Below are 43833 nucleotides of genomic sequence, written 5' to 3' on the forward strand. Positions count from 1 at the left end.
GCGCGCGCATGGCCCGTAAACGCCTCCAGGCGCTGCGTTTCGACGCCGCGACCACGACGGTCGTCTCGCGCCTGGTCGAGCTGCACCTGCGGTTCTTCGGCTACGCCGAGGGCGCGTGGACGGATGCCGCGGTCCGGCGGTACGTGCGCGACGCCGGCGACGAGCTGGAACGTCTGCACATCCTCACGCGGGCCGACGTGACCACGCGCAACAAGCGCAAGGCCCAGCGCCTGGCATCCGCCTACGACGACATCGAGGCTCGCATCGCCGCGCTGCGCGAGCAGGAGCAGATCGATGCGATCCGCCCCGAGCTCGACGGCAACCAGATCCAGCAGATTCTCGGGCTCGGGCCCGGTCGCGAGGTGGGTGAGGCGTACCGCTTCCTGCTCGACCTGCGTCTCGACGAGGGAGTGCTCGGCGAGGACGAGGCCGAGAAGCGCCTGCGGGAGTGGTGGGCGGGGCGGGGCTGAGACCCGCGAACGTCGAGGGGGTGGCATCCCTGGACCGGATGCCACCCCCTCGACGTTTCTGTCAGGGAACCACGACCGCCCGGCCGCGCACCTGTCCCTTGTGCAGCTTCGCGTACGCCTCGACGGCGCCGTCGAAGCCGTAGCGCTCCACGTGCACACCCACCGCGCCGCTGCGCGCGAGATCGAGCACCTCGATGAGCTCGCTGCGGGTGCCCCAGTACGGCGCACGCACGGCCGCGCCCATCGGCGTGGAGAAGAAGCCGGCGGGCAGGATGCCGCCTCCGATGCCGACGATGTGGATGAAGCTGTCGAGACCGGCGACGGCACGGGCGAGATCGATGGTCGGCTGCACGCCCACGAAGTCGAAGACCGCGGTGGCGCCGAGGCCGTTCGTCAGCTCGCGGATACGGTCGGCGGCGTGCTCGTCGGAGGTGACCGCGTGGTGCGCGCCCACCTCGCGCGCGAGGGCGAGCTTGTCGTCGCCGAGGTCGACCGCGATCACCGTCGCCTGCGTGATGGCGCGGAGGATCTGCACCCCCACGTGACCGAGGCCGCCGACGCCGATCACGACGGCGGTCGCCCCGGGATACAGCTTCTCCTTGGCCGCGACGATCGCGTGATACGGCGTCAGCCCCGCGTCGGTCAGTGAGACGGTCTCGACGGGGTCGAGGTCGCCGAGCGGCGCGAGGTGTCGCGGGTCGTCGACGATGACGTACTCGGCCATGGCACCCGGGCTGCCGAGTCCCGGAGGGGTGATCCCCATCTCGGCCGCGTACGGGCAGTAGTTCTCGGCGCCCTGGGCGCACGCGTGACAGCGACCGCACCCCCACGGCCCGTAGATGGCGTAGGCCTCGCCGATGTTCACGCCGTCGACGCCCTCGCCGAGCTCGTCGACGATGCCGGCCCCCTCGTGGCCGAGCGTGAGCGGCAGGCCGTAGGTGTACTGGTCCTCCGGAAGGTCCATCACGAACCAGTCCGAGTGGCACAGCCCCGCGGCCGTGACCTTCAGTCGCACCTGGCCCGGACCCGCGTGGGGCTCCTCGATGTCGACCACCTCGGGGCCCTTGCCGATCTCGCGATACTGCACTGCCTTCATGGCATCCCTTTCTCTCGGTCCATTCACGCTGCCTCGACCCTCCCGCGTCGACGACGGGGTTGACGGCGTTTTCCGCTGATCGGGAACCGTTCTCACCGGCAGAGTGGGGCGATGGATGCCGTTTTCCACGCCCGTGTCCGCCTGGCTCCCGGCACCTCGTCCCTGCTGCCCGCAAGCGATCTGGCGGTGGTGGATGCCGAGGCCCATCGCGCCGCGGTGGCGCGATGCACCGTGACCGCCCACCTGCGAGACCGCAGCGAACCCTCCCTCACGGGCTGCCGCCCGACCTACACTTGTCGCACTTGCCGTCACCGTCGATGGGAGTTCCGTGCCTTCACCGTGGTCGCGTCCCGCGATCTCCCCCGAGACGTCGGGGCTGCTGATCGCGCGCGCCCACGATGAACTCCTCGCCGGCAATGAGGACCGTCGGCTCGCCGACGTGCGTCCGCTCGTGCAGGAATCGTGGCGGCGGTCGCTGGCATCCCTCGTCGGTCCGGAGGGACTCCCCTCGCTCGACCTCGCCAGCGAAGAACTCGACACCTACCGACGGGCCCACCCTCTCGCCGGGGTCATGGACATGGTCCGCGCCCTGCTCCTGCCCGGAACGGCTGAGGAGTCCGGAGTCGTGGTGGCCGTCGGCGATGCGGCGGGTCGCCTGCTGTGGGTGGAGGGCGACCGTCACATCCGATCGCTCACGGGTGACATGGGCTTCGTCGCGGGAGCGAACTGGGCGGAGGATGCCGTGGGCACCTCGGCCCCGGGAACCGCGCTGACCCTCGACAGGTCGGTGCAGATCCGCGGAGCCGAGCACTTCAACCGTCTCGTCCAGCCGTGGTCGTGCACGGCGGCGCCCGTCCACGATCCGGAGACGCGGCGGCTCCTCGGAGTCATCGACGTCACGGGAGGACCCGAGGCCGTCACCCCGCAGGCGCAGTTGCTCGTGGATGCCACGGCCCGGGCCATCGAGAGCGAACTGCTCGTCGCCCGATTGCGCGCGCAGCAGGCTCCTCCCCCCAAGCGCTCGACGCCGTCGCGGGCGCTGCTGCGCATCCTCGGCCGCGACCGTGCGCTGCTCGAGGCCGGCGGGTCGACACTGGAGCTCAGCGCGCGCCACGCCGAGATCCTGCTGCTGCTCGCGGTGCACCGGGAGGGACTGTCGGCTGAGGCGCTGAGTGAGGCCGTCTACGGCCACGCGGCCGTCGAGACGCTCCGCCCCGAGATGGTGCGCCTGCGCCGCGCGCTGGTCCCGGTCGCGCCGCGTCTGGTGCCGGCATCCCGGCCCTACCGCCTCCCCGATGGTCTCGAGACGGACGCGCAGCACATGCTGTCGCTGCTCGACCGGGGGGCGCATCGCGTCGCGCTCGCCGCTTATGCCGGTCCGGTGCTGCCGGACTCGGAGGCGCCGGGAGTCGTCGAGGTGCGCGAGTCGGTGCGGTCGGCTCTGCGCGAAGCGCTGATGGCCGAGGCGGGCGTCGACGTGCTGCTGGCCTACGCCGAGACCCTGGAGGGCCGCGACGACGACGGGGTGCTCCGGTTGTGCCTGTCGATGCTGCCACCGCGGTCGCCGAAGCGAGCCGGTCTGGTCGCGCGGATCGAGCGGCTCGAACGCGCCTGAGGCGGGGGCGCCGGCTTTCCACAGGCGACGCGCCGTGCGCGGGTCCGATGTCGGACCCCGTGGTTACAGTGAACATATGGACGAAAAAGCGCTCGACATCTTCTCGGCAGCCCGTGCCCGTCGCGACGTGGCGCGCATCCGCGAGGCGCTCGCCGAGGTCAAGGCCGGCGATGTCGCCCGGGTCATCGTCCGATCGCCGCGATACGGGCTCTACGCCCTCGAGGGCACGGTGCGCATCGGGGTCGGAGGTCAGCCGCTCGTGGGCGACGTGATCCTCGCGACGAGCTCCGAGATCCAGCGCATCGACCTGGGCATCGAGGCGCCGCAGCCGGCCCTCGAGGCCGACGTCGTCGACCCGTCCACGCTCCCCCACGGCACTCCCGTGCGCGTCACCTTCCTCACGCCCACCCACCAGACGTTCGCCCTCACCGGGCCGATCACCGCGGGCAATGACCGCTTCCTGCTCGTCGGCAGCTGGATCGTCGCCGACGACCGCACGATCGCTCCGCGCGTGCAGAGCATCGAGCGCCTCGACGAGGTCGACCTGCACGAGGTCAACGTGCCGCCGCTGCGCTCGGTGCTGGCCGACGCCGACGCGTAAACCGCGCTCGCGCGAACGGATGCCGTCGCCCGAGGGTCGCGGCATCGTCGTTCTCGGGTACGAGGTGAGGCTGGTCGCGTCCGGGGGCCTGTGCGGCGTCTCGGGTGGGCCCCGCTCCTCGACGGGCGGGTACGGCGCGCGCCTGCGCCGGTCTCGGTGAGACGTCAGCTGAGGCACCGCCACGCCGGTGCGGTGCCCCGTCGCCCGGCCCTGCCGTGTCGCCGCAGCGCCGGAGCGGCGAGATCACACGTTCTCTTCGAGATCACACGCCGTTCGCGCGAATAGCTCGTGATCTCGGGCGGATCATGTGATCTCGGCGCGCCCCGCCCGCGCCCCGCGACAGGTGCAACCCGATGCAACCTCCCCCGGCGTACCGTCGGCGCATCGCCGCCCGAAGCCGTCGCGGCGACTCATGACCGTCGAAGGAGACACGCATGACCATCGTCGAAGAAGGCGTCTCGAGCGTCTACGCCGCACCCGGAACCCGCGGGGCCGTCGCCGAGTACCGCTCGCGGTACGGGCACTACATCGGCGGCGAATGGGTCGAACCGCACAGCGGCGAGTACTTCGAGAACATCACCCCCGTCACCGGCAAGCCGTTCTGCGAGGTCGGCCGCGGCGACGCGCACGACATCGACAGAGCAGTGGATGCCGCGTGGAAGGCGTTCGCATCGTGGAGGAAGACCACGCCGGCCGAGCGCAGCGTCATCCTGAACAAGATCGCCGACCGGATCGAGGAGAACCTCGAGAAGATCGCCGTCGCTGAGACGTGGGAGAACGGCAAGCCGGTGCGCGAGACCCTCGCTGCCGACATTCCGCTGACCGTCGACCACTTCCGCTACTTCGCCGGCGTGCTGCGGGCGCAGGAGGGCTCGCTGAGCCAGCTCGACGAGAACACCGTGGCGTATCACTTCAACGAGCCGCTCGGCGTGGTCGGGCAGATCATCCCGTGGAACTTCCCCATTCTCATGGCGGCGTGGAAGCTCGCTCCGGCCCTCGCCGCGGGCAACTGCGTCGTGATCAAGCCCGCGGAGCAGACCCCGGCATCCCTCCTGTTCCTCTTCGACATCATCGGCGACCTGCTCCCGGCGGGCGTGGTCAACATCGTCAACGGGTTCGGCATCGAGGCGGGGGCACCGCTCGCGCAGCACAAGCGGATCCGCAAGATCGCGTTCACGGGTGAGACCACGACCGGGCGTCTGATCATGCAGTACGCGTCGCAGAACCTCATTCCGGTGACGCTCGAGCTCGGCGGCAAGAGCCCGAACGTCTTCTTCGAGGACGTGGCGCTGCGCAGCGACGACGCCTATTACGACAAGGCTCTCGAGGGCTTCACGATGTTCGCGCTCAACCAGGGCGAGGTCTGCACGTGCCCGTCGCGGTCGCTCATCCAGCGGTCGATCTACGACCAGTTCCTCGGCGACGGCCTCGAGCGCGTGAAGAAGGTCCGTCAGGGCAACCCGCTCGACCCTGAGACGATGATCGGCGCGCAGGCCTCGAACGACCAGCTCGAGAAGATCCTGTCCTACATCGACATCGGCAAGGCCGGCGGCGCGAAGCTGCTCACCGGCGGTGAGCGCGTCGACCTCGGTGGCGACCTGTCGGGCGGCTACTACGTCGCGCCGACGGTGTTCGAAGGCACGAACGACATGCGCATCTTCCAGGAGGAGATCTTCGGACCGGTGCTGTCGGTGACCTCGTTCGACGACTTCGACGACGCCATCTCGATCGCGAACGACACCCTCTACGGCCTTGGCGCCGGCGTGTGGAGCCGCAGCGGCGACACCGCCTACCGCGCGGGCCGCGCGATCGAGGCCGGGCGCGTCTGGACGAACACCTACCACCAGTACCCGGCGCACGCCGCGTTCGGCGGGTACAAGCAGTCGGGTATCGGCCGCGAGAACCACCTCAAGATGCTCGACCACTACCAGCAGACGAAGAACCTGCTCGTGTCGTACGCCGAAGGCGCGATGGGCTTCTTCTGAGCGGCCGAGCCGGGGTCGTGGCGGCGATCCCGACCCGCGTGACCCCCGGGTTCGTCCCGGGGGTCACACCCATTCCCGGATTCGAAGGAGAAGAACGGATGCCAGACCTTTCCCGCGTGGATGTGACGGATGCCGCGGCCGCGCTGCTGCGCGACTTGACGGCGAAGCACGGCCCGCTGATGTTCCATCAGTCCGGGGGGTGCTGCGATGGAAGCTCGCCGATGTGCTACCCGGTCGGCATGTTCCTCACCGGGCCGAGCGATGTGTTGCTGGGCACGGTCGATATCGGCGTGGACGATCCGATCGAGGTCTACATGTCGGAGTCGCAGTTCGAGTACTGGAAATTCACGCACCTGACCATCGACGTCGTGCCGGGGCGTGGCGCAGGGTTCTCGGTCGAGGGTCCGACGGGGATGCGGTTCCTTATCCGGTCGCGGATGCTGACGGAGGAGGAGGCGGTGGCGTTCGGGGTTCGTGCTGCTGCCGAATGATGTTGCAGCGGACAAGGCGAGCGGCTGCGGACGCCTTATCGAGCACGGGACGGGGCACCCGGGTGTCTTCCCGGGTGCCCCGTCTTAGCCCTCTGTGCCACCGGGCGTTGTGCGTTCTCGTCGATTGCGGTCTCTCAGCATGGCGGTCACGGCGTAGCCCAGACAGATGCCTGACGGTGCGAGGACGGCTTCGGGCGCGAGGGCCGCGATGCTGAAACCCGTGAGGCACACAGCACTCGCGCTGCCCCACAGGGCGCGGGCACTCCTCAGCTCGAGCGCCGCACCCGAACCCACACCGACGAAGACCGAAAGCACGGTCACGACCGCGGGGACTCGGAGGAACTCGAGGATTTCGTGCACGGCTCAGCAGGACGTCTCTCGTTCGGGGGTCACCGACGTGACCTCGCCGCTCATGGAAGGTCGCAGACAGGATCACGTGAAGATTCGCATGTGCGCATAGTGATCGGCAACGAACTTCATCACCGGGACGCGTTGTCGCCCACATGGCCGACGACAAAAGTTGGCCCGGAGGGTGACTTCGCGATGCGCTTTGGCCTGCTGCGGACACATCTGATCGCGCGTCGTTCTCGCAATTCGGCCCGCCAGTCTCATCGATGGTGCCGGGGAGGTGCACCGCCCGGGCGATGTCGCCGACAGGGCCGATATCGCCGCGTCGTGGGCGGACGCGAGTGGGCGAACGTCACCGGTAACCGGGTGAAGACAGACCCCTGACGCATCCTCGTTCGTGTGGCTCTCGCTAGCGTGTGGTGCCCCGGGGCCGGCGCCCGGTCCCCGGCCCGCCATCGAGCGGAGCGGGTTCACCGTGTGAAAGGCGCCAGATGAGGTTCAGCGTCCGGCGTCTCACTCTCGCCGTGCTCTCCCCCGTCATCGCGGCCGGTTTCGTCGCGATCCTGCTGATGCTGCTCGCGGTTGTCGCCACCGAGATGGCGACCACCATCGACATCCCCCATCTCGTCACGTACACGGGGACGAAGGACCCGACCGGGGGCGGGCGGACTCTCGTCGTCGATGGATCGTGGGCGGCCGCGATCGCGTTGGCCGGCATCGTTGCCTCCCCTCTCATCGCGCTGGCGTTGTTCCTGCCCGACTGAATGTCATTCGGACTCGTTTCGCGCGCCGAGTGAGGGCTCGAGGCGACCAGACTGGGCGGGTGCCCGCCGCGATCGATTACTCCCCGCTGACGCACCCCGTGCCCGCTCCGACGCGGACGAACACCACCGCCTACGCGGTCAGTCGTCTCGCCGAGGTGAACGGGTGGGAGTACTGCACCCACGCCGTCGCGCAGCCCCTCCCGGGCGTCGTCTTCCGCGAACCGGACGGGCGGCCCCGCTCCTCGCAACGCTCCGTCAACATCGTGCGCATTCCCGGAAGCCCATCCATCGAGATCGGCGACAGCTTCTACGCCGAGATCGCCCAGGGGAATCAGTACACCCGGACGTGGGGGTATGCCGCCGTCGACCTGGGCGTCGACGCGCCGTCGCTCACCGTCGAGGCGCGGAGTAACCGTCGGCTCTCGCCCCTCCCCGCGACTCCCGCCGGCGCCGTGCAGGACGAGCGTCATCCCGGGGTGCTCGTCGAGGCGGCCCCCGGGTCGGAACAGGATGCCGACTCCCTCCTGACCACCGAGACCGTCGCCGCTCTCGGTGATCAGACCTACCCTCTGAATCTCGAGCTCGCGGGTCGTTGGCTGTTCCTGTACGCGCCGCGGTCGCTCTCCACCGACGATGCCGAGTCGTGGAGACACGTCCTCCACACGGTCGATCTCGTCGTGCGCCGGATGCGTGAGTGGCACCCGGCGGGTGCGCACTCGCCATCCGGCACCTCGAACAGGACGCACGCCCGGGAGGCACGCGACGCGCGGGTGAACGGGCGCCGCGTCGCCTGGCAGCTCAGCCTGCTGGCGGTCGCCATGGTGGGCGGAGCCGTCGCCGCGTTGATCATCGGCGGACGCTGACGGCTCGCTACAGCCACCCCCGCTCCACCGCCACCCGCACCGCATCCGCCCGATTCCGCCCACCGGTCTTGCCGATCGCGCTGGAGAGGTGATTCTTCACCGTCCCCTCGGACAGGTGCACCGTCCGCGCGATGTCGGCGATCGAGCCGCCACCGCGCGCCGCGGCGAGCACGTCGGTCTCGCGCTCGGTGAGCGGGGAGTCGCCCTGCGCGAGCGACTCGGCCGCCAGGGCCGGGTCGACCACCCGCAGGCCGAGAGAGACGCGTCGTACCGCGTCGGCCAGCTCCGCCGCGGGGGTGTCCTTGACCACGAATCCGGACGCGCCGGCTTGCATGGCGCGCGCCAGGTAGCCGGGGCGACCGAAGGTCGTGACGATGAGGGCACGGCATCCGGGGACCTCCGAACGCAGGAGGGACGCCGCGGCGATGCCGTCGATGCCGGGCATCTCGATGTCGAGCAGGGCCACGTCGGCCTGGGAGGCGCGGGCGGCCTCGACCACGTCGTCGCCGCGACCGACCTGGGCCACGACCTCGATGTCGTGCTCGAGCCCGAGCAGGGCGGCCAAGGCGCCGCGGACCAGAGCCTGGTCGTCGGCGATGAGGAGTCGGATCACCACGCCACCTTCAGTGTGAATCCGCCGAGGTCGCCGCGACCGACGGTCAGACGGGCGCCGGAGGTCTCCACGCGCTCGCGGAGGCCCGTCAGCCCCGAACCCGTGGATGCCGCGGGCGAGGGGCCGCAGCCGTCATCGGCGACCTCGATCGACCGGCCGTCGAGCCGCACGCGGCAGGCGGTGGCTCCGGAATGGCGGATGACGTTGGTCACGGCTTCGCGCACGACCCAACCGGCGAGTTCACGGCGGTCGGCGGGCACCTGCTCCGTGGTCCCGGGGAGGTCGGCGGAGACCCCGGCGCTCTCCAGAGCGGCACGGGCGGCCGCGAGCTCTCCGCTGATGCTCACCCCGCGATATCCGTGGACCGTCGTGCGGACGTCGGAGAGCGCACCGCGCGCCAACTGCTCGATCTGGGCGACCTCGTCGCGGGCGGCCAGGGAGCCGGCATCCAGCAGTCTTCCGGCCAGCTCCGCCTTGACGGTGATCACGGTGAGCGAGTGGCCGAGGATGTCGTGCACGTCGCGCGCGACGCGGCCGCGCTCGCGTTCGGCGGCGAGTTCGGCGATCTGCTCCTGCGCGGTGCGCAGCTTCTCGAGCGTGACGATGTTCTCAACGAACGAGAACATCATGAACGACACCGAGACGATCACGGCTGCATTGAGCCCGCTGAGGAAGGTCCCGTCGTCGGCGCCGAAGAAGAACGCGCCCGCGGCCAGCGCTGCGACGACGGGGAAGACGATCGGCCGGCCCGCCCGCGAGACGGCGACGGCGACGCCGACGAACGTCCACATCCAGCGGATGTCGCCTCCGAGCCAGGGAAGGAGCGACAGGCTCAGCGCGAACAGGACCGCGGCGGGCGCCAGCCGGGTCAGGCGTCGCGGGGTGCGCCGGATCACCGGCACGGACACCAGGAAGACGCCGGCGAAGATCGCGATGATGACCGTACCGACGACATGTGCGAGCGTATCGGGCAGCTCCCACAGCGAGAGCAGGGTCGGGAACGTCCAGATCAGCGACAGTCCTGCGCCGATGAACCACCCGCGATCGCTCGGACCGAAGCCCGGAGCGCGCAGGCGCCCCGGGCCGGTCGTCGAGCTCATGTCGTTCACGATAGAGCGACTCACGACCGCCGCGTGTCGCGGCGGAAGAAGTACACCGTGCCCGCGACGAACACCGCGAGCCACACGACCGCGTTGATGAGGGCACCCAGGTCGAAGGCGTCGCCCGTCAGTGGTGCGCGAGCCAGCACGCCGATGCCGTACACCGGCGTGAGCTTGCCGATGGTCTGCAGGAAGTCGGGCATCGTCGACAGCGGATAGAACAACCCGCCGAGGAACGACAGCAGCACCACCGCCAGGCTCGTGATCTGCGCCACGTTCTCGCCCGGCACCATGTACCCCACCATGAGTCCGAGCGTGGTGAACACCGCGCCGGCCAGAAGCCAGCCCGCCACACCCGTGACGACCCACTGCACCGACGACAGTTCCACCCCGGCGAAGGATGCCACCACGTACGTCGCGACGACGGCGAGGAGTCCGAACACCATGCCCGCCAGCAGTTTGACGATCACGTTGATCAGGGGGTTCAAGGGCGTGAGGCGCAACTGCCGGGTCCACCCCTGAGCGCGCTCCACAGCGACCGCGGCGCCCGTCTGGGTCGCCGACATCATCGCTCCATACATGGCCATCGACACCATGATGTAGGCGGCCACCGACACTCCTCCGTCTGCGACCGGCGTCCCCCGAAGGGGCTCGTCGAGCATCTGGTAGCCGATGATGTAGAACATCAGCACGGGGAATGCGACGGTGAAGAACAGTGCACGCGGGTTGCGGAGCTTGCGCACGAGTTCGATGCGCAGGTAGGTGAGCGTGAAGCCGCCCAGGACGGGCGCGGAGCGGTCGAGGCTGATCGCGGTGGTCATCGGAGTGCTCCGTTCGCGGGGGCATCGACGGATGCCGGTGAGTCGATGGTCAGAGCGACGAAGACGCTCTCGAGGTTCTGGGCGCTGATCTCCAGATCGCGCGCGGCGGTGGCGGTGAGCAGGTGGCGCGCGACCACGTCGGAGTCGCGCGTGCGGATCGTCAGGCGCTCGCCGAACGTCTCGACGGAATCGACGCCGGGCAATGCCGACAGCGCCGCGAGGTCGGCATCCGGAAGTGACACCTGCACGACGCGTCCCGACACGAGGTTCTTGATCTCCGCGGTCGTCCCGTCCGCGACGATCCGTCCGCGGCTCATCAGCACGATCCGGTCGGCGTACTCGTCGGCCTCCTCGAGGTAGTGCGTCGCGAACATCACGGTGCGGCCGCGGGCGGCGTCCGCGCGAATCGCGCTCCAGAACGAGCGGCGCGCTTCGACGTCCATGCCGGTGGTCGGCTCGTCCAGGATCAAGAGGGCGGGGTCGCTCACGAGCGCCATCGCGAAGCGCAGTCGCTGCTCCTCACCGCCCGAGCAGAGGCCGACGCGTCGGTTCGCCAGGTTCCGGATGCCGGCCCGCTCGAGCGCTTCGTCGACCGGACGCTTCTCGGCGAACAGGCTCGCCGTGAGCTCGACCGTCTCGCGGACGGTGAGGTCTTTCAGAAGCCCGCCGGTCTGCAGCACGGCGGAGACGAGGCCCCGCGCGACAGCGCCGCGCGGATTGTGGCCGAACACCTCGATCGAGCCCGAGTCGGGGTTCGTGAGGCCGAGGATCATGTCGATCGTGGTGGTCTTGCCGGCGCCGTTCGGGCCGAGGAATGCCACGATCTCGCCGGGCCGGACGCGCAGATCCACGCCGCGCACGGCGTGGACGGAGCCGAAACTCTTGACGACGCCCCGCGCGTCGATCGCGGCGGGGCCGGTGGTGGAGGAGGTCATGTGTTCATGCTGTCGCCGACCCGGTCCGCGCACCCGGGGCGCCGGTCACGTCTCAGGGGTGACGTTCGTCATGGGTGGGGTCGGCCGCGGATCGCCCATCGTCGTCGTCTCGGGCGAAGGTGGGCCACGGTCCGGGTGAGGCTGTGGACAACCGCCGCGCTCGTCGCGGCGTTCTGAGTACCTTGCGGGGGTGCGGAGCTTCACGGTCACCCCCGACAACCTTCGTCGCGCGGCAGCAGGCGTCGACGCGACGGTCCACCGCGCCGAGGCCGAGACGGCCGTCGCCGATGCGCGTGACCTCGGTCACGGCGCGCTCGGCACCGCGGTGGCCGATCTCATGGAGGCGATGACGGGTGGGTGGACGGAGGCCGTCGCGCAGACCGACGATGTCGCAGACGGGCTGCGCGAATCCGCCGGTCTCTACGAGCGGTCGGAAGAAGGCGCCCAAGCGAGCATCAAAGCGTTGGGACGGCCGTCGTGAGCGGGCTCGGTTCGGCGTCCTTCCCCGAACAGCTCGTCCCGGGGTCCGTGGAGGCCGCCTATGAGGTCTCCCACGTCGCCCAGCGACGTGAGAAGGTCGCCGATGAGGCGGGAACCGACCTCCGTCGGCACATCTCGATCGACGGCTGGACGGGCGAAGGAGCCGACTCCTACGCGGCGCGCATGAGCGCCGTCGCGCAGCGGTGGGTCGAGATCGGTCAGGGTGTGGCGACGATCGTCGAACCGATGCGGACGTACGCTCTCGCGCTCCGACGGGCGCAGGGGCTGGCCGCAGCCGCGATCGAAGCGTGGACCTTCGCATCGACCTTGCCGGAGGATGCCGCACCGGCGGCGCAGGCGTTCACCTCACTCGCACGCGGGTGGCCGGTGCTGATCACCGACCCGCGGCATCAGGGTCCGGCACCGGTGACGCGGACGGAGGGGCGTCGGCGAGCCGAGGCGATGCTCGCCGACGCACGCGCCGACGTGGCGGCAGCCGGCGAGGTCGCCGCTCAGGCTGTTCGCGCGGCGATCGGGAGAGTGCGGGCACGAGGTGATGTCTGGGCCTCCGTGGGGGTCGGTCTGGGGGTCGCGACCGTCACGACGGAACGCGTCCTTGACGTGCTCCAGTCCCTCGATGCGCGGGCGTTGACGGCATTGCTGCGAGTGCGCCCCGACCTGATCGCCCGCTTGAAGCAGACGCCGCCGGAAGAGATCGCGCCGTGGTGGCGGCGGTTGACCGCCGAGCAACAGAACGTGCTGATCGCCGAGGCGTCCGGCGTCATCGGAAACCTCGGAGGTGTGGCATACGCCGCGCGTGACCGCGCGAACCGCATCGTGCTCGCGCAGGCGCTGGAGGTGGCGCGACACATCGCGCCGGATGGGTCGGATCAGGTGCGCGCGTTGGAGGCGCTGGAGAGAGCGTCGAGCGGCAACACGCTCGTTTCGCTCGTGCTGGATCAGCCGCCGTTGGCGCAGGTCGCGGTCGGGGATCTGGATACGGCGGGGCATGTGAGTGTCATCGTTCCGGGCATGGGGACCACGGTCGGCAACGACATCGAGAATTACGTCAAGTTCGCGGCTGCGTTCGCGGCCGAGCAGGTTCAGCTGGCGCAGGTAGATGGCGCCACCGTCGCGGTCGTCGCGTGGATCGGGTACCACCCACCTATGCCGAACGTGAACGCCGCAGAGGTAGCCGGTGACGCTATCGCAGAGGTAGGGGCATCCGCGCTCGCATATGACCTAAAGGGGTTGCGTGCCACCGCCGCATATGGGGCAGGCACTGATCTTTCTGTCGTCGCACACTCCTATGGAACAGACGTTGCCACTCTCGCGCTGAGGCGCGCGGCGGCCGACCATCTCGTGCTGCTCGGTTCAGCGGGAATTGCAAAGCAAGTGGGAAGTGCCTCCGACTTGAACGTGCCGGAGGGGCAGGTTTTCGCTTCGCAGGCTCAGCTCGATGGGTGGGCCCCAGTTGGGCAAGCGCTGTCGCAACGCATAGACCCCACATCCTCGGAGTTCGGTGCCCGGGTCTTCTTGTCAGACGCAGTGACGGTGGACGGGAGGGTACTTTTCGCTGTCGGAAAGCACGGTCCTTTCGGGACGGAGTCGATGCTCGACGCGAGCTACCTGACGAGTAATACCACCGCCATGTACAACGCCGCTTTAGCAACGATGGGAGACGGTGAACGACTCATTTTGGGTGGGACTCCGGGAGACAGAATCATCTCGAACGGCAAGACGTGGGAGGGCGGTGCATTTTGACCCTTAGGAGATGGGCGTTGCTGATGGCCATCAATTGCTTTGCGGGCGCAATGCTGACCGGTTGCACGTCGGGCGGGCAGGTGGGCGGGGGCCTCATGACGCCCGACGACGTCTTGCGCACGGGACACACGGTGTATTCGGCTGCTCAACAGGTCCTAGGCGCAGACGGGTGGTCGTTGGATGAGCAGTGGTATTCCTGCGGCTTGCATGATGGACGAGCCGAGGTGCAGCTGCGTCTGGATTCGCGGCTCGACGCTGCTCTCGATGACGCGCCGGAAGAGCGTGCGACACGCGTCCGAGAGGCGTGGTCGCGCTTGGGAATACACGCGACCCTGACGGTCAACTCAGAGTTACAGCCGACGCGGTACATCGTTTCTGACCCTCCGTTCCTCGCCGGAGCAAATGAGGACGGTGCCATAACCGAAATCTGGGTCGACGAAGGACTGGCATACTTCAGCTACGTCAGCCCCTGCGTTCAGGGGGACATTTTCAAGCTCCAGCCTGAGTTGAACTCATCGCGCGAAGCGACTATTAGCCCACCTTCGTCGCCCTGATCGTGTAGCTCAGCGGCATCACGGAAGGCTGTTCCGACAACGCGTATTCGCCGTCGGCGCGCAGGGTCATCCGACCGGGCAGCGCTTCCCAGGGCACACTGTCGTGCTCGATCAGGGCGTCGATGCGCAGGCCGTGCGAGAGCAGGGCGGTGACGATCTCACCGAGCCCGCGATTCCACTCGTACGTGCGCGTCGACGTGAGCGGCGCCGAGACCTCGACGTAGGTGCTGTCGTCGTCCCACTCGAGCGGAACGGGTTGCTCGAAGTACGGGAACGCCAGGGTCAGGCCCGGCAGGGTCTCGTTCATCGACCACAGCACGGGGTGCCCCTCGCGGATGTGCAGGGTTCCGCCCGGCGTCAGAAGATTCGCCACGACGCCCGCCCACTCATCGATGGACGGTAGCCAGCACAGTGCTCCGATCCCGGTGTAGACGAGATCGAACGCGCCGCGCGGGAGCACCTCGGCCGCCTTCCGCACATCCGACTGGACGAACTCGACGTCGGCGCCGGCTTCATCGGCCAGCCTGCGGGCCTCGGTCACCGCGTTCTCGGAGAAATCGAGACCGGTCACCCGGGCGCCCAGCCTGGCGAGGGACAGGGTGTCGGTGCCGATGTGGCACTGCAGGTGCACCGTGCGCTTGCCGGCGATGTCTCCCAGTAGGGGTGCGTCGAAGCGGACGACGTCGGACAGGGCCTCGGCATCGTCCACGTATCGCTGGACGCCGTAGCCCGAACCGTCTCGGGCGGCATGCAGAGTGGCGCGCTCATCCCAGTTGGCGCGGTTGGCGTCGATGAAGTCAGAATTCATGGCATCCCTTCGGCGGAATTCGAGCCTAGGGACAAGCGCCGACGGTGTCGCCTCGTGACGGCGGGAGAGCGCGATGTCGGAGCCTCGCGTTAGCCTGGCCGCATGTCGGGCAAGGTCTATGTCATCCACGAAAATCCCCAGTGGATCCCGCCGTTCGCTGCGGCGTTCGAAGCCGAGGGCGTGCCGTTCGAGGAGTGGATGCTCACCGACGGGTCGATCGACCTGGCCGTCGAGCCGCCAGAGGGCATTTTCTGGTCGCGCCTGAGCGCCTCCGCGCACACGCGCGACCACGCCCACAGCAAGGAGTTCGGGCGCGCCGTCCTGCGGTGGCTCTCGTCGTGGGGACGAACGGTGATCAACGGCGCAGATGTGCTCGAACTCGAGGTCAGCAAGGTCGCGCAGCACGCGGCGCTGAGACACGCGGGCATCGATGTCCCGCGTACGGTGGCGGTGTTCGGCATCGACGACCTCGTCAGCCAGGCCGAGCAGTTCGGCGCCCCGTTCATCAGCAAGCACAACCAGGGCGGCAAGGGTCTCGGCGTGCGGCGGTGGGAGACGGTCGACGAGTTCGCGGAGTGGGTCGGCAGCCCCGACTTTGAGCCCTCCCCCGACGGGATCACGCTCCTGCAGGAGTTCCTGGTCGCCGCGTCGCCGTTCATCACCCGGGCGGAGTTCGTGGCGGGTGAGTTCGTCTACGCCGTTCGCGTCGACACCAGCGCCGGCAGCTTCGAGCTGTGCCCCGCCGAGGCGTGCGCCGTCCCCGGCGCAGACGGAGCGGAACCGGAACCCCTTTTCCGCCGTCGCGACGATGTCGACCCTGTGCTCATCGACCGCTACCTCGCCTTCCTCGCAGCCGAGGGAGTGGGTATCGCCGGCATCGAGTTCATCGAGACCCGCGATGGTCGCACCGTGACCTACGACGTCAACACCAACACGAACTACAACCCCGACGTCGAGGCCACCGCTCCCCGCTCGGGCCCTCGTGAGGTCGCCCGTTGGCTCGGCTCTCTGCTCCCGAAGGAAGCGGTCGGTCTGCGTGGCTGAACCGGCTGCTCCTCACACCGACTGGACGGGATTCGGGTTCGCGACCCGCCAAGTCCACGCCGGCGAAGAAGAAGACCTGACGCACGGATCGCGGATCACCCCCGTGCACCTGTCGGCGGCATACCGGTTCCGGTCGTTCCAGGAGGCCACCGACCGGTTCGGAGCGGTCGACCTCGGCCACCTGTACTCCCGCAACGCCAACCCCACCAACCAGGTGGCCGAACGGCGTCTCGCCTCGCTCGAGGGCGGGTCCGGGGCGCTCGTCGTGGGATCCGGACAGGCGGCCATCTCGATGGCGCTCCTCGGTCTCGCGGGCAGCGGCGAGCACATCGTGTCCACGGCGAGCATCTACAGCGGCACGCGCGTGCTCTTCGACCGCACGTTCGCGCGTCTCGGCGTCACTGTCGAGTACGTCTGGAACCCCGGTGACGACGCGGAGTGGGACGCCCTCATCCGACCCGAGACGAAGGCGATCTTCACCGAGACCCTCCCGAACCCGAAGAACGACGTGGTCGATATCGACGCCGTCGCGCGGGTGGCGCGCCGCCACGGCATCCCTCTCGTGGTCGACAACACCATCGCGACGCCGTTCCTCATCCGGCCGATCGAGCACGGCGCCGACGTCGTCGTGCACTCCGCGACGAAGTTCCTCTCGGGGCACGGTGCCAATCTCGCCGGCGCTGTCGTCGATGGCGGAACGTTCGACTGGGCGGCATCCGATCGCTCCTACCCGGCGCTCACCGAGACGCCCGTGGCCACGCATCCGTCGTTCGTCGAGGCCTTCGGTGCGCGCGCCTTCGAACTGTCGCTGCGATTCGGAATCGCCAACGACACCGGACCGGCGCTGTCGCCGCTGAACGGCTTCCTCCTGCAACAGGGCATGGAGACCCTGTCGGTTCGCATGCGTCAGCACCTCGCGAGCGCCCGCACCATCGCCGAATGGCTCGATCAGCACGAAGCGGTGGAGAGCGTCGACTACGCCGGTCTCCCCTCGCATCCGCAGCACGCGCTCGCACAGCGGGACTACGACGGCCTGTCGGGCTCGGTCTTCTCCTTCACCGTGGCAGGCGGCCGCGCCGCCGCGGAGCGCTTCTTCGACGCTCTCCGCCTGTTCAGCCGCATGACGAACATCGGCGACACGCGTTCCATGGCGCTGCATCCCGCGACCACCACGCACCTCGGCTTCACGCAGGAGACGCGCGACCGCCTCGGCATCGGTGACGGCCTCATCCGCCTGTCGATCGGCCTCGAGGACGCCGACGATCTCATCGCCGATCTCGAGCACGCGCTGCGCGCAGCGCACTGAGGTCACGCGTCGCGCTGCGCCTCCAAGCGCCGCACGCGCGGGATGACCTCTTCCGCGAAGCGCTGCAACTCGGGCAGGTGCGGCGAGAACTGCAGCAGCAGCGTCGAGACACCCACGTTCGCGAACTGCACGATGCGCTCGGCGACCTGGTCGGGTGTTCCGACGAGGTCGGGGCGGAGGCCACGGTTCGACACCGAGTACTCCTTGAGGTCGACCTGGGTGTCGAGCTTCGACTTGCTCACGAAGTCCTGGTACGACCCGTATGCCGCTCCCCCGCGCACGTCGGTGATGCGGTCGATCTCGGCCTGCGCCTCGTCCTCCGTTGCGCGCACGACCGCATAGGCGGCCATCCCGAACGCCTCGAACGGCGTGGCCCCCGCCTCCGCGCGGCGGCGGCGCATGTCGGCGACCTTGACCTCGAGCTCGTCGAGCGTGCCGCCGTGCGTCAAATACGCGTCGGCGAAGCGCGTGATCGCCGCACGGCCCGCCTCGCTCTCACCGCCCGCGTACAACCGCGGCACGACCCGCGGCTTCGGCTCGGTGTACGTGCCCTCGGTGCGGTAGTACTCGCCCTCGTACGCGAACGGCGTCTGCGACCACAGGCCGCGCAGCACTTCGACCCACTCGATGGTCCGCGCGTAGCGATCGTCGTGCGCGCTGAACAGACCGTCGTACTGCTTGGCCTCCTCGGCCCACCACGCCGAGACGACGTTCAACGTGAATCGGCCGCCGCTGATCTCGTCGATCGTCGCAGCCTGCTTCGCGGTGTGAAACGGGTTGTGGAAACCGGGGCGCACGGCGGTCATCAGCTCGAGGGTCGACGTCACCGCGGCGAGTCCCGCCGTCACCGCCCACGCATCGAGCGACGGCGCCTCGACGCCCTTGATGTCGTTCAGGTTGAGCTCGGGGATGAGGGTCAGATCGAAACCGCCCTCCTCGGCGACGCGGGCGATGTCGGCGATGTGAGCGAAGGAGACGGGCGTCTGTTCGTCGTCGACGTTGCGCAACCAGCCGCCGAAGATCGGGGTCCAGTAGCCGAAACGCACGCGCTGGGGGGAGGTCATGGCATCCATCCTGACCCGGTCGACGTCGTGTGTCGTCACGCGAGGAAACGGTCCGTCACACACCGTTGCCCGATGTCGACGGCGGTGCGACGGTAGCCGGGTTCCGATCCGCGAGGAGGACCCCGTGACCGATCCCACTCCCACCCACGAGCCGCTGAAGTTCGCCTACTGGGTGCCCAACGTCAGCGGCGGGCTGGTCATCAGCTCGGTCGAGCAGCGCACCGACTGGGGCTACGACTACAACGTCGAACTGGCACAGACGGCGGAGCGCGTCGGCTTCGAGTACGCCCTGAGCCAGGTGCGCTACGCCTCGAGCTACGGGGCGGCACAGCAGCACGAGTCGACCTCGATCAGCCTCGCCCTGCTGCTGGCCACCGAGAAGCTGAAGGTGATCTCGGCGATACACCCCGGGATCTGGCATCCGGCGGTGTTGGCGAAGTTCATCAACACGGCCGATCAGTTCTCGCACGGACGCGCGGCGGTCAACGTCGTCAGCGGCTGGTTCAAAGACGAATACACCGATCTGGGGCTCGAGTGGCTCGAGCACGACGAGCGGTACGAGCGCGCGGCCGAGTTCATCCAGGTGCTGCGGGGGCTGTGGACGCAGGAGACCTTCTCGTTCCACGGGAAGTACTACGACATCACCGACTTCACGCTGCGTCCGTTCCCGTACGAGGTGCCGGGGCGTCCGCATCCCGAGATCTTCCAGGGCGGCAACTCGACAGCTGCCCGCTTCAACGGCGGGGCGTTCTCGGACTGGTACTTCTCGAACGGCAAGGACTTCGACGGCTTCACCGAGCAGTACGACGACGTCACCCGTGTCGCCGCGGAGCACGGTCGTCGCACGCGGTTCGGGCTGAACGGCTTCGTCATCCAGCGCGACAGCCGGGCCGAGGCCGAGGCGCAGCTGCGCGAGATCATCGCGCACGCCGATGGAGGGGCCGTCGAGGGCTTCCGCCGCAGCGTCCAGGAGGCGGGGAACGCGACGACGGACAAGAAGGGCATGTGGGCGGACTCGTCGTTCGAAGATCTGGTGCAGTACAACGACGGCTTCCGTACGCAGCTCTTCGGCGACGCCGAACAGATCGCGGAGCGCATCATCGCCTACAAGAAGCGCGGAGTCGACCTGTTCCTCCTCGGCTTCTTGCACTTCCAGGAAGAGCTCGAGCGCTTCGGTGAGACGGTCATCCCGATCGTGCGGGAGCTCGAGGCAGATCTCGCCCGCACCGGCGACCCGATCGAGGTCGCCGCGCGCTGGGAAGGGCGTGGGAGTCGTCGCCCACCCGCCTGCTCCCCCGGCACTCGTCCTAGCCTGGACGTCGACAACATTCCGCACCGGGAATGAGTGGGAGAGGACGACGGAATGACGAGTGCACGGCTCGGTTTCTTCACGCGGCTGCTGGATGCCGGTACCGACGGCGAGCGGTATCGCACCGGGCTCGCGCAGGTGCGCGCCTCCGAAGAGCACGGGTTCGCCTCCGCGTGGGTCGCGCAGCACCACTTCGACCGGGATGAGGGCGGGCTGCCGTCCCCGTTCCCCTTCCTCGCGGCGGCTGCGGTGCAGACCGAGCGCATCGCCCTCGGCACCGGTATCGTCACCCTGCCCCTCGACGATCCGGTGCGGGTGGCGGAGGACGCCGCCGTCGTCGATGCCCTGAGCGGGGGTCGCGTCCAGCTCGGCATCGGTACGGGCGGAACCCCGTCATCATTCGCCGCGTTCGAGCGTTCCTCCGACGACCGACGCGAAATCCAGGCCGCTCACATGGCGGTGCTGCGGGATGCGTTCGCCGGGCGCGGCATCCGCGGGACGGAGCTGCTCCTGAACCCCGCCGCACCGCATCTCGGCGGGCGGCTCTGGCAGGCGACGTTCTCCGTCGAGGGAGGCCGCCGTGCCGGACTCGCGGGCGACGGTCTGCTGCTGTCCCGCACGCAACCGCGTGACGACCGGCAGACGCTTTCCGAGGTGCAGGTCCCGATCGTCGAGGCGTATCTCGCCGCTCTGCCCGGCGGTGTGCCGCCGCGCATCCTCGCCTCGCGAACAGCGGTGGTGGTGGATGCCGACCACCTCGATGAGGCGTGGAGCGCAGCCGAGCACGGTGTTCGGCGCTTGACGCGTACATTCCTCAAGAGGAATGCGAAGGGAGACCTCCGTGACCTCGCACGCCTGACCGATACGCACCTGGGGACGGTCGATCAGGTCGTGACCTCTCTCTCCGCGGACCGGACCCTCGCGTTCGCGACCGATGTGGCGTTCCAAGTGCACTCCGTCGACCCGGCGCCCGCGATCACCCTCCGCTCGATCGAGTTGCTCGCGACGGAGGTCGCGCCGCGGCTGGGACTGCGGACGGGAGCGGAGGCCGCTGCGGAGCTCCACGAGGTGGGAACGCCGTCCATCTCGTCCTGACCGGGCGTCACCCTCGGCCGGCGAGCATCGCCGCCGCCCGCGCCGTCTGCTCGCGCAGCGCGTCGGCCAGGGCCACGACGGCGGGGATCCGCAGGGACTCGGCGCGCACGATCATCCAGTACGGCAGGCTCTCGCTCACCTCCTCGGGGAGCAACCGCTCGAGATCGTCGTGCCGGTCGGCCGTGAAGCACGGCAGCAGCCCGATCCCGGCGCCCGCGCGCGTCGCCTCGACCTGCACGAGCACGTTGGTCGAGCTCAGGCCGTCGCGCATGTGCGGCACGACGCGGCGCGGCAGATCGAGGGCTTCGACCTGCAGCATCGCGTCGACGAAGTACACGAGCCGATGCTGCTCGAGGTCTTCCATGCGCGCGGGTCGACCGGCCCGGGCGAGGTAAGCGGAGGACGCGTACAGACCGAGCGTGTAGCGCCCGAGCTCGACGGCGTGCCCCCGCGACGACTGCGGCTCCCCCACCACCACTTCGACGTCGAGCCCGGGGTGCAGGGCTGCCCGTCGCTGCGCCGTGACGATCTCGACGGAGAGCTCGGGATGCCGTTCCCGCAGAGCCGCGACCGCGGGCGCCGCGATGTAGGCGCTGAAGCCGTCGGTGGCCGACATCCTCACGACGCCGGACACGGGGTCGGGTTCGACTCCCCCGCCGGCGAGGTGCGACATCGCCGCCTCGATGCGGCCCGCCGTCTCGACCGCGTGATGACCGAGGGGCGTCAGCGCCCACCCGCGGCCGGATGCCGAGACGACCCGGCCGCCGAGGGCGTCTTCGAGCGCCGAGATCCGCCGCGCGACGGTCGTGTGGTCGACGCCACGAAGCTGTGCCGCGGCCGTGTAGCGCCCGGTACGCGCGACCGCGAGGAGCGTAAGGAGGTCGTCGGCGCGGACGGTCGTGGCATCCATGTGTGCGATTGTGCACACACACTCCGCAGGACTGGGCATTGCCGCAACGCACGGGTCGCCGCAGACTCGACGACGGATGTCACCGTCGACACCGAAGGAGCCAGCATGGAACCCCCCGCCACGGCGCAGCGCAGCGCCTCCTCCGAAACCTCCACCGGAAAGATCAAGAGGGTCGTCGCCGCGTCGATGGCCGGCACGGTCGTCGAGTGGTACGAGTTCTTCCTCTACGCCACGGCTGCGAGCCTGGTGTTCGGCACGTTCTTCTTCCCGTCGTCGGGCTCCCCGCTCGACGGGATCATCGCCGCCTTCGTCACCTACGCCGTCGGGTTCGTCGCCCGCCCCTTGGGGGGCATCGTCTTCGGACAGATCGGTGACCGCTTCGGACGCAAGCCCACCCTTCAGGCGACGATCATCATCGTCGGCGCGGCGACCTTCCTGATGGGCTGCCTGCCCGGCTTCGCCTCAGTGGGCTACTGGGCGCCCGCCATGCTCGTGGCCCTGCGGTTCATCCAGGGCTTCGCGGTCGGCGGCGAGTGGGGCGGTGCCGTCCTGCTGGTCGCGGAGCAGAGCCCGAACCGCTCCCGTGCGTTCTGGGCGAGCTGGCCGCAGGCGGCCGTCCCGGTCGGAAACCTCCTCGCGACCACCGTGCTGCTGGTGATGTCGTTCATCCTCTCCCCCGCCGCGTTCCTCGACTGGGGCTGGCGCGTCGCGTTCTGGCTGTCGGCGGTGATCGTGCTGGTCGGCTTCTACATCCGCACCCACGTCGAGGAGGCCCCGATCTTCCTCGAGGCCAAGAAGCAGGTGCCGCAGGAGAAGGCCACCTCGTTCGGCGTCGTCGAGGTGCTGCGCCGCTACCCGAAAGGCGTCGTCCAGGCCATGGGCGTGCGCTTCGCGGAGAACATCGTCTACTACATCGTCGTCAGCTTCTCGATCGTGTATCTGAAGGTCGTGCACTCCTACGACACGAGCCAGCTGTTGCTCGCGCTCCTGATCGCGCACGTCATCCATTTCGCCGTGATCCCCCCGATCGGGCGTCTCGCCGACCGCATCGGGCGCAAGCCCGTGTACCTCACCGGCGCGATCCTCAGCGCGACCTGGGCGTTCTTCGCCTTCCCGATGTTCGACACGCTGAACCCCGTCGTCATCGTCGCCGCGGTGGCGCTGGGCTTGGTCTTCCACGCCGGCATGTACGCGCCGCAGCCGGCGGTCATGGCCGAGCTGTTCCCGACGCGCATGCGCTACTCGGGTGTCTCGCTCGGGGCCCAGGTGACGGCCATCCTGGCCGGTTCGCTCGCGCCGATCCTCGCGACGCAGTGGCTGCGCGACTTCGGTTCGTGGCTGCCCATCGCGCTGTACATCGTCGCGGCCTGCGTGCTGACCTCGATCGCCGTACTGTCGCTGAAGGAGACGCGCGGCATCTCGCTGCGCGACATCGACGCCGCCGACGCCGCGCGGGGGAAGTGAGCACCATGACCATCGACCTCAGCGGACGCCGCGCCCTCGTCACCGGTGGTGCCGGCGGCATCGGGGCGGCGATCGCGCGGGCGTTCGCCGAAGCAGGCGCCGAGGTGACGGTCGCCGATCTCCACGTCGAGGGGGCGAAGGCCCTCGCCGACGAGATCGGCGGCCGCGCCTGGGGGGTCGACCTGTCGGACACGGCGGCGTTGGCCGATCTGGAGCTCGACGTCGACATCCTCGTGAACAATGCCGGCATCCAGCACGTCAGTCCCATCGAGGACTTCGCGCCGGAGAAGTTCTCCTTCATGCTGCGACTCATGCTGGAGGCGCCGTTCCTTCTCATCCGCGCGGCGCTCCCCGCCATGTACGAGCGCGGATACGGACGAGTGCTCAACGTGTCGAGCGTTCACGGTATACGCGCTTCGGCATATAAGTCGGCGTACGTCGCGGCCAAGCACGGCCTCGAGGGGCTCTCCAAGACGACCGCACTGGAGGGCGGCGCCCACGGCGTGACGAGCGTGTGCATCGACCCCGGATACGTGCGTTCGCCGCTCGTGGAGAAGCAGTTGGCAGATCAGGCGCGGTCGCACGGCATCCCGGAGTCCGAGGTGCTCGAGACGGTGCTGCTGAAGGACGCCGCGGTCAAACGGCTCGTCGAGCCGGCCGAGGTCGCCTCCCTCGCCCTCTGGCTCGCGGGACCGGATGCCGCGATGGTCACCGGGACGAGCTACGTGATGGACGGGGGCTGGTCGGCGCACTGAGCGGCGGCGGCCGTGTCGGGAGCGCTCCCGCGCGGAGATATTCGGGGGTCCGGGAGATCGCGCAAGAAGAAATCCGAATTCTTCCGTGGGTTTCGGTAATGTAAAAAAACCTCGGAGCAATTGGTGACCAGCCCGCCGAGGACAAAGATGTCCGAAGGATGGCGGCATTTGTCGCGATCGACACTTCACAGCAGAGGTAACGCAATGACACTGCACACCAGTGGTCGAGGCCGTCTCGGTCTCGCCCTCGGCGCTCTCGGCGCCTCGGCAATCGTCCTGGCCGGCTGCTCCGCCGGCGGGGGAGACAACGGCTCCGACAGCGGCTCGGGCGACCCGCTCGTGGTCGGCACGACCGACAAGATCAGCTCGATCGACCCGGCCGGCTCGTACGACAACGGCTCGTTCGCCGTGATGAACCAGGTCTACCCCTTCCTGCTCAACAGCCAGTACGGCACCTCGGACGTCACGCCCGACATCGCCGAGTCGGCGGAGTTCACGTCGCCAACCGAGTACACCGTGAAGCTGAAGTCGGGCCTGAAGTTCGCGAACGGCCACGACCTCACCTCGTCGGACGTGAAGTTCTCGTTCGACCGTCAGGTGACGATCGCCGACCCCAACGGCCCGTCCTCGTTGCTCGGCAACCTCGACAGCGTCGAGACGCCCGACGACACCACCGTCGTCTTCACCCTGAAGAACGGCAACGACCAGATCTGGCCGCAGATCCTGTCGAGCCCGGCAGCGCCCATCGTCGACGAAGAGGTCTTCTCGGCCGATGCGGTCACCCCCGACGACACCATCGTCGAGGCCAAGCCCTTCGCGGGGCAGTATACGATCGAGTCGTACAAGCAGAACGAGCTCATCTCGTACGCGCCGTACGCCGACTACCAGGGCTCGCTGCCGAAGCCCGAGAACGGCGGCATTTCGGCGAAGTACTACGCCGACGCCTCCAACCTCAAGCTCGACGTGCAGTCCGGAGCGATCGACGTCGCGTTCCGCAGCCTGAGCGCGACGGACATCGCCGACCTGTCGTCGAACGACGCGGTCAAGATCGTCGACGGCCCCGGTGGAGAGATCCGCTACATCGTCTTCAACTTCGACACGATGCCCTTCGGCGCCACCACGCCCGAGGCCGATGCGGCCAAGTCCCTGGCCGTGCGTCAGGCGGCGGCCGACCTCATCGACCGTCAGGCCATCGCGACCGACGTCTACAAAGACACCTACTCGCCGCTGTACTCGTACGTGCCGCAGGGTGTCGCGGGCGCCAACGAGGCCCTGAAGGGCCTGTACGGCGACGGCAGCGGCATGCCCGACGCGGCGAAGGCGAAGGCCACGCTCGAGGCCGCCGGGGTCTCGACGCCCGTCACGCTGAACCTGCAGTACAACGGCGACCACTACGGCCCCTCGTCGGGCGACGAGTACGCCGCGGTGAAGGCGCAGCTCGAGGAGGACGGTCTGTTCACCGTCAACCTCGCGCAGACCGAGTGGGTGCAGTACTCCAAGGACCGCACGGCCGACGTGTACCCCGCGTACCAGCTCGGCTGGTTCCCGGACTACTCGGATGCCGACAACTACCTGACCCCGTTCTTCTCGGCGGACAACTTCCTCGGCAACCACTACGACAACGCCGAGGTCCAGAAGCTCCTCGTCGAGGAGGCGACGCAGACCGACAAGACCACGCGCGAGCAGCAGCTCGGCGAGATCCAGGACAAGGTGGCCGCCGACCTCTCGACGCTGCCGCTGCTCCAGGGCAAGCAGGTCGCGGTCGTGGGCTCCAGCGTGGAGGGCGCCGTCCTCGACGGTTCCTTCAAGTTCCGCTACGCCCCGCTGCACAAGTAATCGATCGGCGGGTGCCCGGTCCCTCGGCGGACCGGGTGCCCGCCGCTTTCCGTCCCCCAGTTAGGTCCTCATGGCCACCGCCGTCGACGCCCCCGTCATCGCCGCGCCCGCCGCCCCCAAAGGCGGCGGACTCTGGCGCTACATCCTCGTCCGACTCGTCCTGATCATCCCCACGGTCTTCATCCTCGTGACCGTCGTGTTCCTGCTCATGCGGGTCACCGGCGACCCGATCACGGCCGCTCTCGGCGGGCGCCTCCCTCCCGAGCAGCTCGCGGAACGCATTGCCGCCGCCGGCTACGACCGCCCCCTCTACCAGCAGTACTTCGAGTACATCTGGGGCGTGCTGCGGGGCGATTTCGGCACCACGATCACCGACAACCGTCCGGTCATCGGCATCCTGCTGCAGTACGGCTCGGCCACTCTCGAGCTGGCCATCTACGCGCTCGTCGTGGCGCTGCTGATCGGCATCCCGTTCGGGCTCATCGCTGCGTACCGCCGCGACCGCTGGCAGGATGCCACGCTGCGCATCGGCGCGATCCTCGGCTACGCGACCCCCATCTTCTTCGTCGGTCTGCTGCTCAAGCTCGTCTTCGCGGTGTGGCTGAGCGTGCTGCCGGTCGCCGGCCGTGCCAGCACCCGCACCGAATTGAAGCTGTCGACTCTGGATGCCCCGAGCGGCATCTATCTGCTGGACGCGATCCGTCTCGGCGACGGTGCGGCGGTGGGCGACGTCCTGACCCACGCGATCCTTCCCGGTGTGGCCCTCGGCATCCTGACCGCGGGCATCTTCCTGCGGCTGGTGCGCACCAACGTGATCGGCACGTTGGGATCGCAGTACGTCACGTCGGCGCGTTCCCGCGGCGTGGGGGAGTACCGCCTCGTCACCAAGCACGCGTACCGTCCGGCGCTCATCCCGATCATCACGGTCATCGGTCTGCAGATCGCCCTGCTGCTGTCGGGCGCCGTGCTGACCGAGACGACCTTCGAGTGGAAGGGCCTGGGCTTCATGCTGAGCGAGTACCTGAAGGCCCGCGACTTCGTGGCCGTGCAGGGCATCGTCGTCATGATCGCCGTGCTGGTGGCCTTCACGAACTTCCTCGTCGACGTCATCGCGGCGATCATCGACCCGCGAGTGAGGTACTGACATGACGGATGCCACGACCTCCACGGCCCTGTCGGAGCGGAAGGTCCCGCTGCGCGACCGCCTGCCCGTCATCTCGCATCTGCGTCGCAGCGTCGGGCTCCAGCGCACGATGCTCGTGCTGGGCCTGGTCATCACGACGGTGTTCGTGATCATCGCGGTCCTCGCCCCCCTCCTCGCCCCCTACGGCTTCGCGCAGCAGGAGGCGGACGGGGTCAAGTTCGGCACGCAGCAGGCGCCGGATGCCATGAACCTCCTCGGCACGACCGTCGGCGGCTACGACGTGCTCTCGCGCGTGATCTGGGGCGCGCAGACGGCGCTGCTGGTGATCGTGTGCGCGATCGCGTTCTCGATCTTCCTCGGCATCTTCCTCGGCCTGGTCGGCGGCTACTTCGGCGGCTGGCTCGACCGCCTCCTCGTGGTGCTGTGCGACGCGATCTACGCCTTCCCGTCGCTGCTGCTCGCGATCGTGATGTCGATCGCGATCACGAAGGGCCAGTCGACGCTGTGGGGTGGCATCCTCGCCACCGCCATCTCGATCACCGTGGTGTTCGTGCCGCAGTACTTCCGCGTCATCCGTGCCGAGGTGGTGCGGGTCAAGGCGGAGCCGTTCGTCGAGTCGGCCCGCGTCATCGGGGTGCCGACCGCGCGCATCCTCCTGCGCCACGTGCTCCGCAACTCGACGCGCTCGCTGCCGGTCGTCGTCACACTCAACGCCTCGGAGGCCCTGCTGACGCTCGCGGGACTGGGCTTCCTCGGCTTCGGCATCGAGGCCACCGCCGCCGCCGAGTGGGGCTACGACCTCAACCGCTCGGTCAGCGACGTCACCAGCGGCATCTGGTGGACGGCCATTCCGCCGGGCATCGCGATCGTGCTCGCCGTGCTCGGCATCACCCTCGTCGGCGAGAGCCTGAACGACCTCAGCGACCCGCGCCTGCGTACGCGTCGCCGCGCCGGGCGGGCACCCGCACCGGTCACGGCCGTCGACCCGTCCGCGGCTCCGGCCGACGCGTCGACCACCGCCCCCGCCGGGACCCCGGCATCAACCACCGACGGGAGCCCCTCATGACCGGCACCGCGGCATCCATCGCCCGCATCGACGACCTGCGCGTCACCTTCGCCACCGACGGCGCCCCCGTCGCCGCCATCAACGGCATCTCGCTCGAGGCGCGCGCCGGCGAGGTGCTCGCGATCGTCGGCGAATCGGGCTCGGGCAAGACCGTGACCGCGAACACGCTGCTCGGTCTGCTTCCCGAGACCGCGACGCTGTCGGGCGCCGTGATCGTGCGCGGTCGCGACGGCGGAGAGACCGACATCGTCCACGCCACCGGGGCGCAGCTGCGCGAGATGCGCGGGCGCGACGCGGCGATGGTGTTCCAGGAGCCCTCCACGGCGTTGAACCCGGTGTACACCGTCGGATGGCAGATCGCCGAGGGACTGCGGGCGCACGAGAAGCTCTCGAACGCCGAGGCGAAGGCCAAGGCGGTCGACATCCTGCGCCGTGTCGGCATCCCCGATCCCGAGAAGCGCGTCGACGACTATCCGCACCAGTTCTCGGGCGGCCAGAAGCAGCGCGTCGTGATCGCGATGGCCCTGGTCCTGGATGCCGGGCTGATCATCGCCGACGAGCCCACCACCGCACTCGACGTCACCGTTCAGGCCGAGATCCTCGACCTGCTGCGCACGTGCCGCGACGAGTTCGGGGCGACGATCGTGCTCATCACGCACAACATGGGCGTGGTCGCCGACCTCGCGGACCGCGTGATCGTGATGTACCGCGGCGACATCGTCGAGCAGGCTCCGGTCCGCGACCTGTTCGCCGCCCCGCAGCAGGAATACACCCGCGATCTGCTCGCCGCGGTGCCGCACGTGGGCCGGGGGAAGAGCTCCCGGCAGTCGCTGGAGACGCCCGCCCCCACCGCGCCGCCGGAGGGCAGCCTCGTCGTGGCCGAGAAGGTCGAGATCGGTTACCCCGGACGCTTCGGTTCCGCCGGTGTGGTCGCCGTGAAGGGCGTGGACTTCTGGATCGGCCCCGGCGAAGTGCTGGGCCTCGTGGGGGAGTCCGGTTCGGGCAAGACCACGATCGGTCGCGCGATGGTGGGGCTGACGTCGGTGGTCGGCGGGTCGCTCAAGGTGCTCGGCACCGAGATGCGAGGGGCCAAGCCCCGGCACCTGGCCAAGACGCGCCCCGACATCGGGTTCGTCTTCCAGGACCCGGCGACGAGCTTCAACCCGCTGCTCACGATCGCGGAGTGCATCGCCGAACCGCTCGTCGTGCACAAGCGCGCCGGCGGCGCCCGGACCGCGCGACAGCGCGTGGACGAGTTGCTCGACGCGGTGCAGCTGCCACGGGCGTTCGGCGACCGCTACCCGCACGAGCTGTCGGGCGGTCAGCGTCAGCGCGCGTCGCTGGCTCGCGCCCTCGCGCTGGATCCGAAGCTGCTCATCGCCGACGAGCCGACTTCCGCGCTCGACGTGTCGGTGCAGGCGCGCGTGCTGGAGCTGTTCGCGCAGCTGCAGGCCGAGTTCGGCTTCGCGTGCCTGTTCATCAGTCACGACCTCGCCGTCGTCGACGAGGTGGCCGATCGCGTGATCGTGCTGCGCCAGGGCGTCATCCGCGAGCAGGGCACGACGGTGCAGGTGCTCACGCAGCCGCGCGACGACTACACGAAGCGGCTGTTGGCGTCGCTGCCCGTGCCCGACCCGGTCGAGCAGGAGGCGCGCCGCGAGCTCTGGCGAACCACGCGGGGGGCCTGAGGCGCATCCTTCCGCGTCCGCGCGTCGGGCGCGGGCTCCGGCGGGACCGGGAGCTCCGCCGCGCGCCTCAGCGGCGCCGTACACCCGTGCGGAGGCGCGACGAAGCGGGCCTCACCGGCGCCGAACACCCGTGCGGAGGCGCGACGAAGCGAGCCTCACCGGCGCCTGATGGGGCGCGCAGCCGCCCGTCTCACCGGATGAACACGTCGGCGAACACCGTCAGCAACCACCAGCCGACGCCGATCACGACGAACACCCCGGTGATCCACGAGAACCCGCGGCGCAGGCGTCGGCCCTGCCGCGCGACCCCGGTGGGGGGCGGCGTGAGAAGGGGCAGCGCCTGCGCCGGGGCCCCGGATGCCGCGGCGCCGACCGCGTGCGACGTGGACGGCTTGCCGGCGACCAGGCGTTCGTCGCGCCAGCGCGCCCACTGCGCGAGCTTCTCGTCGATCGCCGCGACCGTGGTCAGCAGCCACCGCCAGGTCGCGGGGTCGAGGGTCGACAGGTCGCGGCGGGAGTAGAGGAACAGCCAGTCGTCGACGATCTCGACGTCGAGGGCGGCAGCGCTGTCGATGAACCGCGCCATGACGTCGGGCGTGAAGAGATACAGGGCGTCGCGCTCGTACCCCTCGGGGCAGTAGAGGGCGAAATGCCGGTCGAAGTCGCCCTCGAGGCTCAACCTCTGGCCGCGGCCGAAGGTGACCGGCAGGTTCGACGCGCCGAACAGCCCGTTGTTGCCCACGGCATCCAGGACGATGTGGGGAAGCGGGGTGTCGAGGCGTATCGCGACGTAACCCCACCGATGCGTCTGCTTGCTCTTGCCCGACCCCGTCTCGTACCGGTAGTTGCTCACCTCGACGAACCGAGGGTCGCCGGATCGGAGCAGATCCCGGGATTCGCGGTCGTGACCGAGGGCGAAGATCATGCCCGGCAGCTCGGGATCGTCGAATCCCGGATGCCACGTCATCCCGTTCGCGCGGGCGAAGCGATCGAGTCGGTAGCGCCGTTCGGCCGCACCCCCGAAACCGCGCACGATCGCGCCGACGATGAACGAGGCAACGATGAGGATGAAGACGACGACCAGCAGCGGCAGCGGCCCGGAGCTACCCCGGTCGAAGAGGGATGATGCGACGGCGGCGAAGACCGGGATGGCGATGAAGAGGAATGCCGCACCGACGATCGCGAACACGATGATCGGCACCACGGTGCCACTCAGCCGGCCCTCGCGACGCAGCTGCGCCGTGAAGGCCTGCGCTGCCTTGCGATCGACCGGCGCGGTCAGCGGCGTCGGATCGAACGTCGTGGCGTCTGTCATGTCGCACCCCCGTGTCAGACCCTAACGGGCGGCATCCGGCCCCCGCGCGGGCCCGGGGCGGCTACTGGACGATGGCGAAGCGGGGCGGGTCCCACGCGGGCATCGACGAGAGGAGGTCGTCGAGCTTGTTCGACGTCCCCTGCATCGCCGACAGGAAGAGCTGAAGAGCCGAGATGCCGGCCATGCCGACACCGGCCAGCGCCAGGACCGCGGACAGCGCGGCGCCGATGAGCCCGACGACGGCGCCGACTCCGGTGGGGGAGGAGAGCGCCCCGCCGATCAGCGACAGGATCGCGGTGACCACACCGCCGATGGCCAGGACGGTGCCCCCGACGAGCCCGGCGAGGTTGAGGTAGAAGCTCTCGATGTCGTCGGCCTGGGTGCGCAGCACGCCGGCGACACCGCCGAGCTTGCCCGGGAGCACCCCCAGCGCCCGTACCTGGTCGTCGATGCCGTACTCGTAGACCTTGCTGGCCTTGCCGTCGTCCCAGCTCATGAGGCCGTCGAGCTGGTCCTTCTTGATCTGCAGGTTCTCGGCGGAGCCCGAGATGTCGCCGATCGTCGACGCCATATTGCGCAGCCGGTCGGGGCTGCCGAGGTACGCGTTGCACACGCGGAGCACGGCGATCGTGTCGAGGCACTGCTCGAGGGCGTCGAGGGCGACGGAGATGATGATGTCGGCGACCTGGTCGACGAGGCCGTCGGGAACGAGGACGCCGAGGCCGTGCGCCTGCTCGTCCACCCATTTCTGCACCGCACGACGGATGCTCGCCGGGGCGGAGCTGATGGCGCCGCGGACTTTCGCCTCGGCATCGTCGAGTTGTCCGGCGATGACCTGACGGGTGAGGTCGACGTAGCTCACAGCCCCTCCAATTCCTTCTGGACGGCGTCGATCTCCGACTGCGCGTCGCCCTCGGCCTTCATGTACTCGATCGAGGTGGTGAGCAGCGCGCGGGCGAAGCCCTCGAAGATCTCCTCCCCGGTGTGCAGATAGTCCGAGAGCAGCTGCACCGAGGTGCGGAACTTCGACAGCACTTCGGTCGAGCCCGGGGCCAGCGAGAAGTCGCTGGGGGAGTACGTCATGCCGTCGAGGTCGGTCCGCCACGCGGCCAGCTCGAGGCTCCACTTCTGCCAGTGGTCATTGGCGTCGGACTGCAGGGCATCGGGATCGACATCAACCACGGGATTCTCCTTCGCTTTCCGAGAAGCGGTCGAACGAGTCCGAGGCGAGAGCGGCCTTACGGCCGATCCGCAGGACCTCGTCGGCGATCACATCGACAGGGGTCTGCGTGAGCCAGGCCGGCGTTCCGTCGACGCCGAGGATCGCGCCGTACTGGGCCATGACGCGGAACTGGTGCAGGTCGTCGGCGACCGTGACGACCGGTCCGGTCTCGCCGCGGGCGGCCAGGGTGAGCAGAGCGTCGGCGGCCTCGAGGGGGAGAGGGGGGCCGCTCAGTCGAGCAGCGACGGCGGCATCGGAGAAGGCCGCCGTCACGGACTCGGGTGTGGCCCCCTCGGCGCGCTCGAGGGTGACGGCCGTGACGAGACCACGCTCATCGATCCGGATCGTCGCGTGTGCGTCTGCGGGCGGGGCGAGAGGGCTGAGAAGCTCGCGCACGCGTTCTTCGGCGGCTTCGAACTTCGGCGTCAGCTCCGCGATGCGCTCCTGCTGGGCCCGGAAGAGCGAGAGGGCGTCCGGGGATGCCGCGGCGTCGGTGCTCACGACCAGATCCCTTCGACCGTCGACTGCGCAGCGGCGTACCGATCTGACGACGCCTGACCCGCGCGGGAGGCGTCGGCGACGATCCCGTTCAGGGCTCGCAAGCCTGCCGTCCACTTCTGCTGCGCCGTGCGGTAGGCCTCCATGGCCTCACCGCTCCACGCGGACTGCAGACGTGACGCCTCACTCTCGAGCTGCGCAAGGTGGGCCTGGATGCCATCCGCGGCGGAGCGGAGGTTCGAGGCGGTCTCGGAGATGAGCGCCGGATCGAACGACATTCGTGGACTCATTCCGCCGACGCTACCCAGCGCCGTCGGGCGGAAGGAAGGGGTTTGCGTTTTTCTCATCGCCGTCTCATCTGGGGCGGTGGTCGGCCGCACGGTCAGCGAGCGAGGAAGAACACCAACGGGATGAGCAGGAGGAGCAGTCCCAGCGCGAAGGTTCCGCCGACGATCGACAGCACGATGACCCAGGGGCTGCGTCGCCGTAGCCGGCGGCCCACGGGTGCGACCCCGACGGGCGGGGCGGGGAGGGTCGGTGGCGCGGGGGCGGGGTCGGGAGCACCCCACACCGTGGATGCGGGAGGCGTCCGCGCGGCGAGCGATGGGCCCGCGGCCCCGGCCGCCATGCGGTCGTCGCGCCACCGGCCCCACTGCTCCAACTTGTCGAGCAGGGCCGCCACCACCGAGAACACCCACGCCCATCGCGCCGGATCGAGCGTGGAGAGCTCGGTGGGGGAGTACAGGAACAGCCAGTCGTCCACGATCTCGACCTCGAGCACGGCGGCGTTGTCGATGAAGCGCGCCATGACGTCGGGAGTGAAGAGATAGAGCGCGTCGCGCTCGTAGCCGGTCGGGCAGTACAAGCGGAAGTACCGGTCGAAATCTCCCTCGAGGCTGAGGTGCTGGCCGCGCTCCCACAGCCCGAGCCGGACGCCGTTGCCCATCGCGTCGAGGACGATGTGCGGCAGGGGGACGTCGAGACGGATCGCGATGTATCCCCACCGCGAGGTCGTGGTGTTCTTGCCGTTGCTCACGGTGTACGAGTGATTGCCCACCTCGACGAAGCGCGGGTGAGACGAACGGACCAGGTCGGACGCGGTGCGGTCGCCGCCGATCTGGAAGATCGCGCCCGGGAGGGCGGGCTCGGGGAGCGCCGCCACGTACTCCATACCGACGTCGCGTGCGAAGCCGGCGATGCGCCACCGTCGATCTTCTTGCGCGCGTCGACCGTGGCGGACGGCGAACAGTGCGGCCACGAGCGCCCCCAGGCCGAGGAGGAGGGGGATGGCGAAGACCAGGCCGAGGACGACGACACCGTCGCCGATCGCGGCGCGGAAGATCGCCAGCAGGACGACGAGGAAGAGGCCGGCGCCACCGACGAGGGCGAACGCGAACACGTACGCGACGATCGCCACGGCGGTGTTGGCCGCGGGCAGACGCCCTTCCGCGCGCAGCCGGGCCGTGAAGGCGCGTGCCGCAGCCGTGTCGCCCGGCATCGTCAGCGCGCGGGTGTCGAACGGTCGGATTCCGGTCATGCGGCCTCCTGCCCTCGTCGGATGGTCCAGGCTATCCGTCTCCGATTCCCCGGGTGAGTCGGCATCCGTTAGACTACGAAGGTTGCCCGGCGACGCCCATGCGCGTGTGAGCCCGCGGTGACGTGCAACACACCCTCCTGCTGCCGGGAAATGCCCGTCAGCCGTTCTAGTCCGAAGGAGGTGGGTTAGTGACGCACCAGTACGAACTCATGGTCATCTTCGATCCCGAGGTCGACGAGCGCCAGGTCGCTCCGAAGCTCGACGGATTCCTCAAGGTCATCACGGCCGATGGGGGAACCATCGACAAGATCGACATCTGGGGCCGCCGTCGTCTCGCCTACGAGATCCGCAAGAAGAACGAGGGCATCTACGCCGTCGTCAACTTCGTCGCGACCAGCGAGGCCACGAACGAGCTCGACCGTCAGCTGAAGCTGAACGAGCAGATCATGCGCACCAAGGTCCTGCGCGCCGAAGAAGCGATCGCCCAGGTCGCCGCCGAGGCCAAGCGCTCCGAGGAGAAGGCCGCCCGCAAGGCCGCCGCTCCCCGCAAGGTCGAGTCCGCCGAGAAGGCTGCGAAGTAACGACGATGGCCGGCGAAACCGTCATCACCGTCGTGGGTAACCTCACGGCCGACCCCGAGCTGCGCTACACGCAGAACGGGCTCCCGGTCGCGAACTTCACCATCGCGTCGACCCCCCGCACGTTCGACCGTCAGGCGAACGAGTGGAAGGACGGCGAGGCGCTCTTCCTGCGCGCCTCGGTGTGGCGCGAATTCGCCGAGCACGTCGCCGGGTCGCTGACGAAGGGCAGCCGTGTCATCGCGACCGGTCGCCTGAAGCAGCGTTCCTACCAGGACCGCGAGGGCAACAACCGCACCTCCATCGAACTCGAAGTCGATGAGATCGGCCCCTCGCTCCGCTACGCGACCGCCCAGGTCACCCGTGCCGCCGGTGGCGGCGGGGGTGGCGGAGGCGGCCAGCGCGCGCAGGTGCAGCAGTCGAACGACGAGCCGTGGTCGACCCCCGGTTCGAACAACGGCGGCGGCAACAGCGGCGCTGACGCGTGGAGCACTCCCGGTTCCTACGGCGACGACACCCCGTTCTGATCTTCGCCGCGCTCTCTCGAGCACGACGACCCCCTGAAATTCCGGATGCCGCATCCCGGTCCGCGTGACCGCCTCGGCATCCGAACCACACGAAAGAAGGAAGCATGGCTGGCAAGGCCACTGGCGACCGCCGCAAGCCGCGGAAGGGTGCGAAGAACGCAGCCCCCGCGAAGGCGATCCGCGTCGGCGTCATCGATTACAAGGACGTCGCAACCCTCCGCAAGTTCATCTCGGAGCGCGGCAAGATCCGCGCCCGTCGTATCACCGGTGTCTCCGTGCAGGAGCAGCGCCTGATCGCCCGCGCCATCAAGAACGCGCGCGAGATGGCTCTCCTGCCCTACGCCGGCGCCGGCCGCTAAGGAGCACCCGATGGCAAAGCTGATTCTCACGAATGAGGTCACCGGGCTCGGTAGCGCCGGTGATGTTGTCGAGGTCAAGAACGGGTACGCCCGCAACTACCTCATCCCGCAGGGCTTCGCCGTGGCCTGGAGCCGCGGTGGCGAGAAGCAGGTCGCGTCGATCCGCGCCGCTCGCGAGTCCCGCGCGATCCACGCGCACGAAGACGCCGTGGCCCTGAAGAACTCGCTCGAGTCGAACACCGTCAAGCTGTCGGTCAAGGCCGGCAACGAGGGACGCCTGTTCGGTTCGGTCAAGCCCGCCGACGTCGCCGACGCCGTCAAGGCTGCCGGTCTCGGTGAGCTCGACAAGCGCAAGATCCAGATCACCTCCTCGATCAAGTCGGTCGGCGAGCACGAGGCGACCGTTCGCCTGCGTGACGACGTCACCGCCGTGATCACCCTCCAGGTGGTCGCCGCGAAGTAATTCGCTGCACTCTCGAGAACGGCCCCGCTCCTGCTTCGGCAGGGCGGGGCCGTTCCGCGTTGTCCGGGGGCGGGGTGTGGGGCTGTGGGGACGGGGTTTGGGGCACGATCTTCCGGTTGGGGCGCGAAATTTCACGCCCCAACCGGAAGAATGTGCCCCGAACCGCTCCAGGCAGCGCTCGCCGCGGCGGGTGATGAAGCGCCGGGTGTTATCCGAGCAGCTGAGGTCGCTTCCCCGTCGCGCGGACGCCTGCACCCGTGACCCTAGGCTGAACCCCGTGACCGACCCTCGCGCACCCGAGCGCATCGTCCGGCGCTTCGCGCGTGCGTCCAACCTCATGCTCGCAGGGCGCCCGTTCGTGGTGCAGGGCGCCGGTTCCGCGGACCTGCACGATCTGCTCGTGCGGCTCGGTGGCATCCCGAGTCTGCATCCCGCCCCCGGGCGGGTCGAGTTCGACCTGGATGCCGACACGGTGAGCCTCGACGGGGCGCCGCTGCCCGAGCGGGGAGATGCCGCCGGCCGGATCTCTTTCGCGCGGGCGCACATGCCGGTGTCGGCCGCGATGGCGGAGCGCCTCGACCTGACCGGCCTGCGCGTGGGGGTGGCGATGGTGCTCGAGCCGAAGACCGCCGTGCTGTCGCTGCTGCTCCGCGAGCGCGGAGCCGAGGTGTCGGTGTACGCGCATCCCGACGAGACCGACCCCGCGGTCGCCGACGCGCTGCGCGCCGAGGGGCTCGCGGTCACGGCCGACCCGACGCTGAGCGGACCCGCCGAGCTGGCCGCCGCCCGCACCTTCCTCCGCGCGGGACTCGACGTGCTGCTCGACGACGGCGCGCACCTCATCCGCCTCGCTCACGAGGACGATCCCGCGCTCGTCGCGGGGTGGATCGGCGCGTGCGAAGAGACGACGAGCGGGCTCACACCCCTGCGGCGGATGCAGGATGCCGGAATCCTGCGCACCGCGGTCATGGCGGTGAACGACGCCCGCACGAAGACGATGTTCGACAACCGCTACGGCACCGGGCAGTCGTGCGTGTTCGCCATCGCCGATCTGCTCGAGGAGCGCGGGATCGGCCTCGCCGACCAACCGGCGCTCGTGCTGGGGTACGGCCCCGTCGGCCGGGGCGTCGCCGCGCACCTGCGCGCGTTGGGCGCCGAGGTGCGCGTGGCCGAGACCGACCCGGTGAGGGCGCTCGAGGCGCGGCACGATGGGTTCTCCACCGGCCCGGCGCGCGAATCGGCGGCCGGCGCACTGGTCGTCTCGGCGACCGGGGTGCCCGGCACGGTGACCGCGGACCTCGCCGCGAAAGCGGGGGTGATGGCCGTGGCCGGGGGAGTGCCGGGCGAGATCGCGCCGGGGGCCGAGAACGATGCGCCCGTGCTCGGCGGGGGAGGAGCCGTCAACATCACCGCCGCCGAGGGCAACCCCATCGAGATCATGGACCTCTCGTTCGCCGTGCAGCTCGCGGCCCTCGGCGAGCTGCTGCGGCGCCGTCCGTCGTCGGGGGTGCACGCCCTCGGGCCCGACGTCGACGACCTCGTCGCGCGCGAGGCGCTCCGCGTGCGCGGCGCGCAGATCGACGTGCCACGGCCCCTCGACCCCGAGGGCCTCGACGAGTGGCGGTCGCCGCGCTACGCCGGGGGTGGGCGATGAGGGTGTATTCGGCATCCCTCGTCCTGCCGATCACCGCACCGCCGATCCCGGGCGGGGCTATCGCGGTGGCGGGTGGGCGCATCCGGCACGTGGGCGACCGCGAGTGGGTGGTCCACGAACTGCGCACGCGCGGCGTCTCCTTCGACGAGGTGCACTGGCCGGGGGTCCTCACCCCTGGCCTGGTCAACGCCCACTCCCACCTGCAGTACACCGGCATGGCCGCGGTGGGCCGGGGGTCGTACGCGGGCTTCGACGACTGGGACGACGCGTTCACGCCGGCGTATCGCGCGGGTCACGATTGGGCTCGGGATGCCGCGTCCGGCGCGCTCCAGATGATCGCCGCCGGCACGACCGCCGTCGCCGACATCGTCACCGACGTCGAGGCCGCCTCGGCGCTGCACGACGCGCGGCTGCACGGCATCACGTACTGGGAGGTGATGAGCTGGACCAACGCCGCCTGGGCCGAGCGCGGCCGCGCCGAGGTGGAGGCCCGGCTCGACGCGCTGCCCTCCCCGCCCGGCACCGGACTGTCTCCGCACGCGCCGTACTCGCTCGACGTCGAGCCGCTGCTCGAGATCCCCGACATCGTGCGCGAGCGGGGCAGCCGCCTGCACCTGCACCTGGGCGAGGCCGCGTTCGAGCGCGAGCACGGCGAGGCGGTGCCGTGGCAGAAGCAGCGTCCCGCGAGCTTCCGTGCCCTGCGCGACGAGGGGTTCGGCACCGGGGCGACGGAGTTCGTCGACGAGCTCGGCGTCTTGGGACCCGACTGCCACATCGCGCACGGGGTGTACATGACGGCGCGCGACCGGGCAATCCTGCGCGCCCGGGGGACGACCGTCGCCCTGTGTCCGCGCTCGAACGCGGTCATCGGCCTCGACGAGCCCCCGGTCGCGGCCTACCTCACCGAGGGCAACGCGCTGGCCGTGGGCACCGACTCGCTGGCATCCAGTCCCTCGCTCGATCTGCTCGCCGACGTCGCCGAACTGCACCGGCTCGCGCGAACGCAGGGGTACGTCAACCGCGACCTGCCCGAGCTGCTGCTGCGCGCGGCGACCCTCGGCGGCGCGCACGCGATGGGCCTCGACACCGGCCCCGCCCGCACGGGGTACCTCGCGGTCGGCGCCGTGGCGGATCTGGCGTTCTTCGACGTCCCGGTGTCGGAGGTGGATGCCACGATCGAACACCTCGTGGTGGCCGGGGCGGGAACGGCGGCGGCGACGTTCATCGACGGCGAGGCGCGCTTCGTCACCGACACCTTCACCCGCGAGACAGGAGTGCGCGCATGACAGATGGAGCCGACACCACTCGGGCTGAGGACGACCGTCCGCAGACCGCACGGCTGCTCGACCTCGAGCCGCACCCCGAGGGCGGGTGGTTCCGCCGCATGTGGACGGGGTCGTACGCCGTCGACACGCCCGCGGGCCCGCGGCCCGCGGCGACCTGCATCCACTACCTGCTCCGGCCCGACGAGCGCAGCGCCTGGCACGTCGTGACGAGCGACGAGGTCTGGCTGTGGCACGGTCCCGGGGCGCTCGAGCTCTCGCTGGGTGGAGCGGGGGGCGAGCCGGGCGCGGCGGAGACGGTCACCCTCGGCCCCGACCTCGCTGCGGGACACGTGCTGCAGCACACCGTGCCCGCGGGCGTGTGGCAGGCGGCCCGGCCCGCCGGCGACGCCGAGGTCGTCGTGAGCTGCCTCGTGTCGCCGGGGTTCAGCTTCGAGGATTGGCGTCTGGCGGAGTAAGGGGCGCGTCGGCAGGATGCCGTGACCCGGGGCCGGGTCCGGACCCGCCGCACCGCCGCACCCCCGTCGCCCTGCACGGCAGCCCGCACTCGACCCGCAACAGCCCCGCCGGTCCCGAGGCGCCCGTGTCGCCAGATTTCACGGGTGACCGTCCCCGAAACATGCCCCGGATACGCTGTGACCATCACAGCACTCCGGGGATGACCCCGATACGTCCACGAGGAGACATCGTGACCGCTCTCGCACGCCTGCGCCGCGCCGCCGCCCTGACCGCCGTGGCCGCGGCCACCGTCGTGTCGCTGACCGCCTGCGCCTTCGCCCCCACCGGCTCCGACGCCGGCGCCGCACCCGCCACCGAGGGAGCGCTGCAGACCGTCACGGCCGGCAAGCTCACGATCGCCACGGGCGAGCCCGCGTTCTCGCCGTGGGTCGAGAACGATGACCCCGCCTCGGGCGAGGGCTTCGAGGCCGCGGTCGCCGACGCCGTCGCGACGCAGCTCGGCTTCTCGAAGGACGACGTCGTGTGGGTGCGCAGCACCTTCGACAGCGCGATCGCCCCCGGCGCCAAGGACTGGGACCTCAACCTGCAGCAGTTCTCGATCACCGACGAGCGCAAGCAGGCCGTCGACTTCTCGTCGCCGTACTACACGACCACCCAGGCCGTCGTCACGACCGGCCCCTCGCCCGCCGCGTCCGCCACCACCGTGGCCGAGCTGAAGAACCTGCCCGTGGGCGTCATGAGTGCGACCACGAGCTACCAGGTCGCCGCCGACCAGCTCGGCACCGCCAACCTCAGCGTCTACAACTCCAACGACGACGCCGTCGCCGCCCTGCAGTCCGGCCAGGTCGACGCGATCGTGGTCGACCTGCCCACCGCGTTCTACCTCGCTGGGGCCGTGCTCGACGACGGCAAGGTCGTCGGTCAGCTGCCCGACTCCTCGGCCGGTGGCGACGAGCTCGCGTTCGTACTGCCCAAGGGCTCGCCTCTGACGGCGCCCGTCACCGACGCGGTCGACGCCCTGCGCGCCGACGGCACACTCGATGAGTTGCAGCAGACCTGGCTCGGGGGCACTGACGCCGCTCCCGTCCTGAAGTAACACCCCGTGGCATCCACCCCGTCCGAGGCCGCGTGGCGGCCGAGCGAGCTCGAGCTCGGTCGGCGCGCCACACGGCGTCGGCAATCGACGAGGTCGGTGCTGATCGCGCTTGTCAGCTCGGTCGTGTTCGTCGTCGTGGTCGGCTGGGCGATCCTGTCGAGCCCCGGGTGGGAAGACGTGCGGCGCGCGTTCTTCGACCCCGAGATCGCGCTGGCGAGCTTCCCGTCGATCCTCGCGGGGCTGTGGGTCAACATCCAGGTGCTGTTCGTCGCGGCGATCGCCGTCGCGATCCTCGGTACGACGCTCGCCGTGCTGCGCTCGCTGCGCGGGCCGGTGTTCTTCCCCCTGCGCGCCCTCGCGACGATCTACACCGACCTGTTCCGCGGCATCCCGCTGCTGATCGTGCTGTACCTGGTGGGCTTCGGCCTTCCCGCGCTCGGCGTCTTCGGCCGCGTGCCCGTGGTGCTGTGGGGCACGATCGCGATCGTGCTGACCTACTCGGCCTACATCGCCGAGGTGCTGCGCGCGGGGATGGAGGCCGTGCACCCCTCTCAGCGCGTCGCCGCCCGCTCGCTGGGCCTCAGCCACGCGCAGACGCTGCGGATCGTCGTGATCCCCCAGGGTGTGCGCAAGGTCGTGCCGGCGCTCATGAACGACTTCGTGTCGCTCCAGAAGGACGTCGGGCTCATCTCCGTCCTCGGAGCGGTGGATGCCGTCCGGGCGGCCCAGATCGCCTCGGCTCAGGCCTACAACTTCACGCCGTACATCGTGGCGGCGCTGCTCTTCGTGGCGATGGCGCTGCCGATGATCCGCCTCACCGATTACGTCTCGGCGCGGTTGGCGAAGCGCGAGCAGATGGGCGGGACCGTATGACCGTGCTCGACGTCCGCAGCGTCCGCAAGGCCTTCGGCGACCACGTGGTGCTCGACGGCATCGACCTCTCGATCGACCAGCACGAGGTGGTCGTGCTCATCGGCGCCTCCGGGTCGGGCAAGTCGACGCTGCTGCGCACGATCAACCTGATCGAGCGCGTCGACGACGGGCAGATCCTGCTCAACGGCGACGACCTCACCGATCCGACGATCGACCCCGACGCCGCGCGCGCCCGTATCGGCGTCGTCTTCCAGCACTTCAACCTCTTCCCTCACCTCCGCGTGATCGACAACGTCACGCTCGCCGCGCGCAAAGTGCACGGGATGCCGAAGGCCGAGGCCTACGCCCGCGGCACCGAGCTGCTGGAGCAGCTGGGGCTCGGGGCGAAGGCGCGGGAGTTCCCCGACCGCCTCTCGGGCGGTCAGCAGCAGCGCGTCGCGATCGTGCGCGCCGTCATGACGAACCCCGAGCTGCTGCTGCTGGATGAGATCACCTCCGCGCTCGACCCGCAGCTCGTCGGCGAGGTGCTCGACCTCGTGCGTGTGCTGCGCGACCGCGGCTCGACGATGCTCATGGCGACGCACGAGATGTCGTTCGCGCGCGAGGTGGCCGACCGCATCGTGTTCATGAAGGGCGGCCGCATCGTCGAGCAGGGCACGCCCGCGCAGATCTTCGACGCCCCGCAGCGCCCCGAGACGATCGCGTTCCTCGAGCGCGAGCGCCGCGGCGGCGCCCTGTAGCGCGGCACCCTGCGGTGGAGGTCCCTGAGCATGTCGAAGGGTCCGGACCCACTAGCGTGGCGTCGCTGCGGCGGAGGGCCCTCAGGCTGTCTCAGGGTCCGGGCCCGGTCGAGCCCCGTTCCGAGCGCGCGACGACACCGGATGCCACGACAGCACGTCGGCATCCGGTGTCGTTCCGCCGAGGGTCAGAGCCCTGCGCGGGTCATGCGCGGGAGCGGCGGCGCAGCAGCACCCCTCCCATCAGCAGCGCGAGCAGACCGGCGAGGCCGAGGCCGAGGGCCGCGGGGCCATCGGTTCCGGTGATGGCGAGCGTCTTCGCGGCGCTCGTCGACAGCGGCGTCACCGCGCTCGCCGAGGCGGCCGAGCCGACGACGGGGGTTCCGCCGGTGCTCACGTGACCGCCGGGGGTACCGGGGGTGCCGGGCGTTCCGGGGGTGCCGGGCGTGCCGGGCGTGCCGGGCGTTCCCGGGGTGCCGGGCGTGCCGGGCGTTCCGGGCGTGCCGGGCGTTCCGGGGGTGCCGGGCGTGCCGGGGGTGCCGGGGGTGCCGGGCGTTCCGGGGGTGCCGGGCGTGCCGGGGGTGCCGGGCGTTCCGGGGGTGCCGGGGGTTCCGGGGGTTCCGGGGGTGCCCGGAGTACCAGGGGTCCCCGGGGTTCCGGGCGTGCCACCGGTGTGCGAGCCCTCGGTCGTGCTGTCACCGATCACCGAGACGGCGTTTCCGCCGATCGTGACGGGCAGCTGGATCGGGATGATCAGCTGGTTACCACCGCCGAGGCTGTCGGTGCCGTCGGTGATGATGCCCCCAACGACACCCCCACCGTTCGCACCGCCGGTGGTCGTCGCACCCGTCGAGGTGCTGTCACCGATGACCGAGACGGCGTTTCCGCCGATCGTGACGGGCAGGGCGATCGGGATGATCGCCTGGTTGCCGCCGAGGACGCTGTCGGTGCCGTCGGTTTCGACGTCGCCGACCGAGCCGCCGGTGGTGCCGCCGGTGGTGGTGGCGTCTTCGGTGTGGCTGTCGCCGATCACGGAGACGGCGTTTCCGCCGATGGTGAGGGGTGCCTCGATCGGGATGATCGCCTGGTTGCCGCCGAGCAGGCTGTCGGTGCCGTCGGTGGTGACGTCGCCGGTGGAGCCGTTGCGGGTGGTGCCGCCGGTGGTGGTGGCGTCTTCGGTGTGGCTGTCGCCGATCACGGAGACGGCGTTTCCGCCGATGGTGAGGGGTGCCTCGATCGGGAA

44 protein-coding genes and 1 pseudogene (1 of these 45 only partly in view) are annotated in these 43833 nt (G+C 69.7%); 30 read left to right on the forward strand and 15 right to left on the reverse strand.

What is annotated here, in order from left to right:
• Nucleotides 1-470, forward strand: the 3' end of a protein-coding gene (locus AB0N82_RS03915) for a CCA tRNA nucleotidyltransferase (protein WP_363388358.1). The gene continues 958 nt to the left of window position 1, outside the view; 470 of the gene's 1428 nt are visible here — the last part of the coding sequence; its start codon lies off the left edge, out of view; its stop codon occupies nucleotides 468-470.
• 61 nt (nucleotides 471-531) lie between these two features.
• Here the strand turns inward: AB0N82_RS03915 and AB0N82_RS03920 are convergent, their stop codons facing one another.
• Nucleotides 532-1566 (reverse strand): NAD(P)-dependent alcohol dehydrogenase, encoded by a 1035-nt coding sequence (locus tag AB0N82_RS03920; RefSeq protein WP_363388361.1) that lies wholly within the window; start codon nucleotides 1564-1566, stop codon nucleotides 532-534.
• A gap of 328 nt (nucleotides 1567-1894) precedes the next feature.
• Between AB0N82_RS03920 and AB0N82_RS03925 the strand changes: the two genes are divergently transcribed.
• The 6 genes from AB0N82_RS03925 to AB0N82_RS03950 all read left to right on the forward strand — a co-directional run bounded on the left by AB0N82_RS03925 (nucleotide 1895) and on the right by AB0N82_RS03950 (nucleotide 8233).
• Complete coding sequence (locus tag AB0N82_RS03925; RefSeq protein WP_363388364.1) at nucleotides 1895-3181, forward strand: GAF domain-containing protein; 1287 nt, start codon at nucleotides 1895-1897, stop codon at nucleotides 3179-3181.
• Between the two features lie 76 nt (nucleotides 3182-3257).
• Nucleotides 3258-3782 (forward strand): hypothetical protein, encoded by a 525-nt coding sequence (locus AB0N82_RS03930; protein WP_363388367.1) that lies wholly within the window; start codon nucleotides 3258-3260, stop codon nucleotides 3780-3782.
• Between the two features lie 434 nt (nucleotides 3783-4216).
• Nucleotides 4217-5767, forward strand: coding sequence for an aldehyde dehydrogenase family protein (locus AB0N82_RS03935; protein WP_363388371.1), 1551 nt, complete (start codon nucleotides 4217-4219; stop codon nucleotides 5765-5767).
• A 98-nt stretch (nucleotides 5768-5865) separates the two neighbouring features.
• Entirely contained in the window at nucleotides 5866-6258 is a 393-nt protein-coding gene (locus AB0N82_RS03940; protein WP_315994598.1) for a DUF779 domain-containing protein, read from the forward strand.
• Between the two features lie 839 nt (nucleotides 6259-7097).
• Nucleotides 7098-7370, forward strand: coding sequence for a hypothetical protein (locus AB0N82_RS03945; protein WP_363388375.1), 273 nt, complete (start codon nucleotides 7098-7100; stop codon nucleotides 7368-7370).
• 59 nt (nucleotides 7371-7429) lie between these two features.
• Nucleotides 7430-8233: a hypothetical protein gene (locus AB0N82_RS03950; RefSeq protein ID WP_363388378.1), complete on the forward strand. Its 804-nt coding sequence runs from the start codon at nucleotides 7430-7432 to the stop codon at nucleotides 8231-8233.
• Between the two features lie 7 nt (nucleotides 8234-8240).
• On the opposite strand, the gene AB0N82_RS03955 is transcribed toward AB0N82_RS03950, so the two are convergent.
• From AB0N82_RS03955 to AB0N82_RS03970, 4 genes are read right to left on the reverse strand one after another with little or no spacing between them, the layout of a single operon-like run.
• Nucleotides 8241-8846 (reverse strand): response regulator transcription factor, encoded by a 606-nt coding sequence (locus tag AB0N82_RS03955; protein WP_363388381.1) that lies wholly within the window; start codon nucleotides 8844-8846, stop codon nucleotides 8241-8243.
• On the reverse strand, nucleotides 8843-9946 hold the full coding sequence (locus tag AB0N82_RS03960; protein ID WP_363388384.1) for a sensor histidine kinase: 1104 nt from the start codon (nucleotides 9944-9946) through the stop codon (nucleotides 8843-8845). Before AB0N82_RS03960 ends, AB0N82_RS03955 begins: the two co-directional genes overlap by 4 nt.
• Nucleotides 9947-9966: 20 nt before the next feature.
• Nucleotides 9967-10767 carry an ABC transporter permease gene (locus tag AB0N82_RS03965; protein WP_363388387.1) on the reverse strand — a complete coding sequence of 267 codons (801 nt, stop codon included), beginning with the start codon at nucleotides 10765-10767 and terminating at the stop codon, nucleotides 9967-9969.
• Nucleotides 10764-11702, reverse strand: coding sequence for an ABC transporter ATP-binding protein (locus AB0N82_RS03970; RefSeq protein ID WP_363388390.1), 939 nt, complete (start codon nucleotides 11700-11702; stop codon nucleotides 10764-10766). Before AB0N82_RS03970 ends, AB0N82_RS03965 begins: the two co-directional genes overlap by 4 nt.
• Before the next feature lie 190 nt (nucleotides 11703-11892).
• On the opposite strand from AB0N82_RS03970, the gene AB0N82_RS03975 reads away from it, so the two are divergent.
• The 3 genes from AB0N82_RS03975 to AB0N82_RS03985 are packed head-to-tail and all read left to right on the forward strand — an operon-like array spanning nucleotide 11893 to nucleotide 14500.
• Nucleotides 11893-12183 (forward strand): type VII secretion target, encoded by a 291-nt coding sequence (locus AB0N82_RS03975; RefSeq protein ID WP_363388393.1) that lies wholly within the window; start codon nucleotides 11893-11895, stop codon nucleotides 12181-12183.
• Complete coding sequence (locus AB0N82_RS03980) at nucleotides 12180-13946, forward strand: alpha/beta hydrolase (protein ID WP_363388395.1); 1767 nt, start codon at nucleotides 12180-12182, stop codon at nucleotides 13944-13946. The genes AB0N82_RS03975 and AB0N82_RS03980 overlap by 4 nt, the downstream gene beginning before the upstream one ends.
• Before the next feature lie 17 nt (nucleotides 13947-13963).
• Complete coding sequence (locus AB0N82_RS03985; RefSeq protein WP_363388398.1) at nucleotides 13964-14500, forward strand: hypothetical protein; 537 nt, start codon at nucleotides 13964-13966, stop codon at nucleotides 14498-14500.
• Here the strand turns inward: AB0N82_RS03985 and AB0N82_RS03990 are convergent.
• Nucleotides 14478-15308, reverse strand: coding sequence for a class I SAM-dependent methyltransferase (locus AB0N82_RS03990; protein ID WP_363388401.1), 831 nt, complete (start codon nucleotides 15306-15308; stop codon nucleotides 14478-14480). The genes AB0N82_RS03985 and AB0N82_RS03990 overlap by 23 nt on opposite strands.
• Before the next feature lie 102 nt (nucleotides 15309-15410).
• Here AB0N82_RS03990 and AB0N82_RS03995 point away from each other — a divergent pair, with 102 nt between their 5' ends.
• Nucleotides 15411-16352, forward strand: coding sequence for an alpha-L-glutamate ligase (locus tag AB0N82_RS03995; protein ID WP_363388404.1), 942 nt, complete (start codon nucleotides 15411-15413; stop codon nucleotides 16350-16352).
• Complete coding sequence (locus AB0N82_RS04000; protein ID WP_363388407.1) at nucleotides 16345-17658, forward strand: PLP-dependent transferase; 1314 nt, start codon at nucleotides 16345-16347, stop codon at nucleotides 17656-17658. The genes AB0N82_RS03995 and AB0N82_RS04000 overlap by 8 nt, the downstream gene beginning before the upstream one ends.
• A 2-nt stretch (nucleotides 17659-17660) precedes the next feature.
• On the opposite strand, the gene AB0N82_RS04005 is transcribed toward AB0N82_RS04000, so the two are convergent.
• Nucleotides 17661-18722 carry an LLM class flavin-dependent oxidoreductase gene (locus tag AB0N82_RS04005; RefSeq protein ID WP_363388410.1) on the reverse strand — a complete coding sequence of 354 codons (1062 nt, stop codon included), beginning with the start codon at nucleotides 18720-18722 and terminating at the stop codon, nucleotides 17661-17663.
• Between the two features lie 124 nt (nucleotides 18723-18846).
• On the opposite strand from AB0N82_RS04005, the gene sfnG reads away from it, so the two are divergent.
• Complete coding sequence (gene sfnG, locus AB0N82_RS04010) at nucleotides 18847-20067, forward strand: dimethylsulfone monooxygenase SfnG (protein ID WP_363388413.1); 1221 nt, start codon at nucleotides 18847-18849, stop codon at nucleotides 20065-20067.
• 18 nt (nucleotides 20068-20085) lie between these two features.
• Entirely contained in the window at nucleotides 20086-21126 is a 1041-nt protein-coding gene (locus AB0N82_RS04015) for a putative FMN-dependent luciferase-like monooxygenase (RefSeq protein WP_363388416.1), read from the forward strand.
• 7 nt (nucleotides 21127-21133) lie between these two features.
• On the opposite strand, the gene AB0N82_RS04020 is transcribed toward AB0N82_RS04015, so the two are convergent.
• Nucleotides 21134-22036, reverse strand: coding sequence for a LysR family transcriptional regulator (locus AB0N82_RS04020; protein ID WP_363388419.1), 903 nt, complete (start codon nucleotides 22034-22036; stop codon nucleotides 21134-21136).
• A gap of 105 nt (nucleotides 22037-22141) precedes the next feature.
• Here AB0N82_RS04020 and AB0N82_RS04025 point away from each other — a divergent pair, with 105 nt between their 5' ends.
• From AB0N82_RS04025 to AB0N82_RS04050, 6 genes are all read left to right on the forward strand, one after another.
• Complete coding sequence (locus tag AB0N82_RS04025) at nucleotides 22142-23500, forward strand: MFS transporter (protein ID WP_363388422.1); 1359 nt, start codon at nucleotides 22142-22144, stop codon at nucleotides 23498-23500.
• A gap of 5 nt (nucleotides 23501-23505) precedes the next feature.
• The gene (locus AB0N82_RS04030) at nucleotides 23506-24255 is read left to right on the forward strand and encodes a 3-hydroxybutyrate dehydrogenase (RefSeq protein ID WP_363388425.1); all 750 of its coding nucleotides are present in this window, start codon (nucleotides 23506-23508) and stop codon (nucleotides 24253-24255) included.
• 204 nt (nucleotides 24256-24459) lie between these two features.
• On the forward strand, nucleotides 24460-26091 hold the full coding sequence (locus AB0N82_RS04035) for an ABC transporter substrate-binding protein (protein ID WP_315994158.1): 1632 nt from the start codon (nucleotides 24460-24462) through the stop codon (nucleotides 26089-26091).
• Between the two features lie 70 nt (nucleotides 26092-26161).
• Nucleotides 26162-27235, forward strand: a complete 1074-nt coding sequence (locus tag AB0N82_RS04040; protein WP_315994159.1) for an ABC transporter permease — start codon at nucleotides 26162-26164, stop codon at nucleotides 27233-27235.
• A gap of 1 nt (nucleotide 27236) precedes the next feature.
• Nucleotides 27237-28301, forward strand: coding sequence for an ABC transporter permease (locus tag AB0N82_RS04045; protein WP_363388430.1), 1065 nt, complete (start codon nucleotides 27237-27239; stop codon nucleotides 28299-28301).
• On the forward strand, nucleotides 28298-29989 hold the full coding sequence (locus tag AB0N82_RS04050) for an ABC transporter ATP-binding protein (protein ID WP_363388433.1): 1692 nt from the start codon (nucleotides 28298-28300) through the stop codon (nucleotides 29987-29989). Before AB0N82_RS04045 ends, AB0N82_RS04050 begins: the two co-directional genes overlap by 4 nt.
• A 190-nt stretch (nucleotides 29990-30179) precedes the next feature.
• On the opposite strand, the gene AB0N82_RS04055 is transcribed toward AB0N82_RS04050, so the two are convergent.
• From AB0N82_RS04055 to AB0N82_RS04080, 6 genes are all read right to left on the reverse strand, one after another.
• Nucleotides 30180-31304, reverse strand: a complete 1125-nt coding sequence (locus AB0N82_RS04055; RefSeq protein ID WP_363388436.1) for a hypothetical protein — start codon at nucleotides 31302-31304, stop codon at nucleotides 30180-30182.
• Between the two features lie 61 nt (nucleotides 31305-31365).
• A complete protein-coding gene (locus AB0N82_RS04060; protein ID WP_315994163.1) occupies nucleotides 31366-32166 on the reverse strand; it encodes a hypothetical protein in 801 nt (266 codons plus the stop codon).
• Complete coding sequence (locus AB0N82_RS04065) at nucleotides 32163-32486, reverse strand: hypothetical protein (RefSeq protein WP_315994164.1); 324 nt, start codon at nucleotides 32484-32486, stop codon at nucleotides 32163-32165. The genes AB0N82_RS04060 and AB0N82_RS04065 overlap by 4 nt, the downstream gene beginning before the upstream one ends.
• Complete coding sequence (locus AB0N82_RS04070; RefSeq protein WP_315994165.1) at nucleotides 32479-33027, reverse strand: hypothetical protein; 549 nt, start codon at nucleotides 33025-33027, stop codon at nucleotides 32479-32481. Before AB0N82_RS04070 ends, AB0N82_RS04065 begins: the two co-directional genes overlap by 8 nt.
• The gene (locus tag AB0N82_RS04075; protein ID WP_315994166.1) at nucleotides 33024-33314 is read right to left on the reverse strand and encodes a WXG100 family type VII secretion target; all 291 of its coding nucleotides are present in this window, start codon (nucleotides 33312-33314) and stop codon (nucleotides 33024-33026) included. The genes AB0N82_RS04070 and AB0N82_RS04075 overlap by 4 nt, the downstream gene beginning before the upstream one ends.
• Before the next feature lie 92 nt (nucleotides 33315-33406).
• Nucleotides 33407-34561, reverse strand: coding sequence for a hypothetical protein (locus AB0N82_RS04080; protein WP_363388441.1), 1155 nt, complete (start codon nucleotides 34559-34561; stop codon nucleotides 33407-33409).
• A gap of 188 nt (nucleotides 34562-34749) precedes the next feature.
• On the opposite strand from AB0N82_RS04080, the gene rpsF reads away from it, so the two are divergent.
• From rpsF to AB0N82_RS04130, 10 genes are all read left to right on the forward strand, one after another.
• Nucleotides 34750-35142, forward strand: a complete 393-nt coding sequence (rpsF, locus tag AB0N82_RS04085) for a 30S ribosomal protein S6 (RefSeq protein WP_058622540.1) — start codon at nucleotides 34750-34752, stop codon at nucleotides 35140-35142.
• A gap of 5 nt (nucleotides 35143-35147) precedes the next feature.
• The gene (locus AB0N82_RS04090; RefSeq protein ID WP_076673071.1) at nucleotides 35148-35666 is read left to right on the forward strand and encodes a single-stranded DNA-binding protein; all 519 of its coding nucleotides are present in this window, start codon (nucleotides 35148-35150) and stop codon (nucleotides 35664-35666) included.
• A 104-nt stretch (nucleotides 35667-35770) separates the two neighbouring features.
• Nucleotides 35771-36025 carry a 30S ribosomal protein S18 gene (gene rpsR, locus AB0N82_RS04095; protein ID WP_013584646.1) on the forward strand — a complete coding sequence of 85 codons (255 nt, stop codon included), beginning with the start codon at nucleotides 35771-35773 and terminating at the stop codon, nucleotides 36023-36025.
• 10 nt (nucleotides 36026-36035) lie between these two features.
• Nucleotides 36036-36488, forward strand: coding sequence for a 50S ribosomal protein L9 (gene rplI, locus AB0N82_RS04100; protein ID WP_295839745.1), 453 nt, complete (start codon nucleotides 36036-36038; stop codon nucleotides 36486-36488).
• Between the two features lie 277 nt (nucleotides 36489-36765).
• A complete protein-coding gene (locus tag AB0N82_RS04105) occupies nucleotides 36766-38142 on the forward strand; it encodes an adenosylhomocysteinase (RefSeq protein ID WP_363388446.1) in 1377 nt (458 codons plus the stop codon).
• Complete coding sequence (locus tag AB0N82_RS04110) at nucleotides 38139-39428, forward strand: amidohydrolase family protein (RefSeq protein WP_363388449.1); 1290 nt, start codon at nucleotides 38139-38141, stop codon at nucleotides 39426-39428. Before AB0N82_RS04105 ends, AB0N82_RS04110 begins: the two co-directional genes overlap by 4 nt.
• Nucleotides 39425-39883, forward strand: a complete 459-nt coding sequence (locus AB0N82_RS04115) for a cupin domain-containing protein (protein WP_363388452.1) — start codon at nucleotides 39425-39427, stop codon at nucleotides 39881-39883. The genes AB0N82_RS04110 and AB0N82_RS04115 overlap by 4 nt, the downstream gene beginning before the upstream one ends.
• A gap of 230 nt (nucleotides 39884-40113) precedes the next feature.
• Complete coding sequence (locus tag AB0N82_RS04120; protein ID WP_363388454.1) at nucleotides 40114-40980, forward strand: ABC transporter substrate-binding protein; 867 nt, start codon at nucleotides 40114-40116, stop codon at nucleotides 40978-40980.
• A 6-nt stretch (nucleotides 40981-40986) separates the two neighbouring features.
• Nucleotides 40987-41853: an amino acid ABC transporter permease gene (locus AB0N82_RS04125; RefSeq protein WP_363388457.1), complete on the forward strand. Its 867-nt coding sequence runs from the start codon at nucleotides 40987-40989 to the stop codon at nucleotides 41851-41853.
• Nucleotides 41850-42593: an amino acid ABC transporter ATP-binding protein gene (locus AB0N82_RS04130; RefSeq protein WP_315994173.1), complete on the forward strand. Its 744-nt coding sequence runs from the start codon at nucleotides 41850-41852 to the stop codon at nucleotides 42591-42593. The genes AB0N82_RS04125 and AB0N82_RS04130 overlap by 4 nt, the downstream gene beginning before the upstream one ends.
• 202 nt (nucleotides 42594-42795) lie before the next feature.
• Here AB0N82_RS04130 and AB0N82_RS04135 read toward each other — a convergent pair.
• A pseudogene (locus AB0N82_RS04135) lies at nucleotides 42796-43833 on the reverse strand (hypothetical protein); the annotation flags it as partial.

This window comes from Microbacterium sp. NPDC089186 (assembly GCF_040685115.1).
GTDB lineage: Bacteria > Actinomycetota > Actinomycetes > Actinomycetales > Microbacteriaceae > Microbacterium > Microbacterium galbum.

Bases quoted from the DNA above. Each gene is read 5' to 3' on its own strand.
- AB0N82_RS04075 (WP_315994166.1), bottom strand. From the start codon at position 33,314: ATGAGTCCACGAATGTCGTTCGATCCGGCGCTCATCTCCGAGACCGCC.
- AB0N82_RS03960 (WP_363388384.1), bottom strand. From the start codon at position 9,946: ATGAGCTCGACGACCGGCCCGGGGCGCCTGCGCGCTCCGGGCTTCGGT.
- AB0N82_RS04055 (WP_363388436.1), bottom strand. From the start codon at position 31,304: ATGACAGACGCCACGACGTTCGATCCGACGCCGCTGACCGCGCCGGTC.
- AB0N82_RS03995 (WP_363388404.1), top strand. From the start codon at position 15,411: ATGTCGGGCAAGGTCTATGTCATCCACGAAAATCCCCAGTGGATCCCG.
- AB0N82_RS04115 (WP_363388452.1), top strand. From the start codon at position 39,425: ATGACAGATGGAGCCGACACCACTCGGGCTGAGGACGACCGTCCGCAG.
- AB0N82_RS04015 (WP_363388416.1), top strand. From the start codon at position 20,086: ATGACGAGTGCACGGCTCGGTTTCTTCACGCGGCTGCTGGATGCCGGT.
- AB0N82_RS04045 (WP_363388430.1), top strand. From the start codon at position 27,237: ATGACGGATGCCACGACCTCCACGGCCCTGTCGGAGCGGAAGGTCCCG.
- AB0N82_RS04035 (WP_315994158.1), top strand. From the start codon at position 24,460: ATGACACTGCACACCAGTGGTCGAGGCCGTCTCGGTCTCGCCCTCGGC.
- AB0N82_RS03920 (WP_363388361.1), bottom strand. From the start codon at position 1,566: ATGAAGGCAGTGCAGTATCGCGAGATCGGCAAGGGCCCCGAGGTGGTC.
- AB0N82_RS04025 (WP_363388422.1), top strand. From the start codon at position 22,142: ATGGAACCCCCCGCCACGGCGCAGCGCAGCGCCTCCTCCGAAACCTCC.
- AB0N82_RS04040 (WP_315994159.1), top strand. From the start codon at position 26,162: ATGGCCACCGCCGTCGACGCCCCCGTCATCGCCGCGCCCGCCGCCCCC.
- rplI (WP_295839745.1), top strand. From the start codon at position 36,036: ATGGCAAAGCTGATTCTCACGAATGAGGTCACCGGGCTCGGTAGCGCC.
- AB0N82_RS03935 (WP_363388371.1), top strand. From the start codon at position 4,217: ATGACCATCGTCGAAGAAGGCGTCTCGAGCGTCTACGCCGCACCCGGA.
- AB0N82_RS04005 (WP_363388410.1), bottom strand. From the start codon at position 18,722: ATGACCTCCCCCCAGCGCGTGCGTTTCGGCTACTGGACCCCGATCTTC.
- AB0N82_RS04020 (WP_363388419.1), bottom strand. From the start codon at position 22,036: ATGGATGCCACGACCGTCCGCGCCGACGACCTCCTTACGCTCCTCGCG.
- AB0N82_RS03945 (WP_363388375.1), top strand. From the start codon at position 7,098: ATGAGGTTCAGCGTCCGGCGTCTCACTCTCGCCGTGCTCTCCCCCGTC.
- AB0N82_RS04110 (WP_363388449.1), top strand. From the start codon at position 38,139: ATGAGGGTGTATTCGGCATCCCTCGTCCTGCCGATCACCGCACCGCCG.
- AB0N82_RS04080 (WP_363388441.1), bottom strand. From the start codon at position 34,561: ATGACCGGAATCCGACCGTTCGACACCCGCGCGCTGACGATGCCGGGC.
- AB0N82_RS04130 (WP_315994173.1), top strand. From the start codon at position 41,850: ATGACCGTGCTCGACGTCCGCAGCGTCCGCAAGGCCTTCGGCGACCAC.
- rpsR (WP_013584646.1), top strand. From the start codon at position 35,771: ATGGCTGGCAAGGCCACTGGCGACCGCCGCAAGCCGCGGAAGGGTGCG.
- AB0N82_RS03940 (WP_315994598.1), top strand. From the start codon at position 5,866: ATGCCAGACCTTTCCCGCGTGGATGTGACGGATGCCGCGGCCGCGCTG.
- AB0N82_RS04090 (WP_076673071.1), top strand. From the start codon at position 35,148: ATGGCCGGCGAAACCGTCATCACCGTCGTGGGTAACCTCACGGCCGAC.
- AB0N82_RS04030 (WP_363388425.1), top strand. From the start codon at position 23,506: ATGACCATCGACCTCAGCGGACGCCGCGCCCTCGTCACCGGTGGTGCC.
- AB0N82_RS03990 (WP_363388401.1), bottom strand. From the start codon at position 15,308: ATGAATTCTGACTTCATCGACGCCAACCGCGCCAACTGGGATGAGCGC.
- AB0N82_RS03930 (WP_363388367.1), top strand. From the start codon at position 3,258: ATGGACGAAAAAGCGCTCGACATCTTCTCGGCAGCCCGTGCCCGTCGC.
- AB0N82_RS03970 (WP_363388390.1), bottom strand. From the start codon at position 11,702: ATGACCTCCTCCACCACCGGCCCCGCCGCGATCGACGCGCGGGGCGTC.
- AB0N82_RS04050 (WP_363388433.1), top strand. From the start codon at position 28,298: ATGACCGGCACCGCGGCATCCATCGCCCGCATCGACGACCTGCGCGTC.
- AB0N82_RS03965 (WP_363388387.1), bottom strand. From the start codon at position 10,767: ATGACCACCGCGATCAGCCTCGACCGCTCCGCGCCCGTCCTGGGCGGC.